This window comes from Acinetobacter sp. IK40, assembly GCF_035615075.1.
Classification (GTDB): Bacteria; Pseudomonadota; Gammaproteobacteria; order Pseudomonadales; family Moraxellaceae; genus Acinetobacter; species Acinetobacter courvalinii.
In genome coordinates this window covers 1-53,747 of the sequence record NZ_JANBOE010000014.1, presented here as the reverse complement: position 1 = coordinate 53,747, position 53,747 = coordinate 1, and the positions used below count along the sequence as shown (strand labels likewise).

At 42.8% G+C, this 53,747-nt stretch carries 49 protein-coding genes; 24 read left to right on the top strand and 25 right to left on the bottom strand.

Annotation, left to right across the window (positions count from 1 at the left end; all coding sequences use genetic code 11):
* Positions 1-274 precede the first annotated feature (274 nt).
* Positions 275-1,507, bottom strand: a complete 1,233-nt coding sequence (gene tyrS, locus MSG93_RS18595) for a tyrosine--tRNA ligase (protein ID WP_009506246.1) — start codon at positions 1,505-1,507, stop codon at positions 275-277.
* 61 nt (positions 1,508-1,568) lie between these two features.
* On the opposite strand from tyrS, the gene MSG93_RS18590 reads away from it, so the two are divergent.
* Positions 1,569-2,702 carry an anhydro-N-acetylmuramic acid kinase gene (locus MSG93_RS18590; RefSeq protein ID WP_324622894.1) on the top strand — a complete coding sequence of 378 codons (1,134 nt, stop codon included), beginning with the start codon at positions 1,569-1,571 and terminating at the stop codon, positions 2,700-2,702.
* 54 nt (positions 2,703-2,756) lie between these two features.
* Here MSG93_RS18590 and erpA read toward each other — a convergent pair whose 3' ends face one another.
* The 5 genes from erpA to MSG93_RS18565 form a co-directional block, all read right to left on the bottom strand.
* Positions 2,757-3,092: an iron-sulfur cluster insertion protein ErpA gene (erpA, locus tag MSG93_RS18585; RefSeq protein ID WP_005281616.1), complete on the bottom strand. Its 336-nt coding sequence runs from the start codon at positions 3,090-3,092 to the stop codon at positions 2,757-2,759.
* A gap of 123 nt (positions 3,093-3,215) precedes the next feature.
* Complete coding sequence (locus tag MSG93_RS18580) at positions 3,216-4,220, bottom strand: putative solute-binding protein (RefSeq protein WP_005281613.1); 1,005 nt, start codon at positions 4,218-4,220, stop codon at positions 3,216-3,218.
* 282 nt (positions 4,221-4,502) lie between these two features.
* Positions 4,503-5,510, bottom strand: a complete 1,008-nt coding sequence (locus MSG93_RS18575) for a putative solute-binding protein (protein ID WP_005281610.1) — start codon at positions 5,508-5,510, stop codon at positions 4,503-4,505.
* A 216-nt stretch (positions 5,511-5,726) separates the two neighbouring features.
* Positions 5,727-6,728: a putative solute-binding protein gene (locus tag MSG93_RS18570; protein WP_005228154.1), complete on the bottom strand. Its 1,002-nt coding sequence runs from the start codon at positions 6,726-6,728 to the stop codon at positions 5,727-5,729.
* A gap of 213 nt (positions 6,729-6,941) precedes the next feature.
* The gene (locus MSG93_RS18565) at positions 6,942-7,949 is read right to left on the bottom strand and encodes a putative solute-binding protein (RefSeq protein ID WP_324622893.1); all 1,008 of its coding nucleotides are present in this window, start codon (positions 7,947-7,949) and stop codon (positions 6,942-6,944) included.
* Positions 7,950-8,160: 211 nt separating this feature from the next.
* Here MSG93_RS18565 and MSG93_RS18560 point away from each other — a divergent pair, with 211 nt between their 5' ends.
* The 4 genes from MSG93_RS18560 to MSG93_RS18545 all read left to right on the top strand — a co-directional run bounded on the left by MSG93_RS18560 (position 8,161) and on the right by MSG93_RS18545 (position 12,512).
* Positions 8,161-10,089, top strand: a complete 1,929-nt coding sequence (locus MSG93_RS18560; RefSeq protein WP_324622892.1) for an ATP-binding cassette domain-containing protein — start codon at positions 8,161-8,163, stop codon at positions 10,087-10,089.
* A gap of 336 nt (positions 10,090-10,425) precedes the next feature.
* Positions 10,426-10,983: a VTT domain-containing protein gene (locus MSG93_RS18555; protein WP_324622891.1), complete on the top strand. Its 558-nt coding sequence runs from the start codon at positions 10,426-10,428 to the stop codon at positions 10,981-10,983.
* Positions 10,984-11,194: 211 nt separating this feature from the next.
* Complete coding sequence (locus tag MSG93_RS18550) at positions 11,195-12,352, top strand: PepSY-associated TM helix domain-containing protein (RefSeq protein WP_324622890.1); 1,158 nt, start codon at positions 11,195-11,197, stop codon at positions 12,350-12,352.
* Positions 12,336-12,512: a hypothetical protein gene (locus MSG93_RS18545; protein WP_005281590.1), complete on the top strand. Its 177-nt coding sequence runs from the start codon at positions 12,336-12,338 to the stop codon at positions 12,510-12,512. The genes MSG93_RS18550 and MSG93_RS18545 overlap by 17 nt, the downstream gene beginning before the upstream one ends.
* 33 nt (positions 12,513-12,545) lie before the next feature.
* Here the strand turns inward: MSG93_RS18545 and gyrB are convergent, their stop codons facing one another.
* From gyrB to dnaA, 4 genes are all read right to left on the bottom strand, one after another.
* Entirely contained in the window at positions 12,546-15,014 is a 2,469-nt protein-coding gene (gene gyrB / locus MSG93_RS18540; RefSeq protein ID WP_324622889.1) for a DNA topoisomerase (ATP-hydrolyzing) subunit B, read from the bottom strand.
* Positions 15,015-15,063: 49 nt separating this feature from the next.
* A complete protein-coding gene (recF, locus tag MSG93_RS18535; RefSeq protein WP_324622888.1) occupies positions 15,064-16,146 on the bottom strand; it encodes a DNA replication/repair protein RecF in 1,083 nt (360 codons plus the stop codon).
* 28 nt (positions 16,147-16,174) lie between these two features.
* On the bottom strand, positions 16,175-17,323 hold the full coding sequence (gene dnaN, locus MSG93_RS18530; protein ID WP_005228168.1) for a DNA polymerase III subunit beta: 1,149 nt from the start codon (positions 17,321-17,323) through the stop codon (positions 16,175-16,177).
* A gap of 112 nt (positions 17,324-17,435) precedes the next feature.
* Complete coding sequence (gene dnaA, locus MSG93_RS18525) at positions 17,436-18,839, bottom strand: chromosomal replication initiator protein DnaA (protein WP_032876611.1); 1,404 nt, start codon at positions 18,837-18,839, stop codon at positions 17,436-17,438.
* 668 nt (positions 18,840-19,507) lie between these two features.
* Between dnaA and rpmH the strand changes: the two genes are divergently transcribed.
* The 5 genes from rpmH (at position 19,508) to mnmE (ending at position 23,628) form a co-directional block, all read left to right on the top strand.
* Complete coding sequence (rpmH, locus tag MSG93_RS18520) at positions 19,508-19,642, top strand: 50S ribosomal protein L34 (protein WP_000831329.1); 135 nt, start codon at positions 19,508-19,510, stop codon at positions 19,640-19,642.
* A gap of 27 nt (positions 19,643-19,669) precedes the next feature.
* A complete protein-coding gene (rnpA, locus tag MSG93_RS18515) occupies positions 19,670-20,065 on the top strand; it encodes a ribonuclease P protein component (RefSeq protein WP_005228170.1) in 396 nt (131 codons plus the stop codon).
* A gap of 9 nt (positions 20,066-20,074) precedes the next feature.
* Complete coding sequence (gene yidD / locus MSG93_RS18510; RefSeq protein ID WP_005228171.1) at positions 20,075-20,395, top strand: membrane protein insertion efficiency factor YidD; 321 nt, start codon at positions 20,075-20,077, stop codon at positions 20,393-20,395.
* 5 nt (positions 20,396-20,400) lie between these two features.
* Positions 20,401-22,158 (top strand): membrane protein insertase YidC, encoded by a 1,758-nt coding sequence (gene yidC, locus MSG93_RS18505; protein ID WP_005228173.1) that lies wholly within the window; start codon positions 20,401-20,403, stop codon positions 22,156-22,158.
* A 114-nt stretch (positions 22,159-22,272) separates the two neighbouring features.
* The gene (gene mnmE / locus MSG93_RS18500) at positions 22,273-23,628 is read left to right on the top strand and encodes a tRNA uridine-5-carboxymethylaminomethyl(34) synthesis GTPase MnmE (protein WP_005281576.1); all 1,356 of its coding nucleotides are present in this window, start codon (positions 22,273-22,275) and stop codon (positions 23,626-23,628) included.
* A gap of 53 nt (positions 23,629-23,681) precedes the next feature.
* Here mnmE and MSG93_RS18495 read toward each other — a convergent pair whose 3' ends face one another.
* The gene (locus tag MSG93_RS18495; RefSeq protein WP_324622876.1) at positions 23,682-24,872 is read right to left on the bottom strand and encodes a PilT/PilU family type 4a pilus ATPase; all 1,191 of its coding nucleotides are present in this window, start codon (positions 24,870-24,872) and stop codon (positions 23,682-23,684) included.
* 427 nt (positions 24,873-25,299) lie between these two features.
* Between MSG93_RS18495 and MSG93_RS18490 the strand changes: the two genes are divergently transcribed.
* Positions 25,300-25,998: a DsbC family protein gene (locus MSG93_RS18490; protein ID WP_324622875.1), complete on the top strand. Its 699-nt coding sequence runs from the start codon at positions 25,300-25,302 to the stop codon at positions 25,996-25,998.
* A gap of 55 nt (positions 25,999-26,053) precedes the next feature.
* On the opposite strand, the gene MSG93_RS18485 is transcribed toward MSG93_RS18490, so the two are convergent.
* The 3 genes from MSG93_RS18485 to guaD form a co-directional block, all read right to left on the bottom strand.
* Positions 26,054-26,305 (bottom strand): GlsB/YeaQ/YmgE family stress response membrane protein, encoded by a 252-nt coding sequence (locus MSG93_RS18485; RefSeq protein WP_004660536.1) that lies wholly within the window; start codon positions 26,303-26,305, stop codon positions 26,054-26,056.
* Positions 26,306-26,537: 232 nt separating this feature from the next.
* Complete coding sequence (gene hpt / locus MSG93_RS18480) at positions 26,538-27,065, bottom strand: hypoxanthine phosphoribosyltransferase (RefSeq protein WP_004776485.1); 528 nt, start codon at positions 27,063-27,065, stop codon at positions 26,538-26,540.
* A 224-nt stretch (positions 27,066-27,289) separates the two neighbouring features.
* Positions 27,290-28,606, bottom strand: a complete 1,317-nt coding sequence (gene guaD / locus MSG93_RS18475; protein WP_005228177.1) for a guanine deaminase — start codon at positions 28,604-28,606, stop codon at positions 27,290-27,292.
* Between the two features lie 316 nt (positions 28,607-28,922).
* Here guaD and MSG93_RS18470 point away from each other — a divergent pair, with 316 nt between their 5' ends.
* Positions 28,923-29,294 carry a hypothetical protein gene (locus MSG93_RS18470; RefSeq protein WP_324622874.1) on the top strand — a complete coding sequence of 124 codons (372 nt, stop codon included), beginning with the start codon at positions 28,923-28,925 and terminating at the stop codon, positions 29,292-29,294.
* Between the two features lie 57 nt (positions 29,295-29,351).
* Here MSG93_RS18470 and MSG93_RS18465 read toward each other — a convergent pair whose 3' ends face one another.
* Entirely contained in the window at positions 29,352-30,308 is a 957-nt protein-coding gene (locus MSG93_RS18465; protein WP_005228180.1) for a TerC family protein, read from the bottom strand.
* 297 nt (positions 30,309-30,605) lie between these two features.
* Positions 30,606-31,520 carry a LysR family transcriptional regulator gene (locus tag MSG93_RS18460; RefSeq protein ID WP_262767147.1) on the bottom strand — a complete coding sequence of 305 codons (915 nt, stop codon included), beginning with the start codon at positions 31,518-31,520 and terminating at the stop codon, positions 30,606-30,608.
* A gap of 105 nt (positions 31,521-31,625) precedes the next feature.
* Here MSG93_RS18460 and MSG93_RS18455 point away from each other — a divergent pair, with 105 nt between their 5' ends.
* Genes MSG93_RS18455 through MSG93_RS18440 form a run of 4 tightly spaced genes read left to right on the top strand, consistent with a single transcriptional unit; the run spans position 31,626 to position 35,450 of the window.
* On the top strand, positions 31,626-32,858 hold the full coding sequence (locus MSG93_RS18455) for an acyl-CoA dehydrogenase family protein (RefSeq protein ID WP_324622873.1): 1,233 nt from the start codon (positions 31,626-31,628) through the stop codon (positions 32,856-32,858).
* 12 nt (positions 32,859-32,870) lie between these two features.
* Positions 32,871-33,992, top strand: coding sequence for a phosphotransferase family protein (locus tag MSG93_RS18450; RefSeq protein WP_324622872.1), 1,122 nt, complete (start codon positions 32,871-32,873; stop codon positions 33,990-33,992).
* Complete coding sequence (locus MSG93_RS18445; RefSeq protein ID WP_324622871.1) at positions 33,989-34,687, top strand: histidine phosphatase family protein; 699 nt, start codon at positions 33,989-33,991, stop codon at positions 34,685-34,687. Before MSG93_RS18450 ends, MSG93_RS18445 begins: the two co-directional genes overlap by 4 nt.
* Before the next feature lie 19 nt (positions 34,688-34,706).
* Positions 34,707-35,450 (top strand): SDR family oxidoreductase, encoded by a 744-nt coding sequence (locus MSG93_RS18440; RefSeq protein WP_324622870.1) that lies wholly within the window; start codon positions 34,707-34,709, stop codon positions 35,448-35,450.
* Positions 35,451-35,698: 248 nt separating this feature from the next.
* On the opposite strand, the gene mpl is transcribed toward MSG93_RS18440, so the two are convergent.
* Positions 35,699-37,060 carry a UDP-N-acetylmuramate:L-alanyl-gamma-D-glutamyl-meso-diaminopimelate ligase gene (gene mpl / locus MSG93_RS18435; RefSeq protein WP_324622869.1) on the bottom strand — a complete coding sequence of 454 codons (1,362 nt, stop codon included), beginning with the start codon at positions 37,058-37,060 and terminating at the stop codon, positions 35,699-35,701.
* Between the two features lie 222 nt (positions 37,061-37,282).
* On the opposite strand from mpl, the gene MSG93_RS18430 reads away from it, so the two are divergent.
* From MSG93_RS18430 to MSG93_RS18415, 4 genes are all read left to right on the top strand, one after another.
* Positions 37,283-37,636: a DMT family protein gene (locus tag MSG93_RS18430; protein WP_009506249.1), complete on the top strand. Its 354-nt coding sequence runs from the start codon at positions 37,283-37,285 to the stop codon at positions 37,634-37,636.
* 134 nt (positions 37,637-37,770) lie between these two features.
* The gene (purE, locus tag MSG93_RS18425) at positions 37,771-38,283 is read left to right on the top strand and encodes a 5-(carboxyamino)imidazole ribonucleotide mutase (RefSeq protein ID WP_262755819.1); all 513 of its coding nucleotides are present in this window, start codon (positions 37,771-37,773) and stop codon (positions 38,281-38,283) included.
* Positions 38,284-38,294: 11 nt separating this feature from the next.
* Positions 38,295-39,416, top strand: a complete 1,122-nt coding sequence (locus tag MSG93_RS18420; protein WP_324622868.1) for a 5-(carboxyamino)imidazole ribonucleotide synthase — start codon at positions 38,295-38,297, stop codon at positions 39,414-39,416.
* Positions 39,417-40,016: 600 nt separating this feature from the next.
* Positions 40,017-41,312 (top strand): lytic murein transglycosylase, encoded by a 1,296-nt coding sequence (locus MSG93_RS18415; protein WP_324622867.1) that lies wholly within the window; start codon positions 40,017-40,019, stop codon positions 41,310-41,312.
* A gap of 45 nt (positions 41,313-41,357) precedes the next feature.
* On the opposite strand, the gene MSG93_RS18410 is transcribed toward MSG93_RS18415, so the two are convergent.
* From MSG93_RS18410 to MSG93_RS18375, 8 genes are all read right to left on the bottom strand, one after another.
* Positions 41,358-41,741, bottom strand: coding sequence for a hypothetical protein (locus tag MSG93_RS18410; protein ID WP_165569325.1), 384 nt, complete (start codon positions 41,739-41,741; stop codon positions 41,358-41,360).
* 111 nt (positions 41,742-41,852) lie between these two features.
* Positions 41,853-42,764 carry a matrixin family metalloprotease gene (locus MSG93_RS18405; protein WP_324622866.1) on the bottom strand — a complete coding sequence of 304 codons (912 nt, stop codon included), beginning with the start codon at positions 42,762-42,764 and terminating at the stop codon, positions 41,853-41,855.
* A 382-nt stretch (positions 42,765-43,146) separates the two neighbouring features.
* A complete protein-coding gene (locus MSG93_RS18400; protein ID WP_324622865.1) occupies positions 43,147-44,058 on the bottom strand; it encodes a matrixin family metalloprotease in 912 nt (303 codons plus the stop codon).
* Positions 44,059-44,448: 390 nt separating this feature from the next.
* Complete coding sequence (locus tag MSG93_RS18395; RefSeq protein WP_324622864.1) at positions 44,449-45,357, bottom strand: matrixin family metalloprotease; 909 nt, start codon at positions 45,355-45,357, stop codon at positions 44,449-44,451.
* Entirely contained in the window at positions 45,354-45,770 is a 417-nt protein-coding gene (locus MSG93_RS18390; protein WP_324622863.1) for a hypothetical protein, read from the bottom strand. Before MSG93_RS18390 ends, MSG93_RS18395 begins: the two co-directional genes overlap by 4 nt.
* A 193-nt stretch (positions 45,771-45,963) precedes the next feature.
* Complete coding sequence (dnaK, locus tag MSG93_RS18385) at positions 45,964-47,910, bottom strand: molecular chaperone DnaK (protein ID WP_005281520.1); 1,947 nt, start codon at positions 47,908-47,910, stop codon at positions 45,964-45,966.
* A gap of 152 nt (positions 47,911-48,062) precedes the next feature.
* A complete protein-coding gene (gene grpE / locus MSG93_RS18380) occupies positions 48,063-48,608 on the bottom strand; it encodes a nucleotide exchange factor GrpE (RefSeq protein WP_005228204.1) in 546 nt (181 codons plus the stop codon).
* A gap of 159 nt (positions 48,609-48,767) precedes the next feature.
* Entirely contained in the window at positions 48,768-49,661 is an 894-nt protein-coding gene (locus MSG93_RS18375) for a LysR family transcriptional regulator (RefSeq protein ID WP_005281517.1), read from the bottom strand.
* Between the two features lie 107 nt (positions 49,662-49,768).
* On the opposite strand from MSG93_RS18375, the gene MSG93_RS18370 reads away from it, so the two are divergent.
* From MSG93_RS18370 to MSG93_RS18355, 4 genes are all read left to right on the top strand, one after another.
* Positions 49,769-50,623, top strand: a complete 855-nt coding sequence (locus MSG93_RS18370) for an MBL fold metallo-hydrolase (RefSeq protein WP_324622862.1) — start codon at positions 49,769-49,771, stop codon at positions 50,621-50,623.
* Positions 50,624-51,010: 387 nt separating this feature from the next.
* Positions 51,011-51,247 carry a hypothetical protein gene (locus MSG93_RS18365; protein WP_005281513.1) on the top strand — a complete coding sequence of 79 codons (237 nt, stop codon included), beginning with the start codon at positions 51,011-51,013 and terminating at the stop codon, positions 51,245-51,247.
* 358 nt (positions 51,248-51,605) lie between these two features.
* Positions 51,606-52,676, top strand: coding sequence for an alpha/beta hydrolase (locus MSG93_RS18360; RefSeq protein WP_005281510.1), 1,071 nt, complete (start codon positions 51,606-51,608; stop codon positions 52,674-52,676).
* A 130-nt stretch (positions 52,677-52,806) separates the two neighbouring features.
* Complete coding sequence (locus MSG93_RS18355) at positions 52,807-53,364, top strand: peptidylprolyl isomerase (RefSeq protein WP_004776438.1); 558 nt, start codon at positions 52,807-52,809, stop codon at positions 53,362-53,364.
* Positions 53,365-53,747: the final 383 nt, after the last annotated feature.

The window sequence follows — 53,747 nt, the reverse complement described above, 5'->3', positions numbered from 1 at the left end:
AGTCAACAGGTAATTTAGATATTTAGCAAACTTATCAACCAACCCAAGAATCTAACCATTTTAGCCAAATCCTTGTTTCTCAACAAGTTTTTATCTGCATCACCGCCGATGGATGTGCATTCTACAGTATTTCAGACCGGATGCAACCCTGTTTTTTATTATTTTCTTTTGCATGTTTCTTTTTTCAACAAAACTGATATTTTCGTTGTTTTTATCATCTATTTACGTATAAAAAGCAGGCTCTGGGCCTGCTTTTTATGATTTTTATTTCGATCTAGTCGGTGAAAGTCACACGTGCAATCGCTTTTTTACCTGACTGAATGATTAAAGTGACGTTTTCTTTGACAGAGTAGCTCATATCTACCACATTCCAGTCGACTTTAACCGCACCGCGACCCACAGCATCTTTTGCAGCAGCTGCATTCGGGTTTAAACCTGCAACGCGCAGAATAGTTGCAATAAACAACTCGCCACCAAACTCGCCACGAGAAATTGTTACTTCAGGGGTATCTTCCGGCACTTCACCTTCAGTTACGCGGTTCCCTGCACTTTTATGTGCATTTTCTGCCGCTTCTGCGTCATGGAAACGCTCCACCAGCTCAAGCGCCAAAATACGTTTGATCTCTTGTGGATTGCGACCCGCAGCCATCTCATCAAGTAATACCTTGATTTCATCCAGTGATTTAAAGCTGAGTAAATCAAAGTAGCGTTCAATTAGACTATCTGGCATCGACAGGATTTTTTGGTACATCGCGCCTGGTGTATCAAATACGCCAATATAGTTGCCTAAAGATTTAGACATCTTATTAACGCCATCTAAACCTTCAAGAATTGGCACAGTGATACACACTTGTGATTCCTGACCATAACGACCTTGTAAGGTACGACCCATCAATAAGTTAAACGTCTGGTCTGTTCCGCCTAATTCGACGTCTGCTTCAAGCGCAATCGAGTCATAGCCTTGTACCAATGGGTAGAGGAACTCATGAATCGCAATCGGCTGATGGTTGTTATAACGCTTGGTGAAATCATCACGTTCTAACATACGCGATACTGTTTGCTGGCTTGCCAACTGGATTAAATCAGCAGCGGTTTTTTGACTAAACCATTCTGAGTTAAAACGGACTTTGGTTTTATTTGGATCTAGGATTTTAAAAACTTGTTCTTGGTAGGTTTTTGCATTGGCAATGACCTGCTCTTGTGACAACGGCGGACGCGTTGCGCTCTTACCCGTTGGGTCACCGATCATGGCCGTATAGTCACCAATCAGGAAAGTAACTTCATGACCTAAATCCTGAAAGGTTTTTAATTTATTGATCAGAACAGTATGTCCCAAGTGTAAATCAGGAGCCGTAGGGTCAAAGCCTGCTTTTACACGGAGAGGACGATTCTCTTTCAGTTTTTTCAGTAAATCTTCTTCAGAGATAATCTCGTGCGTGCCTCGTTGAATGAGAGCAAGCTGTTCTTCGGCTGGCAAGAAATTTGACATCACAAAACCTAAACACATCAGTTATTCAATTTGTGCGATATACTAACATTTTTTCAGCATCTTGCAGGATAAGTTGTATATGAGCGCGATCTATATTGGTGTAATGACAGGCACGAGCATGGATGGTGTTGATATTGTTGCAACTTCATTCGATCCTTTAACGCTGCATGCCACACTCACCGTGCCTTTTGAGCCAGAATTGCGTGATGAATTGATGGCATTAACGCTGCCTGATGACAATGAAATTGACCGTATGGGTAAAGCTGATGTCGCTTTGGCACAAATGATCGGACACGGCATCAATCAACTGATTGAGAAAAATAATTTAGACCGCACACAAATTAAAGCCATCGGCTCACATGGGCAAACTATTCGTCATCGTCCTGAGCATGGCTTTACCTTGCAAATTGGTGATCCCAATATCATCACTGAAATCACGCAACTGCCTGTGGTTTCGGATTTCCGCCGACGCGATATGGCTGCTGGCGGGCAAGGTGCGCCCTTAGTCCCGGCGTTCCATCAGGCGTTGTTTCAGCATGACAGTATTCATCGTGTAATTCTAAACTTAGGCGGGATTGCCAATATCAGTATGTTGCCAGCCAACAATGCAGACGGCGTTTATGGCTTTGATACAGGCCCGGCCAATATCTTGATGGATGGCTGGTGCCATCGCCATACCGGTCATCCTTATGATGAAAATGGCGACTGGGCGGCCTATGGTAATCCGATTCGCTCGCTATTAGATCGTTTGCAAAGCCATGAGTTTTTTGCCAAAGAACCACCTAAAAGTACGGGTCGTGAAGACTTTAATCTGGAATGGCTAGACGAACAGCTCAGTGACTGGCGCAATGACCTGGGCTATGACGAACTGGAAGACACGCCAGAAAATGTTCAGGCTACCTTGATGAAACTGACCACACGTGCCATTAAGAAAGCCATTTATCGCAGTAAAGAGGCGATGCCGACAGGCGAAATCTACGTGTGTGGTGGTGGGGCGTATAACTCGCATTTACTTGAACAGTTGCGCTGGCGCTTGCGTAAACATAACTGGTCGGTACAAACCACAGATGCGCTGGGTCTAGCGCCAACATGGGTAGAAGCAACAGCGTTTGCATGGCTCGCGATGCGATTCGTAGAACAGTTGAGTGGCAACCTGCCCGCAGTGACTGGTGCATCAGGTGATCGTATTTTAGGGACTATTACCGCGGTATAAGAATAAAAAAGCTTCTCAACTGGAGAAGCTTTTTTTTATGACAACAAGAATCTATTAAATCGAGAAAGATGAACCACAGCCACAGGTCGTGGTCGCATTCGGGTTTTGCACCACAAAACGAGAACCTTCCAGTCCTTCCAGATAATCAACCACTGAACCGACCAGATATTGATAGCTGAGTGAATCGACCAGCATTTTCACATCGCCATTCACAAATTCAGCATCATCTTCATTGACACTTTCAGCAAAGTTAAAGCCGTAAGAGAAACCTGAACATCCGCCACCCGTTACATACACGCGTAACATAAGGTCGTTATTCCCTTCACTTTCGCGTAGTTGGCGAACTTTGTTGGCAGCATTATCTGACAATTCTAGAGCTTGGGCGTTCATGATGGATATTCCTCAGACTTCAATACGTCTTTCATAAATAAAAGACCCGATATGTAGTATAGCATACTCAATATTGGGTCTGTATTTGAAGTTTTAAAGTGCGCTTAATGACTTTTTACAAGTTTACTTGTAGTTTTCGTCTTGTAAGCCACATTCAAAATTCTTGGCATCTTCACGGCAACGGAATTGCCATAATAATTTCATCATCCGCTTGTCATAAATCCCTTTAGCGGTCAGGTTGATACGCGCTTCACGCATCAGTTTTTGATAGCCTGGCTTGTCTGCGGCAGGTACTTCCATCCAGTATTTTTGAGGAATATCTGCTTTCATTTTGCCCAGAATACCAAACGCGCGTGGTAATTGCGCTTTCACCCACTCACGAGATTTTTGGCCAAAGCCTGTTGGAAATTTATCAGGATGAATAATCAGGTTGCCCGTCACCTGCAAGATTGGATAATTCACAATCGCACCTTTGCTGCCTAAACCCTTATAGAGTTCCAACGGTTTAAATGCAGCGGCTGGTGCACCAATGATATCGACCTGTCCGTTATTAAATTTGGCACCAAAATTGGTAATATCTGAGCTCACTGCTTGTGCACCGACCTGTGAAGCCATGATTTTTTGTGCTTCATCATAGTCCAGTACGGCGATTTTCTTGCCCGCAGCTTTAGCAACGGTATTGATATTACGGTCATTTACCAATAAGTAGGCATCGCCGACAGGAATCACCCCCACCACTTCATATTTGCCATTGACCATGGCTTTGGCAAAGGTTGGACTCGCAAGGCCCTGCATGACTTTCACGGCGAGTTTAAGATCAGTAATCGCTCCAATCGCATCCAGTGAACCTGTAAACGGGTTAAACTGACGACCACGCATCCCTGTGATACTGACCCCATCACATTTACCTGCTTTGAAATCTTCAGCAATGACAGCCTCATTGGTGCCCACTTTAAGCTCAATATCTGCGCCCCAGTTTTTTGCAGCCAGTTGATAATCTTTCATCAAGGCATACACATCACCGCTTTTGCCGACGATATCGAATACACAAATTGTTTGTTTGGCCTGAGCACCCGCAGATGCCGCCGCGATCCCTGTTGCAAGTAATAAGGTTTTAAACCATTGCATTTTATTGTTCCTTTGCATCTATGCTAATTGTTGTTGCACCACACCCAAATTTAAAATCCTGGTCCATCCTGTTCAGATTTCAAATAAATCTATGTTGTTATGCAGTCATGTTTCATCGTCCAGACCAAACCTGCTTTCGATCTTTCAAGATTCCATCTGGTTTTTATATATTTCTATCATTACGATCTTTCAATCTAAACACAATGACTCAAATGACAGTGGTAAAAAAACAAAAAGCCTAGATGAATCTAGGCTTTAAGTACACTTTATGGCAATTAGGGATTATTCACCCGGTAATGCACATTCAAAGTTTGCTTTGTCTACCGAACAACGTGCTTTCTTCAATACAGACATCATACCAGCATCGTAAATACCGCGTTTAGTAAGATCCATACGACCGTCACGTAACAGTTTTTGGTATTTCAGATTGTCTTCAGCACTTAAGTTCATTTTGTATTTTGCTGGGATTTCAGACTCATAACGCTTGATCATGGCAAAAGCTTTTGGCAATTGTTTCACGAAGTAGTCACGAGATTTTTGACCAAAACCAGCAGGGAATTTTTCTGGACGAATCACAAGATCCGCAGTCACTTGTAATACTGGGAAGTTAAACATTGCACCATTCGCGCCCAAACCTTTGCTTAACTCTAATGGTTTGTAAGCATAAGCAGGCGCACCAACCATATCGACCTGACCATTGTTGAATTTCGCAGCAAAGTTAGAAATATCAGAAAGGACCGCCTGCGCGCCTACGCGTTGTACCATGATTTTTTGCGCATCGTCATAACCCAATACCGCGAATTTTTTACCCGCTGCTTTTTCAATGGAGTTAATGCTCTTGTCACGTACGAAAATGTAAGCAGCACCTAGTGGAGAGATACCCGCAACTTCGTATTTGTTACCACCTAAATTGGTGGTCATTTTTGCAGCATTACGCGCATCAAGAACATAAGTAATTGCACGTTGTGCTACCGCATTACTTGGCGCACCACCAAGCGAGTCAACAGAACCCGCAAATTTGTTATATGGACGAGCACGCATTGCTGTCATTGCTACAGCAGCACATTTACCCGCTTTAAAGTTATTGTCCGCAACCTGTTCATCCGTGATTGCAAGCAGGTTGACATCAGCGCCCCAGCCTTTCGCTGCGAGTGCCCAGTCCTGCATCATTTTGTATGATTCACCTGACTTTCCTAATAAGTCGAATACACACACGTCAATTGCTGCTTGAGTAGAAGCAGATACACCAAAGATCGAAGTTGCTGCAAGAGCAAGTGCCATTTTTTTCATATTTTTCATCCTTTCACAAACTTTATGTTTGTCTCCTTGTTCGAAGCAAATATTAATCATGTTTTTTAAAAAAAAATAGAGCTTCTACTCTATTTTTATGACTGGATTGTTTATTTTTCACCCTCTTTTATCTCTTTCTATTATTTTAATAGGCATTTTTGTTATATATGCCTAAGTTTGTGTATCAATTTATCTATTGCTTGTTGTTCTCCTGTTTTATTCGCCACTCAGGGTACACTCAAAATTGGTCCGTTCTACCGTACAACGGGCGCGTTTAAGTACATTCATCATACTCGCATCATACACGCCTTGCTTGGTTAAATTCATGCGTCCATCACGCAACATTTTTTGATAACGGGTTTTATCTTCATTGGTCAAGGTAATCTTTTTGGCATTCATGCCTGCCTCTAAACGTTGCACCATGGCAAAGTTACTCGGCAATTTATTGACAAACCATTTACGTGATTGCGGACCAAAACCAGCAGGAAATTTTTCCGGACGAATAATCAGATCACCGGTAATATTGACCACAGGGAAATTAAACAGCGCACCATTGGCCAGTCCCTTACTGATTTCCAGAGGTTTATAGGCATAGGCAGGTGCAGCAATCACATCGACCTGCCCACTATTGAATTTTTTTACAAAATCAGAGATATCCGATGGCACTGCCACCAGATCAATACTTTCAACAATCGCTTTTTGTGCCTGATCATAATGTAAATACGCAAATTTCTTGCCTTTGGCCTTTTCTATGGTGTCGATCTTTTTATCACGAACAAAAATGTAGGCCAGCCCGACCTGAATAATGCCGGCAACTTCGAATTTTTCGCCGTTCATTGTCGCAGTTAAACGATGCTGATTGCGTTTATCCAGCACATAGCTAATCGCCTTTTGTGCAATGGCATTACTGGTGACTGCCCCGACAGCATCGACAGAACCTGCAAATTTATTATATTTACGCGCCCGCATCGAGGTCATATACACCCCATCGCACTTGCCGGCATCAAAATCTTTTTCTGCCTTTTCCTCATCCTGATAAGGAATTAATTCAACGTCCCCTTGCCAGGTCTTGGCAGCAAGCTTCCATTCTTCGACCAGCTTATAAGACTCCCCAGCCTTACCCAATAAATCAAATACGCAAATGTCCTGTTTGGCCTGTGCAGGAGTCGCTGTGACCAAGAGCGCCGTAGCACTCAATGCCCAAAGTCCTTTTTTCATCTTGTTTTCCCTTCTTACCCTATATTGCACAATTTTCCATCAGTGCCAGATCAATATAGTCAGCTTTTGTTTAAAAGCATAGTGCTTTTATATACATACGTCGGGTTTTCCTGACTTTTAACACTATTGATCACAGTTTGACAATTTAAGCCAACTCTTTATTGAAAAGGGCTGTTTGCCCCCGATTACTCATCACTAGAGGGTGGACTCTATTTATTCTCCACCTAAGGTACATTCAAAATTAGTCCGGTCAACGGTACAACGTGCCCGTTTGAGTACGTTCATCATGGTGGCATCGTAAATTCCACGTTTGGTCAGATCAATCCGTGCTTCACGCAAGATACGCTGATAACGGGTTTTGTCTTCCTGATCCAGACTGATTTTATATTTGGCGGGTAATTCCGCTTCGATTCGCTGGATTAAAGCAAAATTGCGATTAAGCCGACTGAGAAACCACTGTCGTGAGTTTTGCCCAAAGTTGGTCGTGAATTTTTCAGGTCGAATAATCAGATCCATGGTCATGTTGACCGCAGGAAAAGTAATGATGGCACCGTCATTGCCCAAACCTTTATAAATTTCCAAGGGTTTATAGGCATAGGCTGGCGCTGCCATAATATCGGCCTGCCCTTGATTAAATTTCTTGGCAATATCCGAGATATCCGAAAGTACAGCTTGCCCACCAAGACTCCTGACCACAATTTTTTGCGCTTCGTCATAGCCCAGGACTGCAAACTTCTTGCCCCTAATTTGTTCAATGCTGTTCATTCTTTTGTCTTTGACAAAGATATAGGCCAGACCAATTTGCGAGATCCCTGCCACTTCATAGCTCTGATTCGCGACCTGACTGATTAAACGGCGCTGGTTACGCTTGTCCAAAGCAAAACTAATCGCTTTCTGTGCAATGGCATAGCTGGGTACCGCGCCAATCGCATCGACAGAGCCTGCAAACTTGTTATAGGCACGTGCACGCATGGAAGTCATATACACACCCTCGCAGCGACCTTGTTCAAAATCATGTTCAGCCATCGCCTCATTCTGATAGCTGACCAGATTGATTTCACCCTGCCATGCGCTTGCGGCTAAGGCCCACTCTTGCATGGCCTTGTAGGCTTCGCCGGATTTCCCCATAAGATCAAATACACAAATTTTAGTTGCAGCACTGGCCTGTGTATTTACAGTCAGCATCAGCATGGCTCCCAATGTCAGAATTCCCTTCTTCATTACCCCGTCCTAGTAGACTATTTTTGATGTGATGTGTTGTTTTTCCTAGATTTTAAATCATAATCTGATTTTCATCACAAAAATAGAGCATTTACTCTATTTTATGATAAGCGGGTGAAATGATGATGTCTGCCTTAATCTGCAATATAAAATTTGCATTCATGGGTGATCACCTTAAAATGCAGCTATCTATTCGCTATTTTGCATGCTCATGATCCAATTTGACCAAGTTTCATTACGCCGTGGTGGGCGCGTCCTGTTCCAAAAAGCCTCAATGCAGCTTCATCCTGGCTGGAAAATTGGTCTGACTGGTGTCAATGGCGCAGGTAAATCAACTTTATTTGCAGCATTTTTAGGTGAATTGGGCGCAGATGAAGGTAATTTAAGCCGTCCTGCAGTGTGGACCGTGGCGCACATGGCGCAAGAAATTAAAGCGCTGGAAATGCCTGCAATTGATTTTGTCCTTTCCGGCGATGAGGAATATTGGAAGATTCAAGAAAAATTAGCCCATCCTGATCAGCTCAGTAATGATGAGCTTGCCCGTCTGCATGGCCGTTTTGATGAAATCCACGGCTATGCCGCCCCCGCCAAAGCAGCACAATTGATGGCTGGCTTAGGCTTTCTGGATCATCAAATCCGTTTAAATGTCGCCAGTTTCTCTGGGGGGTGGCGCATGCGTTTAAATCTGGCCCGCACCCTGATGAGTCGTTCAGACCTGTTATTACTGGACGAACCGACCAACCACTTGGATTTAGATGCAATCCTGTGGTTAGAAGACTGGCTAAAAGCCTATGAAGGAACACTGGTTCTGATTTCGCATGACCGTGACTTCCTTGATGCGATTACCGATCATATTCTGCATATCGAAAATCAGGAACTGACGCTGTATACCGGCAATTACTCAACCTTTGAAACCACCCGCAGCGAACGTTTGGCACAACAACAACAAGCCTTTGAGAAGCAGCAAGAAACCCGTGCCCACTTACAAAAGTTTATTGATCGCTTTAAGGCCAAAGCCACCAAAGCCCGTCAGGCACAAAGCCGCATTAAACAGCTAGAGCGCATGCAACAGCTCGCCCCTGCGCATGTCGATACACCATTTACCTTTAGTTTCCGTGAACCCACCAAAATGAGTTCACCATTGCTCAGTTTAGATGCAGCAAGCATTGGTTACGGCGATAAAATGATTGCCGAAAAGATTCGCCTGCAAATCACCCCAAGCTCACGGATCGGTTTACTGGGGATGAACGGCGCGGGGAAATCAACACTGATCAAAACTTTGGTCGGGGATTTACCGTTACTTGCAGGTGAACGTAAAGCTTCTGAATTATTAAATATCGGATATTTTGCCCAGCACCAGATGGATGCTTTGGATGCCAATGCCAGCCCAATGCTGCAACTGGCCCGTATTGCGGACAAAAAAATCAGTGAAGCTGCGTTACGCGCCTTTCTGGGTGGATTTGGCTTTAGCGGTGAACGTATGGACACCCCGTGTGAAAGCTTCTCTGGTGGCGAACGCGCACGTCTGGCCCTGGCATTAATCGTATGGCAGCGTCCGAACGTACTGATTCTGGATGAACCGACTAACCATTTAGATCTGGATATGCGTCATGCCTTGACTATGGCGCTGCAGGATTTTGAAGGGGCTGTGGTGCTGGTCTCGCATGAACGTCAGTTGATCGCCAGTGTCTGTGACGATCTACTGCTGGTACACGCAGGCAAATGCACCGAGTTTGAAGGTGATTTGCAAGATTACGCCAAATGGTTACGTGAAGCACGCCAACAACAGATCAATGCACAAAGTACCGGGCAACCACAAAGCGTGGCCACTCAAGCTCCAGCCGTGAAGATCGATAAGGAAGCGCAACGTAAAGAAGCGGCACGCCGCCGTGAAATGACGCGCCCTATTCGTAAAAACATTGAAAAAGTCGAAGCTCAAATCGAAAAGGTACAGCCCCGTCTGGCAGATATCGAACAGGCACTGGCAGACAGTGCTTTATACGAAGCAAGTCGCAAAGAAGACTTGATGAAACTCATGAATGAACAAAATGAGCTAAAAGCCAAACTGGAGCAATTTGAGGAACAGCTTTTAGAATTGATGATGGAGCTAGAAGAACTGGAAAGCTCATTTGCTGAATAACATGAGTGATCCATATCTGTAACTGAAACAGGTATGGATCTCATCTTTTCAGACCTCGACGCTGAATAAAAATGATTTTGATAAAACCTAACCATAGTGAGCAGATACTTAAAAACACTATGAATATCATCAAAAATGTCATGATTCTGTCGATAATTTAAGATAAGGTAAAACTGGAATTTTCGTAGAAAATTGAGCTTTGGGTTCAGGCTCGATATACTCAGTTCCCATTGTTGTAATGTTATAACTGACGAATGAATCCTGAGGGTTAAATTCATTTCACATTTTTTTGTACTTTAATTTGGTGAGTACTCTATTTTGGATCATACAAACTGAATGAATTCTTTAGATTTTATTTTTAATTTTGAGCATATTCTGCCCGTTTTGGTGCAAGAATATGGTTTATGGATCTATTTTATCCTCTTCTTAATTATTTTTTCAGAAACAGCCTTTGTTTTCATGTTCTTCTTACCTGGTGATAGTTTATTGCTGACGGTCGGTGCATTGTGTTCAGTGGTTGAAATAATGCATTTGGGTTATATGATCAGCCTGCTGTTCTTTGCCGCAGCATTGGGTTATATGGTGAATTATCATATCGGACGTCATTTTGGTGACCGTATTTTCAATATGAAATCACGCTTTATCAAGCAGGAATATCTACAAAAAACCAATGTGTTTTTCCTGAAACATGGCGGAAAAACTATTCTATTGGCGCGTTTTATTCCTTTTGCACGTTCTTTCGCACCTTTGGCAGCAGGTTCGAGCAATATGAATTATACCTATTTTGTGATGTATAACATTCTGGGGGCTTTTCTCTGGATCAGCGTACTGGTGACAGCAGGTTACCTGTTTGGTCATGCCTTAATCCAAGTCAGTGATTTTGTAGAAAGTTAATCCCCTTTTAATACCGTATTGTATGATTTAGCAGGAAAGTTCGTCTTTCCTGCTTTTTTTTAATCCATTTATTCTATGTCAGGTTTCACGTGGAACGTAAAAAACAATAGTAAATAATAATGAAAATAATTATCAATAAAAATAAAATCAGCTTTTAAAAATATAAATTATTTGGGAAAGCCATGATCCATTCAGCATGGAATAATCAGTTATGAGCCAAGCAAGCACTTCAGCAAAGAAAACCAATTCACGCTGGTTCCGCATCAACTTATGGATTCATCGCTGGATCAGCTTAGTGATTGTGCTCCCCTTTACGATTTTATCAATCACGGGAATCATTCTGATCTTTCATGAAGAAATCGATCATGCACTGGGTGTAGAACCGATGGCACTTCATTCCTCTTTACAACAACAGCGCCCACTGGCAGATTCATTAGCCACCGCACAAAATACCTATCCTCATGAGCACATTATCAGTACAGGCTATGATCCTGAGCATCATCCGGGTGTACTGCTGATCGGAATGGCAAAACCGGAACAGCGTTTTGAGCAAGCGCGTTGGTTATTTGCAGATATTGGTTCTGCTACGCTGATTCAGCAACCCAGTGAACGGGATACTTTAACCGGTTTGTTACTGGAACTGCATGCCAACTGGTTTTTAGGTTTTATTGGACAATTGATCGGTGCCTTGATTGCCTTTCTAGTGTTCTTATCACTGATTTCAGGGCTGGTGGTATACGCCCCTTATGTGAAAAAATTCTTTTTGGGGATTATTCGAACAGGCAAAGGTCAGCGTTTATTACAACTCGATTTACATAACTTAATCGGTTCAGCGGTACTCGGCTGGGCATTGGTTGTGACCTTGACTGGCTTTTTACTCGGTTTTGGTACGGTTGCCATTGGTCTCTGGCAAATGACTGAACTAAAAGCTCTGCAAGAAAAATATCATCATGTCAGCCCAATTAATCCGACATTGAGTATTGATAATGTCTATACTGTTGCACAGAAAGGCGAAATCGGCTGGCACCCTACCACTGTGTTCTATCCTAAAACCGAATATTCGACCCAAGGGCATTACATGGTATTACTGCAAGGCAATGAGGGTTTAAACCAAAAAATGCTGAAGGTTGCCTTGGTCAATGCAGCCACAGGACAAGTCGATACTGTTGAAGAACTCCCGACCTATCTGAAAGCCATCTTGCTCTCTCAGCCTCTACATTTCGGTAATTACGGCGGTATGCCACTCAAGATTTTATGGAGCTTATGTACGCTTTTAAGTTTGTTTATCACCCTGAATGGCGCTTGGCTATGGTGGGCAAAACGTCGGCAAAAAAGCCTAAAAGGAGTCAGTAATGCAACTGTGGAATAAATCAGGCTTGTTATGGCTAATGGCTGTATGCAGTATTTTAGGAATAATCGGCATGCTGCTGATGGACGGTATTGCAGATATTATTTTTCTCATCATCACCCTGCTTCCAGTTTTAATTGCAGGATGGAGAGCTTATCTTTTACAGCAACGCAAAAGATAAGCGCTTTTTACATATTATTGATGCCTAAACTCATTAAGCATCAATATCTGCATTTAATGCATTTTCTTCAATGAAGGCACGACGTGGTTCTACATCATCGCCCATTAAGCATGAGAACATACGATCTGCTTCGATCGCATCATCAATGGTCACCTGTAACATATTACGGTTTTCAGGGTCCATGGTCGTTTCCCAAAGCTGCTCAGCGTTCATCTCACCCAAGCCTTTATAGCGCTGGATCATCATGCCGCGGCGCGAGTCTTGTAAAATGTGCTGCCACACCTGGTGGAAATTGCTGACCTGAATACGACGCTCACCTTTTTGTAGATAAGCCCCCTCTTCAAGCAATTTAAACCAGCTCTTCGAGTTCTTCAGCAAACGTGCATACTCGGCAGAATTGAGCAAACCGGCATCAAGTAAATAAGAATGCGGTAAGTTATGCACATAAACCGTCACACGTGGCCAATAATGCGCTGATTTCTCACCTTGTGCATTTTCACGTTCAAATGCTTCCAAGCTAATTTCAGGACGCAGGCTTGGTTGCAACTTTTCAATCGCTACACGTAATTGCTCAGCCCATGCTTCAACATAGTCACGTTCATGATTATGATCGCCTTTGAAAGCATCCAGCTCCAGTAAGCCATCCAGTAAACTTGCCGGATAACGTTGCGTTAAGCGCTGTAAGCTCTTTTGTGATACCTGATAATCGGCAATCACGCTGGCCAACGCAGCACCATTAATCGCAGGTGCATCCGCGCTCACATGCAAGGACAGCTCATCAATCGCATTGGAGATCAGGAAGGTTTCTAATGCATCATTGTCTTTTAGATATTGCTCGTGCTTGCCTTTCTTCAATTTGTACAATGGCGGCTGTGCAATATAGATATAGCCACGCTCAACCAGTTCCGGCATTTGACGGAAGAAGAAGGTCAATAACAAGGTACGAATATGTGAACCATCCACGTCCGCATCGGTCATGATAATGATTTTGTGATAACGTAATTTGTCCGGATTGTATTCTTCACGTCCGATACCACAGCCCAAAGCGGTAATTAAAGTTCCCACTTCCTGACTGGAAATCATCTTGTCAAAACGCGCACGTTCAACGTTCAGGATCTTACCTTTCAACGGTAAAATCGCCTGCATCTTACGGTTACGACCTTGTTTGGCACTACCGCCCGCAGAGTCACCCTCGACCAGATACAGTTCCGACAATGCTGGATCTTTTTCCTGACAGTCTGCCAGTTTACCCGGCAAACCAGCGATGTCTAACGCGCTCTTACGGCGTGTCATTTCACGCGCTTTACGAGCGGCATCACGCGCACGAGCGGCATCAATAATCTTGCCAGCAATCGATTTCGCCGCTTGCGGGTTTTCCAGCAGATAAGCCGAGAACTCTTTGTTCATGGCCTGCTCGACCGCAGGTTTGACTTCACTCGACACCAGTTTTTCTTTGGTTTGTGAAGAGAATTTTGGATCAGGCACTTTCACTGAAATGATAGCAGTTAAGCCTTCACGTGCATCGTCACCAGTCACGGCAACTTTTTCTTTTTTCAGTAAGCTTTCATTTTCCATGTAGCTGTTTAAGCCACGGGTCAATGCTGCACGGAAACCTGCAAGGTGAGTACCGCCATCTTTTTGCGGAATATTGTTAGTAAAGCAACGAACATTCTCTTGATAGCTATCATTCCACTGCAATGCCACTTCAACGCCAATGCCGTTGTCTGCATCTGTGGTGAAGTGGAAGATATCGTTAAGATGGGTTTTACCTTCGTTAATATATTTAACGAACTCGGATAAACCACCTTCATAATCGTAAACGTGCTCAAGATTAACGCGCTCATCACGCAATACGATACGTACACCCGCATTCAGGAATGAAAGTTCTCTTAAACGGCGTGCCAAGATATCCACACTGAAAATGGTTTGGCTAAAGGTCAATTCACTTGGCCAGAAACGCACGGTGGTACCGGATTGGTCAGTTTCACCGACAACTTTCAACGGATATTGCGGATCACCATGTGCATATTCCTGCTCATGGATTTTACCTGCGCGTTGAATGGTCAAATGCAATTTCTTAGAGAGCGCATTTACTACCGAAACACCAACGCCGTGTAAACCGCCCGACACTTTATAGCTGTTGTCATCGAACTTACCGCCCGCATGCAGAATGGTCAGAATAACTTCTGCGGCAGACACCCCTTCTTCAGGGTGAATATCGGTTGGAATACCACGACCATTATCCGAGACACTGACCGATTCATCTTCATGAATGGTCACTAGGATTTCGTCACAATGACCTGCCAAAGCTTCATCGATGGCATTATCCACCACCTCAAACACCATATGGTGCAAACCGGTACCGTCATCGGTGTCACCGATATACATGCCCGGACGTTTACGAACCGCGTCTAATCCACGTAATACTTTAATACTAGAGGAATCATAAGCCTTTTCATTTGTTTGTTCTGTTTGAGAGACTGATTGAGACTCTGAACTCATGGTTACTCCCTAGTAAATATCTAATCTATCCAAAGATGAGGAAATAAAATTATGGCGCAGCAAGACTGACTTGGCCTTGGACAACGTGAAACAATTGAAAGGAAATCGACAAATCATGTAAGTGTTTTAATACCGACGTATGGTCTAAGGTCGTCATAAAAACCTGACTTCCTAACTGACTCAATCGCTCAATTAAACGTTGTTGTGCAGCTAAATCTAACTCTGCTGTCAGATCATCTAATAATACCACAGTTTCCTTGTTACTCGCATGCAGCATTGCAATTTGTGACAGTTTTAATGCCATGATTAACAACTTTTTTTGCCCACGTGATAACACGTCATCGGCATTGCCATACGGGGTTTTCAGGCGCAAATCTGCACGATGAGGACCATACTCGGTATAACGCCGTTCCTGGTCCCTTTGGTGCTGCTGAATCAGGTCCTGCAACAACCCCTGTTCGGTATGAAAACCGGCATGATATTCCAGCTCAATTTCAAGATTTGGCAATAGTTGCTGCAAATCTTCCTGAAAGAACCGGTTCCATTGCTCTACGATACCGACCCGTTGCGAGTGCAAAATTTCGCCATAATCACTCAGCATTTTGTTCCACGGCTCTAAATCGACCAAGCTCAGGTTACGCCTTGTCTTTAATAAGCTATTACGCTGTTTTAAGGCACGAGAATAGTACTGCCAGGCAAAATAGAACTCAGGTTCCACGTGGAACATCAACCAGTCCAGCAATTGCCGTCTGGGTTTGGCGCCATGATCAATAATATCGGTACTTTGCGGATCAATATGTTGTAAGGGCAAAAGTTTTGCCAGTTGCCCTTGAGTGGCAATGGTATCGCCATTGACCTTGATCAGTTGCTCACCCGAAGCCAGTTTTTGCATGCCAATCCGTTCACTGGCCGACTGTGCGAAGACAATCGCATCATCAGCCTCGTACTGGATGTAGTGCTTGGGAATATGGGTGCGAAATGAGCGACCTGTGGCCAATAAATGGATAGATTCCAGAATTGAGGTCTTTCCAGAACCATTCGACCCGTAAAAAATATTAAACGGTTGCAACTCATTGAGTGCAACCGCCTTTAAATTACGTACACGTTCGATATTTAAACGCGTGATTTGCATGCTTAAAAACTCAAATCATCAATGCCAATTACACACGCATCGGCATAACAACATAAGTCTGGTCTGGATGCGCTGGATCTTGAACAAGTACCGATTGATTTGCTTCAGTCATGCTCATTCTCACATCATCGCCATCCAGCACACTCAATACATCCAGGATATATTGCGCATTAAATGACATTTCCAGTGGTGCATCCTGATATTGAATTGCAATATCTTCAACCGCTTCATCTTGCTCCGGGTTATTGGCACGGAGTTGCAACGAATCCTGATTAAAATTCAGGAACACGCCACGTAATTTTTCATTACTTAAAATCGCGACCCGTTGTAAAGACTGTTTAAATACATCATGCGCAATAAACACATGCTTATCACCACCTTTCGGAATAACACGGCGATAATCAGGGAATTTACCATCAATCAATTTGGTGGTGAAACGAACGGTAATATCACCCTGCTCTTTATCACGGCTTGGGGTATTAATCGTAACATTCAACAATTCACGACCAATGAGCAAGGTAAGTTGCTCATCTTCAATACTCAACAAACGCTGTAATTCACCCACCGCCTTACGCGGTACAATGGCCTGAATCGGTGCAGCAGCAGTTGAGGATGCCAATACTTCACACAATGCCAAACGGTGACCGTCTGTGGTTACGGTACGTAATTGATTTTGATCAATTTCCAGCAAAGTACCAGTCAGATAGAAACGTACATCCTGTACCGCCATTGCAAAGGCAGTTTTTTCAAATAAACGTTTTAATTCACGCTGAGTCACCTGAACTTGTGTGCCCTGGCTATTTTCAGTGGTGAGTAAAGGATAATCATCCGCTGGAAGCGTACCCAACACAAAGCGGCTGTTACCTGATTTTAAAATACAACGCTGATCTTCTGTAATTTGTAAGTCAATCAAGGCTGCTGTCGGAAGAGATTTACAAATTTCGACCAGTTTACGTGCAGGAACGGTGGTCTCCCCTGCTTCCAGACAAGCACCTTCAGCTAACGTTGTGCTTGCCACCAGTTCAACTTCTAAATCAGAACCGGTAATGGTTAAGGCCTGTTGCGTGGTTTGAATTTTGACATTTGAAAGAATATTCAAGGTATGACGACGCTCTACAGCCCCGACCACATGGGATAACACATTGAGTAAACTTTCTTTAGCGATTTTCAAACGCACGATTTTATTCCTCTTACAACAGAAGCCGATATGAATGTTAGCAGTGTACTATGCTGCACTTAAAAGCAGTTTGCAACCATGAAAATTGAGTCAGCCGAGATTATGCTCAGGCCTAACTTTGTAATAAACGAAGTAAGTTTTTATAATCTTCATTAAAAATTGGATCTTCTTCACGCAAGCTGACCACTTTTTCGCAGGCGTGCATCACGGTACTGTGATCTCGTCCACCAAAGGCCATACCGATTTCCGGAAAACTGTCTCCGGTTAATTCACGCGCCAATCCCATCGCCAATTGACGAGGTCGGGCATAAATACGGGTACGTTTTGGCCCAATCAGTTCTTTTAGCGGAATGCGGAAGTATTCACTGACCACACGCTGGATGTTTTCGACACTAATGGTCCGGGCACGGATTGCCAGCACATCTTTTAAGGATTCTCTCACCACATCCAGATCGATGGCGGTCCCTTTAAATCGTGAAATTGCCACAACTTTGTTCAATGCACCTTCAAGCTCACGCACGTTTGCGACCACTTGTTGCGCAATAAACAAAGCACAGTTGCGCGGTAAATCGACGCCACTATTTTCAGCTTTTTTCAGCAAGATTTCGATACGGGTTTCAATATCCGGTGGTTCTACCCCCACCGACAGTCCCCAAGAGAATCGCGATACCAGACGTGGATCTAGTTCGGTGAGTTCTTTTGGATAACGGTCTGAAGTGAGAATAATTTGCTTGGATTCGTCCAGTAAGGCATTGAAAGTATAAAAGAATTCAACAAGGCTGGCTTCTTTACCGGCAAGCAAATGAATATCATCAACCAAGAGTAAATCTAAAGAACGACAATTTTTCTTAAATTCTTCAACCTTGCCTTTCTGTAATGAACTGACAAAGTCTTGTACAAAACTTTCTGAAGTCATGTACATCACCCGTGCATTGGGTTTGGCTTGTAACAGCGCATTACCGACCGCTTGCATCAAGTGGGTTTTACCCAAACCAGTTGGGCCATACAAAAATAAAGGATTGTGCTGAGATGCACCTAATTGGGTTAATACCTTACGGCAAGTCTCAGCAGCCATCTGGTTAGAACGGCCTTCAACAAACAAAGAGAATGTAAATAACGGATTGAGTTGTCTTTTCTTCGGTATTTTCGTGACATTTTGGCCGGGTTGGACCAGATCAGATTCTTTCTTGGCTTTAACAGGCACGGCGGTGGCGGTTGGCGCACTACTTAAAGCTGCAGTGGTCGTGGCTGGTTGTTCATTCGAAGACAAAATTGTCCCTGGGCGAGAGTCGACCAAAATCTCAACCTGACGCACGCGACCTTCAGACAATTGTTCAGCAAGAATTGAAATCAATTCTAAATGGTTATCTTGAATATAACGGGTCCAATAAGGGTTCGGTGCGTATAAACGCATCACACCATCAACCTCTTCGGCAACTAAAGGACGAATCCACATCGCAAAGACGTTATCAGAGAGCTCTTGTCGCAAGCGAGTTAAGCAGTCTGTCCAGAGCATGTGCATCCCCTATATATCCATTTTTAAATTCAAAAAATAAAAATCACCAACCCCATCTTTCGAAGGGGTCGCCATTCTAACCAAGTTATCCACATCTGTCAGGCCAATTTATGGGACTTTTGCTGAAAAAGAAAGCAGTCGTTTATAAATTTAAATTCAAAACCACTTGTGTATAACTTTTTGCACAAGCTGTGGATAATTTTAACCCTCAAGTTATCCACAATCTATAAAATTGATAAAAACATGGTTATCCACAAAGTAACTATTTGTTTATTTATATAAAAACGTCACTTTCCACAGAAAAAATCCACCCTAATAAGAATAAATTTAAATTTTAAAATTTGAATTTACTTATAGGGGTTTAACGGAATTGTGGATAACCGAGCATATCGAAATTTAAATTCAAAATCCAAGAATTAAATTTAAATCAGAAATTGAATTGTTGATAACTGTGCTATTAAGCTGTGAATATAGCTGAATGTTGATATAATATAAAGAGATAGCTTGTGTATATTTTTTGTTTTCAATAAAAGCACTTCTTTACGCGTAGCGCTATTGCTTCAAAACAGAACAAAGAAAATGTAAAGTTTTTGATTTTTCATTGACAGCGTAAACATTGCACAATAAAATCGCGGACCTTTATAGAAAGATCATTTTGGAGTTTCGAAATGAAACGTACTTTCCAACCATCTGAATTAAAGCGTAAACGCGTTCATGGTTTCCGCGCTCGTATGGCTACTAAAGCAGGTCGTCAAGTGTTAGCTCGTCGTCGTGCAAAAGGTCGTCATAGCTTAACTGTTTAATACTGTTAAGCTGACCAGACTTGGGTGATGACACTTTACAGTTTCAGTACTGAATCTCGTATTCGTTGTGCTGCTGATTATAAAAGTGTATTTGATGGTGCGCTTTTTAAAGTGCATCAGCCCCATTTCCTTTTTTTAGCAAAATTAACCGAACAGCCTAACAGCCGTTTGGGTATTGTCGTTGCTAAAAAAAAGGTACGTCGTGCTCATGAACGAAATCGAATAAAACGTCTTGCTCGGGAGAGCTTTCGTATCCATCAAGCACAATTTAATGCTGATATCGATATTGTGGTGATGCCTAAAGTAGGTATAGAAGCAATTTCAAATGAAGAATTACATCAACAATTAGATTTTGCTTGGCAAAAATTACAACGCTTAGCAAAGAAGCATTCCAAAGTCGTTGTGACATCCCTCCAGAATTAGAGATCTCCAATGGTACGTTTACTTCATTGGTTGATAAGATGTTACCAGATTGCAATTAGCCCATTATTGGGTCCTCGTTGTCGCTATATTCCCACGTGCTCGCAATATGCAATTGAAGCTTTACAAACGCATGGTGCGCTCAAAGGTGTATGGCTTTCGACTCAGCGAATTTGCCGTTGTCATCCTTGGGGTGGTTCAGGCTATGATCCGGTACCCCGCAAAGCACTTCGTTTTATTTCGTTTCATCAAATAGATTCTCAAATGCATCACGTTGCTGTACCCTTTCGTGATCGTTTATTCAAGCAAAATCTCTCTAATCATTTGGGATAATAGATATGCAACAATGGGCCAGATTTGCAATTCTTGGAGCCATGTTTGTTACCGCATATTTGCTTATTTTGGCTTGGCAAAAAGACTATGGTCATGCTGCACCAGCACCGCAACAACAAGCGGCGGCTGTCACTGCACATGATGTATCTGCAGATTTGCCAAATGCTCAAAATGCAACAGCGGCTTCAGACTTGCCACAAGCAAATGTGACTGCATCACAAACCACAGAAACACCATCTGTGAGTCAGCAACTGATTTCAGTACAAACGGATCTGTATCATCTTTGGATCAATCCTAAAGGTGGTGATATCGTTCGTATTGAATTGTTAAGCCATGATGAAAGCAAAGACAGCGATAAACCGTTTGTCATGCTGGAAAGTGATGCGAAACGTACTTACGTCGCTCAATCTGGTTTGATCGGTTTGAATGGACCAGATAGCAGCCGTGGCGGACGTCCAATGTATGATGTTGAAAAAACAGCATATACCTTGGCGGATGCGAAGAGCGTTGCCTCAAAAGATGGTAAGACACATCAAGTGTTGACTGTGCCATTGGTATTTAAAACACCTGAAGGTGTGGAAGTGATCAAGTCGTTCACCTTCACCCAAGGTGATTATCCAATTACAGTGAAACATCAGGTTGTTAACCGTAGTCAGCAAAACTGGCAAGGCCAGATGTTTGGTCAGCTAAAGCGTGACAATTCTGATGATCCAGGTAAATCTTCTCAAGGTATCTTTACCCTTGGAACTTATCTGGGTGGCGCATGGGGTACACCAGACGCGCATTATAACAAGTTGAAATTCAGCAATTTTAATGATGAAAAATTGAGTGTTGAAGCCAAGGGCGGCTGGGTTGCCATGGTTCAGCATTATTTCGTCAGTGCCTGGATTCCGGGTAATCTGAAACTGACCCAAGCGGATGGCCAGCCTTATGTGGCTAAACTTGAATCGCGCCAGTCTGCTGATCACATGAATATCATGGGCTTCACTTCTCCAGTGATCAATGTACCGGCCGGTACCTCAATGGAAGTGGATGCACAACTTTATTCTGGTCCAAAAATTCAGTCTGAACTCAAAGATTTAGCTGCGGGCTTAAACCAGACTGTAGATTACGGCTGGTTATGGCCGATTGCCAAACTCTTGTTCCTGGGCTTACAGTTCTTCCATAACATCATTGGTAACTGGGGTTGGTCAATTATCTTATTGACGATCTTGGTGAAATTGATTTTATGGCCACTTTCTTCAAAAAGTTATCGCTCAATGGCGAAAATGCGTGTGATTGCACCAGAAATGCAACGCATGAAAGAAGAATTTGGTGAAGACCGTATGCGTTTCTCTCAAGAAATGATGGCGTTATACAAGCGTGAACAAGTCAATCCATTGTCTGGTTGCCTGCCATTATTGTTACAAATGCCGATTTTCTTGGCCTTGTACTGGGTATTGATGGAATCGGTTGAACTGCGTCATGCGCCATGGTTAGGCTGGATTCAAGATTTATCAGCAATGGATCCATGGTTTATCTTGCCGTTGATCATGGGTGTGACCATGTTCGTACAGCAAATGTTGAATCCACAACCGACTGATCCTATGCAGGCAAAAGTGTTCCGTATCATGCCAATCATGTTTACGGTATTCATGTTGTTCTTCCCTGCCGGTTTAGTGCTTTACTGGATCGTCAACAACAGTATTACCATTTTGCAACAATGGTTTATTAACAAAGGTGTCGAAAAAGACCGTCTCAACAAGGTTGAATCGAGTTCTTAAGTTCGAACTTTTACTGAATAAATCCGCTTAAGATGGTAATCTTAAGCGGATTTTTCTTTGTCTGTATTTAGGGTTCCTGTTTCATAACCCTCGTGTTTTTTAGGTGAATTTAACATGCAACATCAAACCACAATTGCTGCGATTGCTACCCCATTAGGTCGTGGTGGTGTGGGCGTGATTCGACTTTCCGGCCCTAAAGCTTATGCCATTGCTGAACAGTTGACCCAGAAAACTCTTCCTGCTGCCCGCATGGCTGGCTTCCGTCAGTTCTGTGATGCGGATGGTTCAGTGATGGATGAAGGCATTGTGCTGTGTTTTCCAAACCCGCATTCATTTACCGGTGAGGATGTGGTGGAATTACAGGGGCATGGTGGTCCAGTTATTCAGAATGCGTTATTAGCGCGTTTACTGGATTTGGGTGCAACGGCTGCCAAGGCGGGTGAGTTTTCCATGCGTGCCTTTGAAAATGGCAAGATGGATCTGGTGCAAGCCGAAGCGATCGCCGATTTGATTGATGCCACCTCACAGGCCGCCGCACGTTCAGCGGTTCGTTCCCTACAGGGCGCCTTTTCGACCAAAATTAATACCGTTTTAGAAAAGCTGATTCACTTGCGTTTGCATGTGGAAGCGGCCATTGATTTTCCAGAAGAGGAAATCGACTTCCTTGCCGATGGCAAGATTTTAGCTTTGCTGGATGATGTACAGGATTCGGTCAAGGCCGTACAGCAATCTGCACGCCAAGGACAGTTATTACGTGAAGGTTTGCAGGTGGTGATCGCCGGTAAGCCGAATGCGGGCAAATCCAGCCTGTTAAACGCGCTGGCGGGTCACGAACGGGCTATTGTGACCGATATTGCCGGAACGACTCGCGATGTATTGCATGAAAAGATCAGTTTGAACGGTTTGCCAATCACTTTAACCGATACTGCCGGTTTACGTGAAACAGGTGATATCGTCGAGCAGGAAGGGATTCGTCGTGCGATTAAAGAAATTGAACAGGCCGATTTATTATTGCTGGTCTACGATTTAAACCAGGGCGATGAACCGTTACAGCTGGCGCGCGAATATTTTGCCGATCATCTTGAGCCGAAACGTTTACTGTTGATCGGTAATAAATGCGATTTAACCGGTCAGGAGGCGACGTTAAGTGATTATCAGGGCTTCCGACATATCAGCGTGTCTGCCAAACAGGATATGGGTGTTCAGGCGCTCATAGAAGCGATTACAGCGCATGCAGGCTTCCAGCCTGAGGAAGACACCTTTATTGCCAGAACACGTCATTTAGACGCAATGAAGCGCACTCAGCGCTATCTTGCCGAGGCACGTGAGCAACTTGTTGTGTTTAATGCAGGTGAACTGGTGGCTGAATCATTGCGTCTGGCACAAAATGCATTGGGTGAAATCACCGGTGATTTTAGTGCTGACGATCTTCTAGGGAAGATTTTTGGTTCGTTTTGTATTGGTAAATAATCAATTAAATCAAAAACTCATGGCTTGAATTGTGTTGTAATCCAAGCCATTTTTTATTCCTTCTCTTCAGCGGTCTGTTCTTGCTCTGCTTTTTGTTCTGGTACCACATTTAATGCCGTCATCATGGCAACCGGTGCGCCGTCCTGACGTGTGGCTTTGAGCTTGATCTGCAAACGCAATTCATTGACTGAATCGGCATTACGCAAGGCCTCATCATAGCTAATCGCGCCTTCGTTATACAGATCGAATAAAGCCTGATCGAAGGTTTGCATGCCCAGCTCACGTGATTTGCTCATAATCTCTTTCAGTGCGTGGAACTGGCCTTTTAAAATATTATCTGAAATCAAGGGCGTATTCAGCAGAATTTCAATTGCTGCGCGACGCCCTTTGCCATCCTGGGTGCGTACCAGACGTTGAGAAATAATGCCTTTCATATTGGATGAAAGATCCATCAGTAACTGGTTACGACGTTCTTCCGGGAAGAAGTTAATAATCCGGTCTAGTGCCTGATTGGCATTGTTGGCGTGTAAAGTCCCTAGGCAAAGATGTCCTGTTTCGGCAAAGGCAATCGCATGCTCCATGGTTTCCGTATCACGGATTTCTCCAATCAGGATCACATCGGGTGCCTGACGTAAGGTGTTTTTCAGAGCATGCTGCCATGAATGACAATCAACACCGACTTCACGATGGGTAATCATGGATTTTTTGTGTTTATGTACGTACTCAACCGGATCTTCAACGGTAATGATATGTCCCGCTGAGTTTTCATTGCGGTGATCAATCATGGCGGCCAAAGAGGTTGATTTACCTGAGCCGGTACCGCCTACCACCAAGACCAGACCACGTTTTTCCATGATCACCTGTTTAAGCGATTCAGGCAGCTTCAGCTTCTGAAAGGTTGGAATTTCCGAGGTAATGGTTCGAATTACCATGCCGATCTGTAGCTGCTGTTTAAACACATTGACACGAAAACGTGAAACATGGGGAACATTGATGGCAAAATTACATTCCCATTCTTTTTCAAACTCTTGACGTTGCTTTTCATTCATTAAGCTATAGGCAAACAGTTTGGTTTTATCGGCCGTCAGTTCCTGTTGCCCGAGTGGACGCATCAGTCCCTGTAATTTAATGCTGGGCGGAAAATCTGCAGTGATAAATAAATCTGAACCACCATATTCCACTACTTTGGTCAGCATATGAAACATAAATGTTTTGGCTTCTTCGAGTAATTCTGCGCTATACATCAATCTACCTGGATCTGAATAATAAGATGGTTTGTTGCCATTCGATTTAAAAATAGCAATGAAAAGAATGATCTATATGGTTTTTAAATATGAGTTAAAACTATCCAGCCTCAAAAATACCCCAAATATTTGCTGAATCATTTCCACAGCTCATCGTTTCCTGAGGAATTATTTCAAACATGGCCCGATTGATCTAGTGATTTTCAATTTAACGTGGATATTTCAATGTGATGTGAAAATAATTGTCATTTTCTAACTAAAAATAGCTCATGAAAAGCAATCTAAAACCAGGCTTGGATTGAAGCGGATGTTCCACGTGAAACATCACAGTCGTCGGTTGAATTTTGGTTGTTACTGCGTAAGCTGAGCTGTTTGGCCGTCCGATAATCATTACAATAGCGGCTGATTTTTGTATAGAGTGTCACTCATGTTAAAAAAAATTGGGATTTTCTCATTATTAAGTTGTGTTTCTGCACTGGGCTTTGCCAATGTCGAGACCTTAAAAAGTAATTTGAGTAAACAGTATCCCAATATTCAGGTGACCAACATTCAACCGACTGCAATGAACGGTTTATACAGCGCCAGTCTGGATAATCAGATCATCTATCTGGATGAAAGTGCCCAACATATGTTTATCGGGTCAATGGTGCGTTTGAAAGACCAGAAAAATTTGACCAAGGATCTCGTGATCCAGCAAAACACAGTGGACTGGAAACAGCTGCCGTTCAAAGATGCGATTAAAACTGTCAAAGGCAATGGTAAGCGTGAGTTAGCGGTTTTTTCCGATCCGAACTGTCCATATTGCAAGAAACTGGAAGCCGAGCTGGACAAGCTGAATGATGTGACCATCTATACCTTTATCTATCCCTTAAAAGCACAATCGGTTGCTGTGTCTCAATCAGTCTGGTGTGATGCTAACCCTGCCTATACATGGAAAAACCTGCTGCAGAAGAATGTACAGCCGCAACAAAAAACCTGTGCGAATCCGTTAGAGCGTAATTTGCAGCTCGGTCGAAAGTTAGCCGTAGATGGCACCCCGACCCTGATTTTTAGCAATGGATTTAAAATGGTCGGTGCACGAAGTGCTGCAGACATTCAGACGATCTGGAAAGAACTCGGCCTATAAATAAAAACGCCCAATCCATTACATGAATGAATTGGGCGTATTAATCTAGACCGTTCTAGCTTTTTTTGGTGACCAGATTGTAGATAAACAAAATAATGATCGCACCAATCACAGAGGCAATGAAACCAGCTGCCGAATTTTCACCATATAGACCGAGCAAGCGACCACCGTAGGTTGCCAAGAGTGAACCTGCGATACCCAGTAAGGTGGTTACAATAAAGCCTGCTTTATCTTCACCCGGATGTAAAGCACGTGCAATTAAACCAGCAAAAAAACCAACGACGATTGCCACAATTAGAGACCACATTGTCTTTCTCCTTGTTTTAACAGTGATATTTATTACTATCCTGCTTTATACCGACAAACTTTGTCTGTAGTGGATTACTGAGTTATGTCGTATTTTTGTGCTGGATTTAGCGGGTTTTGATTAAAGCACGGCTGAAAAAGCAGCTTTAGATGCATTACTCAGACCAAAGCATTCGACAGTTGATCTGAGCACAAGACAAGGTAGGAACGAGACCGTTAACCGCAGGATTGGATTAAATCCCGATTTCACCAATAAATGGCAAGTGACGATATTTTTGATCAAAGTCGAGGCCATAGCCGACAATAAAGCGGTCTTCGACTTCAAAGCCCAGGAATTTCACGTCCAAAGGAATTTCACGGCGTGACGGCTTGCTGACTAAAGTACATAACTCAATTGAGTTTGGATTACGGGTTTTCAGCATTTCAACTACTTTGCTGAGGGTATTACCTGAGTCGATAATATCTTCGACCACAAGTACATCTTTACCGTGAATTTCGCCATCAAGATCTTTTAAAATTTTGACATCACGAGAGGAAACGGTTCCACCACCATAACTAGACACGGTCATAAAATCGAGTTCATGTGGTTTGTCGATGGCACGGCATAAATCTGCCATAAAAATGACTGAACCACGTAATAAGCCGATCAGTACCAGTTCTTTATCACTTTGAGCATAGTGTGCATTGATCTTGTCGCCCAGTTCTTTCACTTTGGCTTGAATCTCTTCACTTGAAATCATAATGCGCATTGCAATGGTCATCGGTAGATTCCTAAAACTTAAAAACGGGAAAATAAAAAAGGTGTTGACCTGCAACACCTCGAAATCTTGAGCTAATCTGGCAATTTTAAAACAAAATCACTTTTCATGCACCTTTTGATGACGAAGAATGTGTTTCATTTTGAGCAGACGAGCTGTCCCGTTTCAGCAGAACTGCACATCCAATCGCAATACAGAGTAAGCCAAGTCTCTGTTTATTTAAAAATTTAGTTTTGGCTATAGGCTTTTTGTCCATAGATATAGGTTGCCTCAATATTTCGGTCATCGCCCATGGTGAATAAAGCAAACAGGCTATCTTCAACCGATTTTGAACGTGACTGACGCAGTTGTTGTAACGCGGTTGGCTGGGTATTCAAGACCACGAAATCAGCTTCTTTACCGATATTAAAGTTACCGAGTTTCTCATCCAGATCCAGCGCTTTCGCCCCACCGAGTGTGGCGTGATACAGCGATTCAAAAGCAGAGAGTTTATCGCCTTGTAACTGTTGAACTTTGTACGCTTCATTCACGGTCTGCAACAGACTAAATGAGGTCCCAGCCCCAACATCCGTGCCTAAACCGACTTTTACTTGCTGTTCCCAGGTCTTTTGTAACGGGAACAAACCACTGCCCAAGAACAGGTTTGAAGTTGGACAGAAGGCAATCGCAGAGTCGGTTTCATGCATACATTTCCATTCTGCATCTTCCAGATGGACGCAATGCGCAAATACAGAACGTTGACCGGTTAAGCCATAATGATGATACACATCCAGATAGCCGTCCTGCTCAGGGAACAGCTCTTTTACCCATGCGATTTCATCTTTGTTTTCACTTAAATGGGTATGTACATAAACATCCGGATATTGTGCTTTGAGCTGGCCTGCTTGTTCCAGTTGTTCGGGAGTAGACGTTGGCGCAAAACGTGGTGTAATCGCGTATAAAGCACGGCCCTGTCCATGCCACTTCTCAATCAGCGCCTTAGAATCATCATAGGCACTCTGTGCGGTATCACACAATGCTTCTGGTGCATGACGATCCATCATCACCTTCCCGGCAATTAAACGCATCTGGTGCTGTGCTGCGGCTTCAAATAAAGCATCCACAGATTCAGGATGTACCGTACAGAACACCAACGCGGTAGTGGTCCCGTTTTTAAGCAATTCATTGACAAAAAACTGGGCTATCTCTTGGGCATAAGCTTTGTCTTTAAACTGAATTTCAGTCGGGAAGGTATAGGTGTTGAGCCAGCTTAATAATTGTTCGCCGTAAGCACCGACCATTTCCGTTTGTGGGAAATGGATATGCGTGTCGATCATGCCCGGGATGATCAATTGTTCTGGATAATGCTGGATTTCAACGTTTGCAGGAAGATGGGCTTGAGCGTCGTTCCACGTGCCAAACCAGCGAATTTTACCTTGTTCAGTGATCATTACGCCGTCTTCAATATAACGGACTTGATCGGCAATTTCAGTGGCTTGAGAAACGGTCTTTTGAATATCTAAGAAGCGACCACGAATTACCGTGGTTGGAGTAGCCAAAGTCATAACAACCTACAATTTTACTTTTTTCGGTTGATTGTACCTGATTTTGCCAAATTTACTGGATTATTCGGCTAATTAATGCGCTTAAAAGGTATATAAATGTGAGCAGTAGTTTGAGTCATTTGATTGTGTCTTCAGCGACGCTGTATCTATATTTTCAATAAAAAGAAGTGTGTTTGAGAACAGTAGATGAATATTTGAAGAGCTGGATGTGTTCTGAATCATATTATTTCATTCGTCTGGCAGTGCTTATGAAAGCTATAATCAAGTGCACATTCACTTTGTTGTCATTTAGAGTTTAAAAATCAAGAGAAAATTTATGAAAAAAACAGGGTTATTTATTTTATTGGCATGCACAATTTCGGCATGCAGTTCTCACAACGAAACCTATCAAAGCACGTTTAAGCATAGTTCTGAATGCCAAGCTCAGTTAATAGATATTAGCAAAGGCAATTTTAAGCTGGATGATATTGCAAAAGAGCGTTTGAGCTTTGATTTTCAAGCGACAGATAACAGTGAAGAAATTATCCAAATTAACATCGCTGAAAAACAGCCAGATGCTACCCGATCAGCTGGACGGATTAAGGTGAATAAAGCTCGAAATGAAATTTTCAACTCAACCTTTGATGATATGAATATGATTCCTATCAAGCTGGGTTCACATCCCTCTTTTATTAAAGACTGCTTTTAAAAATTAGGTCATGATAAAAAAGGACCTGCAATGCAGACCCTTTCTATATCCAACGAGTTATTGCGCTTGTCGCTTATTGTGTCGTAACGACAGATAAGCGGTGATACCTAATACCAAGACGATAAAGCCTAACGAAATCCAGATTGGCATGTGGAATACGTCGAGCAATAACATTTTTGCACCAATGAACAGTAATATGATGCCCAAACCATACGGCAAGTAATGCATTTTCGACGCCGCACCTGCCAATAAGAAGAACATCGCACGTAAACCCAAAATCGCCATTAAGTTTGCGGTTAAAACAATGAACGGATCACTGGTCACGGCGAAAATTGCAGGAATGGAATCCACCGCAAAGATCACGTCAGAGGCTTCAACCAAAATCAAAACTAAAAATAAGGGGGTTGCCCATAACACACCATTCTGGCGAACGAAGAAATTGTTGCCTTCAAGCTGTGGTGTGATACGCATGTGTTTGCGTAACCATTTCAGTAACTTGATATCTTCAATATTGGTGTCTTCTTCATCCTGACCTTTCAGGAATTTAAAGCCGGTGTAGACCAGGAAGGCACCGAAGATATATAACACCCAAGAGAATTCTTGCACAAACCACGCACCAATAAAGATAAAAATGGTTCGCAGAATAATTGCACCGAGTACGCCGTAAAGCAGGATTTTACGTTGATATGCAGGCGGGATCGCAAAGGCTGCGAAAATCATTAACCAGACAAAGACGTTATCAATTGCCAGCGATTTTTCCAGTAGATAACCTGCGAAGTATTCCATGGTTTTCTGGTTGGCAATGGTCGCACCTACGGTTTGCTGTAGATAAAACCATAATCCGCCACCAAAAATCACTGCAACACTGACCCAGGCAATACTCCAGTAGGCGGCCTGTCTGATCGGCACGTCCTGGTTTTGTTTTTGCTTAAAGCCTAAAAAGTCGACCAGTAGCATCACGGTAACGAGACCGAAGAATGCGACATAGAGCCATAAATTACCGATAGTTTCCATCACAACTCCCTATCTGGCAAATGGACATAAAAAAACCTCGACCAGTTGCCAGATGAATTAATACATCTGTTTCAACATGATCAAGGTCTTGCCTACACCACGATGGATTGTGATGCTCAGAGTCCGACTTTTTGCAAAGTGTAATGACGAAGCTCTGACACCTAAGGCATTCAGCGCTTAGGTCTGGAGGAGGCTACTCCCCTTGTCAACTTATTCTGTATGGATATTCATATCCAAATATGAGTATAGAATTACATATTTTTAGACAATGTGCAAATATTCATCAGCAATGAAGGTCTAAAAAATTTTCAGGATTTCCGTGCGTAAAAATTGATGGCGTGGATGATGTTTCACGTTTTCATGCCAATACATACCCATATTGATTTGAGGTAGCTCGATTGGCAAAGGATGGATATGTAAGGCTTGGGAATAATGCAAATGCTTGAGGATGCTTTGCGGAATGGTCAGAATGGCATCGGGATAATGATTCAATATCTGTAATGCCGTTGCATAGTGCTGACAACGCAGGAAAATCTGGCGGGATAATTGCTGCCGATTGAGATAGATATCCTCGAGTAGAATCCCGGTACGCCGTGAAGACACACCAATATGCGGTGAAGACAAATACAGCGATAAATCCATATTGGCCTGCTGGGTACACACCACAAAATGGTCTTCAATCAGATTTTCAAACTGTAAACTGGCTTGATATGGTTGCACCAGATCAATGACAAAATCAATCTGTTGGGCAGAAAGATCCGCCAGCATGTTTTTACGATCCAGTTTGGAGCTCAGGAACTGGATGTCCAGATTCAGTTGCGCAAAATGATGTACCAGCTGCGGAAAAATAATCGGCTCAATTTCGTCATGAATGGCGATTTTTAAGCTGTGCAACATATCAGGCACAAAGTCCTGTTGCGGTACGGCAATACTCTGGATCGTCAATAACGCGGTTTGAATGGGCTGGTAAATTTGCTCGGCATACGGAGTAGGCAGCATTTTTTGACCGCTGCGCACGAATAACTCATCGCCAAGCTGGCTACGCAAGCGTTGCAAGGCATGACTCACCGCAGACTGGCTGATACACAGCAATTGTGCCGCTTTAGAAATGCTCTTCTGTTCAAAAATCGCAATAAAAAGCGGATATAAATTAATATCGATACGATGAAAGTGCCCGACTTCCAGTAGATTGCCATTATGAATCTGATTCATAGTTTTGAATAAAATAAAATCATTTCATTCATAATAAATTTTCGCTTATGGTGATGTAAAGCAGCGAATCAGCTTTCGCCAAATTTTAGATTGAGGGAGAACAGGATGTTTGCATTATCAGCGCGTGCACAGGATTTTATTGCACGTACGCAAGCGTTTATCCAACAAGAAATTGAACCCGTTGAAAAAGCATTCTGGGATGAGGTACATCGCCTTAATGTCGATGGTGACTGGACCCAATGGCAATGGCCTGAACAATTACAACAATTGAAAGACAAAGCCAAAGCAGCAGGCTTATGGAACATGTTTTTACCTGATGCCGAGCTTGGTGCAGGCTTATCAGTTCAGGAATATGCACATATTGCCGAACTGACGGGACGTAGCCTGCTTGCGCCGACGGTATTTAACTGTAATGCACCCGATAGCGGCAATATGGAAGTATTGTGGCGCTATGGTAGCGATGCGCAAAAACAGCAATGGCTACAACCGCTACTCAAGGGTGAAATTCGTTCCGTGTTCTGTATGACCGAGCCTGCGGTGGCATCCAGTGATGCGACCAATATGCAGGCCACTGCGGTGGTAGAGGGTGATGAAATCGTCTTGAATGGACGCAAATGGTGGTCATCCGGTTTAGGTGATCCCAATGCCAAAATCATTATTTTTATGGCCTATACGCCGGACCCAAGCAAAGACCGTCATCACCAGCATTCTATGGTACTGGTACCGGTGAATACCGCAGGTGTGACCATTGAACGTATGTTGCCTGTGTTTGGCGATTACGATGCACCGCATGGGCATGGACAGGTCAGCTTCGACAATGTGCGTGTGCCAGTCAGCAACTTCATTGGTGGTGCAGGACAAGGCTTTGAAATTGCGCAAGGCCGTTTAGGGCCTGGGCGTATTCATCATTGTATGCGCTGTGTTGGCGCGGCAGAGAAAGCGCTTGAACTGATGATCGACCGTGGCATGTCGCGCAAGGCATTTGGCAAAGAACTGCTCAAGCTGGGTGGCAATCTGGAACGCGTTGCAGATGCGCGTGTGCAGATCGATCAGGCGCGTTTATTGACCTTATACGCTGCCTATAAGATGGATACGCAAGGCAATATGGCGGCATTAACTGAAATTTCGGCCATTAAAGTGGTCGCGCCAACAGTCTTGCAAAATGTGGTGGATATGGCGATTCAGATCCACGGTGGCGAAGGTGTTTCCCGTGATACACCGTTAACGGCTTTCTTTACTCAGGCGCGAAGTTTACGTTTGGCCGATGGACCTGACGAAGTCCATAAAGGCATGATTGCCAAATTAGAACTCAAAAAACGTGGCTATGGTCGTGGATAAGGATAAAAGCAAATGACAGTAATTGATATGGGCGGTCAGGTTCGTCATGGTGAGGAACTGGATATTGCAGCAGTTGAAACATGGTTAAAAAATCAGGGTGTGAATGTGCAAGGACAGGCAAAAGTCACCCAATATTCAGGTGGCGCATCTAACTGGACTTACCGTTTAGAGTATGACAATGCTGATCTGATCCTACGCCGTCCACCGAAAGGCACCAAGGCCAAATCAGCGCATGATATGGCACGTGAATACAATGTGCAGAAGTATCTGGCACCCTTCTATCCTGTGCTGCCTGAAATGATCGCGCTGTGTCAGGATGAGAGCGTGATCGGTTGTGATTTCTATGTGATGAAGCGGATTGGAGGCATTATTCCACGTGCCAATTTACCCAAAGAATTACAGCTGGATGAACCGCAAGTCCAGCAACTGTGCCTGAATGTGCTGGATAAGTTGATTGAACTGCATCAAGTGCCTTATCAAGGTACAACGCTGGAAAAATTGGGTAAAGGCGAAGGCTATTGCCGCCGTCAGGTCGAAGGTTGGGATGCACGTTATAGCAAGGCTTTGACACCGAATGTACCTGATTTCGCGTTTGTGCGGGAATGGTTGCAACAACATATTCCGGCCGATTCTAAAACCTGTGTAATTCATAATGACTGGCGTTTTGATAATGTCATTTTAGATCCACAGCAACCGACTCAGGTGATTGGGGTACTGGACTGGGAAATGGCGACCTTGGGTGATCCGTTAATGGATTTGGGCAGTGCCCTCGCTTACTGGATTCAGGACGATGACGATGCCTTGATGAAATCCAGTCGCCGTCAGCCGACCAATCTGAAAGGCATGCTGACGCGTCAGCAAGTGGTGGATTACTATCTGGAAAAAACAGGGTTGAAGCCTGATAACTGGGCATTTTATGAAGTGTTTGGTCTGTTCCGCCTAGCCGTGATCGCGCAGCAGATCTATTACCGTTATTACCATCAGCAAACCGATAATCCAGCCTTTAAAGACTTCTGGATTCTGATTCATGCCCTGCATATTCGTGCCCTAAAATTGATTGCACAGGACAATACACAAGCCCAGCAATTAATTCCTGAATATGGCGCAAAACTGAAGGAAATTTTAACAGCATGAGCACCATATATCTGGTACGACATGGGCAGGCCTCCTTTGGGGCGGCCAGTTATGACCTGCTCTCTGCCAAAGGTGAACAACAGGCACAGGCAGCGGGTGATTTTCTCAGCAAGACTTTAAAATCCTCTCCTTTGGTGGTGGCCGGTTCAATGCAGCGCCATCAACAAACCGCGCAACTCGCTTTAGCGCAAGGTTTTGCAGAGGTACCGATTCACACTGAATCCTGCTGGAATGAGTTTGATCATCAGCATGTATTTGCTCAATACGAACCCCGCTTTAATCAGCCTGAATTACTCAAACAGGATGTCGCACAGGTTGCGAACCCACGTGCCTATCTGGCGAAAATCTTTGATGGGGCGATTGAACGCTGGATTGGAGAGCAATATGACCATGAATATCATGAGACCTGGTTAGGTTTCCAAAGCCGTGTAGAAAGTGCATTGCATGGCCTGTGTCAGCAGCTTGATGCCACACAGCAGCGTCAGGCGGTGGTATTCAGCTCAGGTGGTGTCATTTCAGTGGCGGTCGGCAAGGTGTTGGACTTGGATGCGAAACAGATCTTTGCGCTGAACTGGTCAATTGCCAATGCTAGTATTACGACGCTGCGCTGGGTGGATGGTCGCTTGCAATTACTGAGTTTTAATGAACATCATTATTTAAAAACACATGATGCAGAACTTCTTACATGGATTTAAACAAGAATAGGTGACGGAAATGGCAAAGACAATTTTAATTACAGGTGCAAGTTCGGGTTTAGGCGCAGGTATGGCGCGTGAATTTGCTGCCAAAGGCTACAATCTGGCGCTTTGCGCACGACGTTTAGAGCGTCTGGAAGCCCTACAACAGGAGTTGCAAAGCCAGTTTTCCGTTCAGGTCAAGATCAAGACCCTGGATGTGACCCATTACGATAATGTGTTTACCGTATTTAAAGCCTTTCAGCAAGAATTCGGCAGTATTGACCGCATTATTGTCAATGCAGGTGTCGGTGATGGTCGCCGTATTGGGAAAGGACATTTTGAAGTGAATCGTGCTACGGCGGAGACCAATTTTATTTCTGCCTTAGCACAATGCGAAGCGGCAGTTGAGATTTTTCGAGCACAAAACCAAGGTCATTTGGTAGTGATTTCCTCGATGAGTGCCATGCGTGGTTTACCGAAGCATTTATCGACCTATGCGGCCAGTAAAGCAGCGGTGGCGCATTTGGCTGAGGGTATCCGTGCGGAATTGCTGGGTACACCTATTAAAGTGTCGACGATTTTCCCGGGTTATATTCGTACTGAATTGAATGAAGGCGCCAAGAAACTGCCGTTTGAAGTGGATGAGAAGACAGGAAGCAAGGCTTTGGTGAAAGCCATTGAAAAAGAGCCTGTAAAGGCGTATGTGCCACAATGGCCATGGTTGCCAATGGGCATAGCAATGAAGATTTTGCCATTAAAACTGGTGAATAAACTGAGTTGATGGCAATTTAAAATGCATGGACACAGATGTTTATTCAGCAATATTTTCACAGCCTCATATAGGCTGAATAGTCGAGTTGTTTGGGGATAGGCGTTTCCTTACTTTTCAGGGATGAAAAGTAACAAAAATCCTTTGTTGAGCAGAGGGTACATCCATGTTACCCCTGCTCAACTAGCGGCATCCATGCCGCCTGTCACGATAGTGAATACTGTGACAAGATTAGATGATGAAGTAGGCTATGAGCTAGATTAAGACAAAGCCGTAATTAACTTTTGGTGTAAACCACCAAAACCGCCATTGGACATGATCACCACAGCATCCCCCTCACCTGCTTCATTCACCACACGGGCAATGATCTCATCCAATGAACGGCTGACTTCTGCTTTGTTTGCTGATGCTGCAATCACCGGTTGCAAATCCCAATCCAGACCTTCAGGTTGATACCAGATCACTTCATCCGCTAAACGCGCTGAATGTGCCAGACCATCTTTATGGCTGCCCATACGCATGGTATTTGAACGTGGTTCAATGATCGCCCAAAGTTTACGTTCACCTAAGCGTTTACGTGCGCCGTCCAGTGTGGTTTCAATGGCAGTTGGGTGATGGGCAAAGTCATCATAGACTTCGATGCCACGCACTGTCCCTAACAGCTCCATACGGCGTTTTACCCCACCGAAGTTGGATAAGGCTTCACAGGCCTGTTCAAGGCGAACACCTACGTGTTGTGCAGCAGCAATGGTCGCTAAGGCATTGGCAACGCTATGTTGTCCGGTCATGTTCCATTTCACCTCACCCACGACCTTGCCCTGTTCAAGCACTTTAAAGTGGCTACCATCCGCACTGATCAACTCAGCAGATAACGCGGCTTGTGCATTTGGCTCTAGACTGGTACGAATCACTGGTGTCCAGCAGCCCTGCTCTAAGACTTCATCAATATTGGTTTCAGTAATGGGCGCAATAATACGACCTTCACTTGGAATGGTACGGACTAAATGATGGAACTGTTTTTGAATCGCAGCAAGATCATCGAAAATGTCGGCGTGATCAAATTCAAGGTTGTTTAAAATCGCGGTTTTAGGATGATAGTGAACGAACTTAGAACGCTTGTCGAAGAATGCAGAATCATATTCATCCGCTTCAACACAGAAATATTGACCACCACCTAAACGTGCACTTTCACTAAAACCAAGCGGTACGCCGCCGATCAAGAAACCTGGATTTAAACCCGCCTGATCCAGTACCCAGGCCAGCATAGTCGTGGTAGTGGTTTTACCATGTGTACCTGCGACACCGAGTACATGTTTGCCTTGTAGCACATGATCTGCCAGAAATTGTGGGCCAGAAATATAAGGCAGACCTTCATTCAGCATATATTCAATCGCATCAATGCCGCGTTTCATGGCATTACCGACAATCACCAGATCAGGATGCGGCTGTAAATGGCTACGGTCATAGCCCTGCATCAGTTCAATACCCGCATTTTCGAGTTGAGTTGACATAGGTGGATAAACATTGGCATCTGAACCTGTGACTTTATGTCCTAAATCTCGTGCGAGTAGAGCCAAAGACCCCATAAATGTGCCACAAATACCCAAAATATGCAGATGCATAACGCGCCTTCTCCACTGCTCTTCATACAGCACTGATATCGTATGTATGATTGTCGTTATCAATAAAAATCAAACGCAACGATAGCAAGGCTTGCATGGAAAAGATAGTCAAAATTCGTTGTTGTTGTTTAGTTCTAATTCTGCAGATGAATGCTAAAATTTCAGGGTTTTTACAAGCATATCTTTTCTGCGATTCACCCTTGATCTGGATACCAGCACATTATGTTGAGCCCTACTCTTTTAGCGTTATGTTTGTTGATTATTTCCAACTGTTTTATGACCTTGGCATGGTATGGACATCTGAAAATCCTGCATGATGCGCCGCTCTGGCAAGCGATCCTGTTTAGCTGGTGTATTGCCCTGCTGGAATACAGTTTTATGATTCCTGCCACCAAGTTGCTCAACCAGCATGGCTGGAGTCTGGGGGAAATGAAGATTACCCAGGAAGTGGTGACATTAATGGTGTTTGTGCCCTTTATGATTTTTGTCTTTAAACAGCCGTTTAAGCTGGACTATATCTGGGCAATGCTGTGTTTAATGGGTTGTGTCTATTTTGTATTTCGTAACCAGAGCTAATTTTCGTGAAGCAGTTCACGCGTTCTTTTGTTGGGGATGCTTGAAAAAACCGCTATAATATTTGCCAATTTATTCCTTCGTGCTTGGCGTAAGTCGAGATACTTCTCTATTTTTATCATGTTTTGGAAAAGCCAATGAATGCGGTCGCAACAGATAGCCAACCTTTAGTCGGAATTATCATGGGTTCTCAATCAGATTGGGCAACCCTTGAACATACCGCTAACATGCTCAAACAGTTGGGTGTTCCTTTTGAAGCTGAAGTGGTTTCTGCGCACCGTACCCCGGATCGTTTGTTTGAATATGCTGAAACAGCTCGTGATCGTGGTATTCAGGTGATTATTGCAGGCGCTGGTGGTGCGGCACACTTACCGGGGATGTGTGCGGCTAAAACTGATTTACCTGTACTGGGCGTACCGGTTAAATCATCGATTTTAAATGGTGTCGATTCATTGCTTTCAATCGTGCAAATGCCAGCAGGTATTGCGGTAGGTACTTTGGCGATTGGTCAGGCTGGTGCGACTAATGCAGCGATTATGGCAGCGCAGATTTTAGGCTTAACTCGTCCAGACATCGCTCAAAATGTAGCGGATTTCCGTACTGCACAAACAGAAAAAGTATCGAGCAATAACATTCCTGGTCAAGTATAACGGAGCTGGTCATGCATAAAACCATCGGTATTTTTGGTGGCGGACAGCTTGGACGTATGATGGCGCAAGCGGCATTGCCACTGAATATTCAATGCACCTTCTTTGAGGCAGAAATGGATTGCCCTGCTGCAATTTTAGGTCCGGTATTTTCTAGCCAAAATCCGCAAGGCTTGCAAGATTTCATTGCCAGTGCGGATGTATTTAGTCTTGAATTTGAAAATACGCCTGTTGCTGATGTAGATGTTTTAACTCAAAGCAAAACCCTACACCCACCTCGCCTTGCGTTAGCGACTGCACAAAATCGTTTGGCTGAGAAAAGTTTATTTGATGAGTTAAACATTCCTGTTGCGCCGTATCGTGCTGTGGATAGCTTAGAGAGCTTAAAACAGGCGGTTGCTGATCTTGGCTTACCGATAGTCTTAAAAACCGTAACAGGTGGCTATGATGGTAAAGGTCAGTTCGTATTACGTACTGAAGATCAGATCGACACGGCTTGGGCTGAACTTGGTCCTGCAAAAAGCCTGATCGCTGAAAGCTTTGTTAAATTCAGTCGTGAAGTCTCAATTATTGCGGTGCGTGGACAAAACGGCGATGTGAAAACCTGGGCGCTGGCAGAAAACCATCATCATAATGGCATCTTGTCCCATTCGATTGTACCAGCGCCAAATAGCGTCGATTTACAGCCCGTGGCACAAGATTATATTACCCGTTTGTTAAAGCACTTGAATTATGTCGGCGTGCTTACACTTGAATTGTTTGTAACCGAGCAAGGTCTTTATGCCAATGAAATGGCATGTCGTGTACATAATTCAGGTCACTGGTCGATTGAAGGTGCGATTTGCTCGCAATTTGAGAACCATATTCGTGCGGTTGCCGGTTTACCTTTAGGTTCAACGGAAGTGATTCGTCCAACGGTGATGATCAATATTATTGGCCAGCATCCAAAATCTGAAGATGTTTTGGCCCTGAACGGTGCACATTTACATCTCTATAATAAGTCTGAGCGTACAGGTCGTAAGCTGGGACATATTACCTTGATGCCGAATCATTCAGATGATTTAACCGCTTTATGCCGTCAATTGGCGCAAATTTTACCTGTACCATTGGCATTAACCGCAGATATGACCCTCTAAACTTATCCACAATAGCTCAAAAAAAGCGATCTTCGGATCGCTTTTTTCATTCTGCGCTGTTTTTAAATTTAAAATAATAAAGTTGAGCTGTTGTGGATAACTTGTTTTCGGTATTTTGAATTTAAAATTATGGGGGTAATTTGAATTTAAATATGCGGTGGATAAGTTGTTCTGTATTTTAAATTCAAAAAAGAGCGCCTGTTTTAAATTTAAAAGTTAAGGTCAGAGTGGGTTTTTAAATTTAAATCAAGGGCTGTGGATATCTATTTTACCTGGAATAACAAGCTGAAAAATATAAGCTTAGCGTCTTCTGGGTGTTTTGTTCGCATCATGTACTGTTTAAATCGAAGAAATGAATTTAAAAGTGGATAAGTTTTTTAAATTTAAATGCTCAAGTTATCCATTATGGTATTTTTGAATTTAAATTAGACTTGTTGATAACTTTTAAATTTAAAATAAAGCCTGAATTATGAATTTAAAAGCAGGGTTTTAAATTTAAAAACCGAGAAATGAATTCAAAGTTACGTTTCCAAACTATACATCTTCATAGAGCGTGTTAAGGTGGAGAGGAAATTTAAATTCAAAAGTTTTGGTTCAGTCATGAAACGTCATTTTTCTTTTTTTCTAGGCACTGCCTTATTTACTTTTTTCAATCAGGCGCATGCCGAGCTGGTGATTAATGGTGCAGCCGTTTCTACACCAGCTACGACCGCAGCTGTCACCAGCAATTATACGCCCAATTCTAATTTTCAGGGCTGTATTGCCAATTTGCGTTCGCAGGCCATCGCATCCGGTGTTTCTGGCGCGACTTATGATCGCTATACCCAAAATTTAACCCCGGATTATTCCGTGATTGATAAATTAAATTATCAGCCTGAATTTTCGACACCGATCTGGGATTATTTGTCTGGCCTTGTGGATAACGAGCGCGTTCAGGCAGGGCAGCAAAAATTAAATCAGCACCGTGCAGTATTGAACCGTGTCGAACAGGCCTATGGTGTTCCTGCGGAAACGGTTGTGGCCGTGTGGGGAGTGGAAAGTAATTATGGTGATATTTCCGGTAAATATCCTTTATTACAGGCTTTAGGAACATTAAGTTGTGAAGGTCGCCGTCAAAGTTATTTCCGTGGCGAGTTTTTTGCCACCATGCGTATTTTACAGCGCGGTGATTTAACTCAGGATCAGCTGTACGGTTCATGGGCTGGGGCTTTTGGTCATACCCAGTTTATGCCATCGACTTATGAACGTTTAGCGGTTGATTTTGATGGTGATGGCCGTCGTGATCTGGTTTCTAGTACCACGGATGCTCTGGCTTCAACAGCAAACTTCTTAAAACGGGCAGGGTGGCAAACCGGTATGCCATGGGGCTTTGAAGTCAAAATCCCGCAAGGCATGTCGATTTCAGGTGAAAGTCGCCGTAATAAAAAGCCATTAAATAGCTGGATTGCCCAAGGTGTGACCCGGGCCGACGGTACCGCATTGATTCAAGGTAATTTATCCGGCAGTACCCCGGCAGGACTGATTTCTCCAGCGGGTGCCAATGGTCCCGTGTTCCTGGTATTTAAGAACTTTGACGCGATTTACAGCTATAACGCGGCTGAAAGCTATGGTTTAGCCATTGCCCATTTATCGGATCGTTTACGTGGTGGTACACCATTCTTAACTTCATGGCCAACCGATGATCCAGGTACTTCACGTGCGGAACGTCGTGAAATTCAACAGTTTTTAGTACAACGCGGTTATGATATTGGGACTGTGGATGGATTGATTGGTGATAAAAGCCGTCAGGCTATTCGCCAGGAGCAAACCCGTTTAGGCTTAAATCCAACCGGACGTGCAGGGCAGCAGATTTTACGCGCTTTCCGTCAGGAACAAGCCAAACAAATGATGCAATAATTGATGCATTAAAAAAAGGTCTGCTATATGCAGACCTTTTTTATATTAAGGGGCAGGATCGAGTTTAACGGCTTCTAAAATATCAAAAATCACTGCAGTTACATCCTGACTTAAATCACGGTCATTAAAAATTTCATAAGCAGTAATGGTCACATCTGTATCGCTCGGGAGTTGCTTTTGTTCTTCTTCAACCAGATGTTCGATGGGTAATAAGGTCTGTTTGACTTCCAGATGTAAAATCTCGTCATAGGCGACATTTTCATCTTCCAGCTCAACTTCTTGCTCGTTAAAATAGGGAATCAAAATGGAATGGAGAAAGGGGCTAATATCTTCAATATTTAAGAATTCGATATCACGAGTCTGCTCAATCGTACTGATGTGGTCGTTCACTTCAATTAAGATATGATAATAACTCATGCCGATCTCCATTAAGATAAATATGATGTTTTCATCCACAATAACATGAATAAATCCAAAGAATCGACCCATTCTTGTTATTAAGCAAGCGATAATGGATAAAACACCTATATTTTATAGGGATTAAGGTGCTCGAGAAAAACCCAATAATTCCAGATCGGTATCCGTCAGCTGAAAATCTTTTGCATTCTGCTCTTTGATGCGTGGATACATTAAGGATTTCGGATCTTGAGTATGTTTTAGGCCTAAAGCATGCCCAAATTCATGCGCGAGTGTTAGGCGTAAGTCGTCCATGGATGAAAATTCATAAATAAAAATCTGTTGACCATGAAACTGACCTTTATGCAGGAGCTGAGGTTTAAAGGTCTGGTTAAATGCTGCTACGGATTCAGTCAATTGTTGGTAGAGCTGTTTCGATTGCTCTGTTTGCGCATTGAATTGTTGGACCAGCTGATTATGCTCAGCAATTTTGGTCTGTAAATCACTCGCTTGCTGTTGCAGGGTGTGTTGTTGTTGCTGCAGTCGCGCAACTTGCTTTGGGTTTTGAGCAGAGGCTTTCAGATTTTGCAGGGCCTGCTGATACTTTTGCTGATTATTTTGATATTCAATCTTTTGTAATTCGAGTCGAGTCCTGGAGTCAGCGACGCTTTGTTTTAGACGCTGTAATTGCTGATTTTGCGCTAACCAATGCTGTTGTTCCTGCTCAAGCTGGTTCAGATTTTCCGAGCGTTTCATGCTGCGTACTTGACGCTGATCAAATACCAAATGAATGACAAACTCGGCTTCTGGATCATAGACAAAATACTGTTGTCCGGTATCTTTTGCCCAGATGGCAGCCGCCTGTTGGCTTAACTCAATCATTTGTGGTTGCGTGATATTGAGACGTGGATCCAGATCGGCAATCCGGTAGTGTAGAGGATGCTCGCTGCTATAACGGACTTGTGTTTGAGGGGCATTTGACGAAATTTGGGCAAAAGCTGGCGCTGAGACCAGCATGAACACACATGTAGCCAATAAATGAGAAAAACAACGCATAAAGGGAGATAAAGCTTGAAAAAGGTCGCATTTTAATCAGTTTAAACAGGGAGTCAAATGGATCAATTGAGTGAAGGGTGAGAATTTGGGAAGATATTTCTAGAAAATGAATAAAAATACAGATGTAGAAAAAAGTAAGTAAAATATAGCGGAATAGAGCAAGTTTGCAGCTAAAGTGAATAAAAAATAAAATCAGAACAGGTGTTTAATTTTTATCCTTTTCTCATGTGTACTCATCTAAAGAGCGTTTCTAAACTAGGCAAAGCATAAAATAAAGGATATAAAATTATTTTATTTTTCACATAAAAGCCAAAATTTAACTGATTGAAAAATAGACAATGAGTCTAGTGGTGCCTCAATCGTTACCAAATTGGGGGAATAATTAATACATGGCTTTCACCAGGTCTTTATCAGAATCGGTTAATGCGAACTTTTGCAGGTTCTGTTGTTGAATAATCGGGTACATCAAAGAGCTTGGATCATCGGTATGCGCAAAACCTAAGGTATGCCCAAACTCATGCGCCAGCGTTAAGCGTAGGTCATGTGTGGATGAAAATTCATAAATCATGATGTGTTTGCCATCAAAATGGCCTTTGTGGAACAGACGGGGTTGAAAGATCTGATTAAACTGATTGGCAGAAGCCACCAGTTGCTGATTACCTTGATTTAAAGCCTGAATGTCCTGATTAAGTTCTCGGCTACGTTGATTATGTCGCTGAATATCCTGTTGCAAAGCTAAAGCTTGCTGCTGTAAGGCAGTTTGTCGTTGTGCCAGTTGATCCGCCAGAACTTTTGAAGAAGAGCGCTGCTGGTTAAAGCGCTGCACATCCTGATTATATTGCTGAAATTGTGCGTTAAGTTGTGCCTGTTTATCGGCAATCAAGGCCGAATTTTGCTGAATATCCGCCTTGACCTGCTGTAATTGTTGATTCTGTTTATGCCATTGTTGCTGGTCTTGCTGCAGTTGTTGCAGGCTCTGCACGCGATCTGTACTGCGTTGTTGACGTTCATCAAAAACCAGATTGATACTAAATTCCGCCTCTGGATCATAGATAAAATTTTGCTGGCCTGTTTCATGTTCCCAGATTTTGGCTGCTTGCTGCGTCAGTTCAAGCACCTGTTGCTGACTTAAATGAAAGCGTGGATCAATATCCGCAATACGATAATGCAGTGTTTTTTTGATGGTTTGATGCTGATGCGGATTAACCGGATTGATATTGGTCTGGGCATAGCTAAGGTGAGGGGAGAGCGTACAGAAATATACTGCAAGCATCACCATATTCATAATACGCATAAGCCAAACTCCCCTAAATAAGGCTTATTTTTGAGCAGTATTTGATTCAGGTCAAAACGCTATCTATTTAATAAATAAAACTAAAAAGTGTGATTTTTTTCTAATAAATAAAAAAATAAATCGAATAATTTACACAATCGTAAAATCAGCAGCTTGTCTGTTTTTTGTTCATAATACCAAGAGAATCAAAAGATTAAATTTATTAAGCACGGAACAGCTGTATAAATAGCGATAAAAGCCTTGATTGTTAACTTTTGTAAAATATTGATAAATTGGCAATTTTTTCTAATTTTTGATAAAAAATTGCTGCTTTGTGACATTTAATGTCGAGGCGTATTTTGAGCAAAATGTGAATGATTGCTCATTCTGGAAGGGTTTTATTTTCTCTACTTATCTGGCCTTTAACAGACTTAAATCTGCTTCAGTAAGGCGAAAATGCGCCCTATCCTGATCTTTCATAATCGGATGCATCAATGCATGTGGATCATCAGTATGTTGTAGGCCTAAGGCATGCCCGAATTCATGCGCTAGCGTTAAACGTAGATCATCCTCAGATTCAAATTCATAAATCAGAATCTGTTTGCCATTAAATAAGCCTTTATGGAATAAATGTGGCTTAAAACGTTGTTTATATTGGTCAACGGATGCATTCAATTGCTGGTCCAGTGAATTAAGCTCATCTATTTGCTGATTGAGCTGCTGAATCTTCTGATTGTACTGGTCTATTTCCTGTTTAAGCGACTGTACATTTTGCTGCAACGCCTGTTGTCGCTGTTGAAGATCAGCTGGATTGGCGAATACCGCCGGATTCTGCCGAGCCTGTTGCTGTGCTTGCTGATAGGCCTGAATTTGCTGATTTAATTGTTGCTGTTTTAAGCCTAAAAATTGCCGGCTTTGAAGAATTTCCTGTTCAACCTGATCTAAGGATTTCTTTTTCTCTCGCCAGCGTTGCTGATTGGATTCAAGCTGACTTAAATGTTCCCGACGTTGTTCACTCTCGATTTGACGTTCATCATAAATGAGATGTATTGCCAGCTGGGCCTTTGGATCATAAACCAGATAATCCTGTCCTGTACCGTCTTTCCAGATCTGTGCGGCTTGCTCACTGATCGCCTGCACTTGCTCAAGGCTAAGCTTAAAACGTGGATCCACCTCAGCAATACGATAGCGGAGCCGTGTATCAAAGGGTTTGCTGATACGATCGGTCAGTGAATTAAATTTAAGCTGCGGGTGTTGGTAGGTTTGATAACCCGACCAGAACAGAAACATTGCCATTGTAACAACGAGGAGATACTTCATTGTTCAGGTGTGCAGAATAAAGACTGATACAGGCTCGGGAGCAGGAGAATTCCCCAGATCAGTGTCGCAAAAATATTGCCCATTTCATAAAAAATAGCACCCAGACCAGATATGAATGTCCAGGAAAAACCGGGCAATAGATAAAGCAGTAAAAAGGGGAAATAGCTATACAGATATAAGGTTCTTGCCCATGCCTTAAAGAAAAATAAACCCGCTAACATGATCAAGGCAATAATAGCGGCTAGGCCTGAAAGCAGAATTTCCCAGTTTTGGGGTTCGGTTGCCAGCAATTCCGCTACGGCAATAGAGCGTTGATCATAGGCATCCAGGATTGTGCTTAAACCAATACAAAGCAGTGAAGCACTTAATAACAGTCTAAATTTGGATTTGCTAAGGATAGGATCATTTTTCATTTTTAGCGCTGAAGGATTTTTTAATTGCCTGAATTATACATAAAAAGAATTCAGTTCCTTCAATTGTTGCAAGCGTTTGCGGAAGGGGGGAAATAAGCGGTTGATAGCACGTGCATGCCTATGATTTGGCTCAATCAGCAAATATTTAAAATAAAAAAACCGCGCTTACGCGCGGTTTTTTTAAAGAGACAAATTATTTTTTGTCATCTTTTACTTCTGTGAACTCAGCATCTACAACGCCATCGTCCGCTTTTTGTTGTTGACCCGCATCGCCACCTTGGAATGCATTTGGATCAAAACCTTCTGCGCCGCCAGCTGCACCTTGTGCTTGTTCATAAGCACGTTGTGTAATTGGCATCAAGATGTTTTGTAAAGCTTCAGTTTTCGCTTTGATGTCTTCAACATCATTTTCTTTAGTTGCTGCTTCAAGTTCAGAAACGGCAGTGCTTACAGCTGTTTTTTCATCTTCAGTGACTTTATCACCAAGATCTTTCACAGCTTTGGTCGAGCTTGAAATTAATGCATCAGCTTCGTTACGTGCTTTTGCAAGTTCTTCAAACTTACGGTCTTCTTCTGCATTCGCTTCAGCATCTTTGATCATTGCTTCGATTTCAGCATCAGACAAACCTGAGTTTGCTTTAATCTGGATCGATTGCTCTTTACCTGTGCTCTTATCTTTCGCTGATACTTTCAAGATACCGTCAGCGTTGATGTCGAACGATACTTCAATTTGCGGTACGCCACGTGGAGCAGGTGGGATATCGCCTAACTGGAAGTTACCCAACAATTTGTTTTGTTGAGCCATTTTACGTTCACCCTGGTAAACCGAAATGTCTACTGCAGGCTGGTTATCAGCAGCGGTAGAGAACACTTGTGATTTCTTCGCAGGAATCGTGGTGTTTTTCTCAATGATCGGAGTCAATACGCCGCCCATTGTTTCGATACCTAAAGTTAACGGTGTTACGTCTAATAAAAGCACGTCAGTTTTGTCACCAGACAATACTGCACCTTGAATCGCTGCACCAATCGCAACTGCTTCGTCAGGGTTCACGTCTTTACGTGGCTCTTTACCGAAGAATTCTTGTACTTTTTGTTGTACAAGTGGCATACGAGACTGACCACCAACCAAGATTACGTCAGAGATGTCAGAAGTCGAAAGACCTGCATCTTTAAGTGCAATACGGCAAGGCTCAATTGTACGAGCAACTAAGTCAGCAACCAAACCTTCAAGTTTCGCACGTGTTACGTTGATCACTAAGTGTTTAGGACCAGTCGCATCAGCGGTGATGTATGGAAGGTTAATTTCAGTTGCATTTGATGAAGAAAGCTCGATTTTTGCTTTTTCAGCAGCTTCTTTCAAACGTTGTAACGCAAGTGGATCATTTTTCAAGTTCACACTTTGTTCTTTTTTGAATTCTTCAACTAGGAATTCAATTAATGCGTTATCAAAGTCTTCACCACCAAGGAAAGTATCACCGTTTGTTGATAACACTTCGATTTGTTGGTCGCCATCAAGGTCTGCGATTTCAATGATTGATACGTCAAAAGTACCACCACCTAAGTCGTAAACTGCAACTTTACGGTCGCCTTCTTTTTTGTCCATACCGAACGCAAGTGCAGCAGCAGTTGGTTCGTTAATGATACGTTTAACGTCTAAGCCAGCGATTTTACCCGCATCTTTAGTTGCTTGACGTTGCGCATCGTTAAAGTAAGCAGGAACAGTAATCACTGCTTCTGTAACTGTTTCACCTAAATAGTCTTCTGCAGTTTTTTTCATCTTTTTCAAGATTTCAGCAGAGATCTGTTGAGGTGCTAATTTTTTGTCATTTACTTCAACCCAAGCATCACCATTGTCAGCTTTGATGATTTTGTAAGGTACAAGACCGATATCTTTTTGTACCGCTTGGTCTTCATAACGACGACCAATTAAACGCTTGATCGCGAATAATGTATTTTTCGGGTTGGTTACCGCTTGGCGTTTAGCACTTTGACCTACTAAGATCTCGCCATCTTTATAAGCGATGATCGATGGAGTTGTACGTGCGCCTTCAGCGTTTTCGATTACTTTTACTTTATCGCCTTCAAGTACAGCAACACATGAGTTGGTAGTACCTAAGTCAATACCAATAATTTTTGCCATTGATTGTGTTCCTCTAAAATTTTGTTGCAATGTTTTTGCTTGTTATTCGATATGAGAGTCAATCGGTTTTTTTCAAGCATTTTTATGAAAAAAAATCAAAAAACTCTCAAATTTCTGCATTTTTGAGCAAATAAATGCTCTGCCCATGGGGATTATTGGCCCACCATCACCATGGCTGGGCGGAGTAGGCGACCATTTAAGGTATAACCTTTCTGTAAAACAGTGCCGATTTGGTTGGCTTGGGCATTTGGATCAATCCCTACCGCCTGGTGTAAATCTGCATTGAAACCATTTTGGGTATCTGCTTCGACTACGCCAAACTTCTCAAGCGTGGTCAATAATGATTTCAAAGTCAGCTTAACGCCTTCAAGTACCGGTGTTTCTTCTTCGCCAGCTGCCTGAATTGCACGCTCGAGGTTATCGACAGAATCGAGCAATTCTTTTGCGAACTTCTCAAGCACGGTATCTTTATGCTTTTCAGATTCACGTTGAATACGCTCTACACTTTTCTGCGCTTCATAAACCGCATTGGCAGTACGTGCTTTTTCTAATTTCAGGCTTTCTTCAAGTTTGGTGATTTGCGCTTGTAAATCTTCAACGCTAAGCTCGTTTGCCTGCTCTACACCTTCAGCTTGAGTTTGTTCAGTCTGTTGCTCATTTTGAATGTCTTGAGCTTGCTCATTGTGCTCATTAGCCATTGATGATCTCCGTTGAAAAAAGTTCTTAAACATGTACAGTCCTTTTGGCGTGAATGCTCTTAGGGTTAAACCCGAACTGCCACATCTTGGTCATTCATTGATAGGGATGAAGTATGGGCAAGCCGACAAAATTCAAGCGTTCAGGTCAATTTAAATCTTTTAATTTTGCTGATTTAAGTAAAAATTCAGGTTTTCAATCACAAAAGCAATAAATTCTTGGGTGATTTTGGGTAAATGTTGCCTTGACGCATAGACCAGCGACAAGGTCAGGTCAGGTGCAGAAAAATCGGTAAAGACCTGTTGCAAACGCTGCTGCGCAATGTCCTTACGTACCAGTAAGCTCGGTAGCATGGCAATACCTTCAGCTTTAAGACACATCTGATAAAGCGCAATCACATCATTGCTTTTAAACGTAACATTTAATGGATAGTTCTGGGGTTGCTGATCTGTATCAAACAAGGTCCAGTACTGGTTATGGGTATGATGCGCAATACAATCATGCTGAATCAGCTGACTGGGATGCGACAGGGGCGTGTGGTCTTGTAAATAATGAGGATGTGCGCAAAAGGTCGATTCAATCTGGCAGACAGGCCGTGCAATCAATCCATCCGCAACTTTCTGGGTAATGCGTAATGCAAGATCAACCTGAGCATCGATCAGATCTACGGTATTTTCAGTTAAATACACATCAAAATGAATCTGTGGGTAGCGTTTTTTAAATTGCTTAATACATTCATTCACGCCTAGCTGAAATAAAAACAGACCACAGGTAAAACGAATGGTTCCGTTATGTTGTTCGGGCGCAGCCAAACCTTCCAGTAACTGTTGCTGCTGTAAAATATTCTCACAATACACCAACGCTTTTTCACCAGCGGGGGTAAGCGACACCTTACGGGTATTACGTTGAAATAACCGGGTTGAAAACGTCTGCTCAAGATGTTCCAGATAACGGGACACCATGGCTTTGGAATAATCCAGATGTTCTGCGGCTTTGCTCAGATTGCCTTGATGGGCAATACAGACAAAGACTTGAATGGCTTTTAAGGTATCCATGTTTATTATCATTGTTGCAAGATATGCAACATTTTATCTTAGTTTAGTGTGTTTCTTCAGCAATAATTGCAATTTAAAGTGTTCCTTATCAGATTGGAGACGATAAGATGAATACCAAACCTTACATCCTTGCTTTATCTGCCTTCGCAGCAACATCTGCTACATTTGCACAAGATTTAAAAATCCAGAATTTTCTGGCTCAACCTGAGCATTTTGGCGTAACTTCAACCCTAATTGAAGGGGATAAAGAAGTTTTACTGGTCAATGCGCAATTTTCTAAATCAGAGGCGTTGCGCATCGCTGCCGACATCTTGGATAGCGGTAAGACCCTAAAAACTATTTTTGTCAGTTATGGTGATCCAGATTTCTATTTTGGCTTAGACGTATTTAAACAATACTTTCCGAATGTACAAATCATTGCGACTCCTGAAACAGTGAAACATATTCAGGATACACAAGCGTTGAAAGTTGCCTATTGGGGTCCAAAAATGGGTGCGAATGCACCAAGTAAAATTTTTGTGCCACAAGCGTATAGCGCGAAGACTTTAAAACTCGAAAATCAGGATATCGAGATTAAAGGCAAAAAAGAACTGACTTATTTATGGATTCCGAGTGCAAAAGCTGTCGTTGGTGGTATTCCGGTATCTTCGGGTATTCATTTATGGACAGCCGATACCCCGACACTCAAAGATCGTGCTGAAGTGGTTCAGGCTTTAGAAAGTATTAAGGCCCTTAACCCGAAAGTAGTGGTACCTGCGCATATGAAAGCAGGAGCGGCAGAAGGTCTAGAGGCGGTGAATTTCTCGATTGATTATTTGAAGCAATATGAGAAAGCTGTGAAAAGCACAAAGAACTCGGCTGAGCTGGTGAAAAAGATGCAAACGCAGTATCCAGCGTTGGGTGAGTCGAGTAGTCTGGAACTTGGCGCCAAAGTCGTGAAAGGCGAGATGAAATGGCCTTAATTATGGGCTAATCAATGAAAACCGTGATGAAAATGCACGGTTTTTTTATATCTGCTACATTTATTTTTAATCATAATTACTTAATTGTAATCTTTTAGGACGGTTGTGCTGTGTTTCTATGAATTATAAAAAAATAAGATAATGGCTTTTTTCATTTTCTATGACAGTAAAAATCCCTGAAAGTGCTGTATTGATAAATGCTTAGCGTTTGCCGAAGGTTGAGAGAATACGTGAATTAAGCAATGAGTTGCTTTAAGAAAAATTGCAAAACAATGCGGCTTACATAACAAACTGCAACTAATCCTCATCACGTCCGTGAAAAAAATTGTGAATGATAGGCATCGCAAAGACAACTTTGCTTTTTGTCATAATGAAAGGAAATACGAAATGAAAAAGTTAGCATTGATTTCTGCAGTTGTAGCTGGTGTTGCATTAACAGCTGTAGGTTGCTCGTCTCAAGCTGGTTTGGATGCTTCTGGTTCAGCTCAAACAAGTGCAAGCCCAGCAGGCGTTCAAGGTGGCGTTGGTGTAGAAGCGGGTTCATCAGTCGATGTTCAACCAGGTGGTGCTTCTGCTGACGTTTCAGGCTCTGTATCAGGTTCAGCAGGTGCTGGCGCGCAATAATTTTTTATTGTTAAGTTCGCTTCGCATAAGATTGAACAACAGATGCCGCATTTAATCTTATTCATGTACTGCTATACATAACGCGAAGCTAACTTACTCATAAAAATGACACTTTTAAAGTGATATAAAACTAGAGCTAACCGGTTAGCTCTAGTTTTATAGTTTGACAATAAAAGCTTAAAACAGCATTGAATTGACATAAAAAGTAGCTGTGAATAAGCACTCTGGTTAATGACTTTTTAGCAATAGCCCTTTAGCGTACGACTTATTTCAAATCTTGAACTTGATCTAAGACTTTATAAAAGCATATAGTCGAAGACAACAACAATGATGGACAGAGCGAGAAAAGGGGACAGAAGTGACAGCATTACCTCCAAAAATACAAACACTGTTAGATAAAGGACAAGGCCCTGCTGCACGAGCGCTCGATAAGCTGCCCAAAATTGTACAAGAATCTCTGGCCAAGCTTTTAGGCTATCCTCATCAATATCCAGATTTAGATGCATTTACCAAGTGTCTGATGGCTGTTCAGATCAAGCAAGGCCGTATCGGTTTTATCGGTGACGATCCGATTGACTCCCGTCGTCAGTTTGATGCGCAAATGTTGGCGATTTTGAATAAACCTACTTCGATTGAATCGGTTGAAGATATTCGTTTACCGCTCCAAAGCGGCACGGTCTTCGCCCGCCATTATCATCCGGCACCCAATAAAAAATTGCCTATGCTGGTGTTTTACCACGGTGGTGGCTTTGTGGTGGGTGGTTTAGATACGCATGATGAAGCATGTCGACTAATTGCCAAGCATGCCAAAGTACAGGTTTTAAGTATTGACTATCCACTGGCACCGGAAGCTTCACCTCAGTTACTGATTAAGTCGTGTGAAGATGCATTGGCATGGGTTTATCAAAACCGCCGTCAATTGAAAATCTATAAAAACCGTATTGCGGTTGGTGGAGACAGTGCGGGTGGAAATATCAGTACGGTAGTCGCGCAACATGCTGTTGGGAAATCTTATGCACCACAAGCACAGTTACTGATATATCCTGTGGTCGACTTTAAAAGCAGACATCCATCATTCTATGCCTATGGCGAGGGGCTGGTGTTAACCAGTAAAGATGTGGACTATGTGACAGATTATTATGCGACCCAGCAAAATGTGGCTTTAGACGACCCATTAATTTCGCCGACCTATGGCAGCCTTAAAAAGTTAGCCCCTGCATATGTGATTACGGCTGGTCATGATCTACTTCATGATGAAGGTGCGATCTATAGTCATAAACTCAGACAAAATGGCGTCAAAGTGCAATACGTCGATTATCCAGACCAAACGCATGGTTTTATCAATATAACGCCCGTCTCAAGCAAAGCAAAACGCAATACCATTGAAGTAGCGAAGAACTTCAGAAAGTTCTGGGATAAACATAGTTAATGATAAAGAACCGATGTTTCACGTGAAACATCGGTTCTTTGTTTCAGGTAACAAATAGAAATAGCAAAAACAGATTTGCAAAAATAAGATGAAGATCCACAACACGTCTATTTCCAAGCTGAGAAAAGCAATGATGAAAAAGTTGTTCATTACAACAAGTTTAATTTTGGCAAGCGGTCATTTATTTGCAAATACGATGGTTGATATGAAAACCAGTATGGGGAATATTGAAATTGAGCTGTTTGATGATAAAGCACCAGTTTCAGCAAAGAACTTTGAAAGCTACGTAAAAAGTAACTTCTATACAGGTACGATCTTTCATCGCGTGATCCCTGGTTTCATGGTGCAAGGTGGCGGCCTAGAAGCAAACATGATTGAGAAAAGCACGAAAGCGCCGATTGTGAATGAAGCAAGTAATGGTTTAAAGAATACCCGTGGTACTTTGGCAATGGCACGTACCAGTGATCCAAACTCTGCAAGCAGTCAATTCTTTATTAATGTGGCGGATAATAACTTTTTAAACAAATCACCGATGGATGCGGGCTACGCCGTCTTTGGTAAGGTCACAAAGGGCATGGATATCGTTGACAAGATTGTGAGTGTTCCTACAGGGAACTATGGAATGCATCAAAATGTCCCTAAACAGCCAGTTAAAATTCTTAGTGTTCAGATAAAGAACAAGAAGTAAAAAGCAAAGCAGAAATATGAATAAAATATTTCTGCTTTAAATTTATATGGTTACAGCGAATTTGTTTGAATAGTACACATATTTATGTGTAAAAAAAGAACACTCAATAAAACAAGGGCTTAAAAAAGCTTGCACACTAAAAAAAATCTCCTATAATGCACACATCCCGACGCAATGAAGCAAAAATAACTTAGCTTTAACGGTTAAGTTGTTAAATATTTGTTGCGTTTTATTTATCGCTGACGAGGCGATAAAGAGATCATTAAGAGAATAGAAGAACAACTTGTGTGGATTTTTACTGGTTGATCGATCGAAAATATTTCATTGATTAATTGGTTTAAATTTCTCGAAGTTTATTTGAGCAAATATTAAGTCAGTAATTG

Excerpts from the sequence above, each read along its gene's own strand:
- MSG93_RS18470 (WP_324622874.1), top strand. The coding sequence starts at position 28,923 with ATGAAAAAAACAGGGTTATTTATTTTATTGGCATGCACAATTTCGGCA.
- hpt (WP_004776485.1), bottom strand. The coding sequence starts at position 27,065 with ATGACCATTGCAATGCGCATTATGATTTCAAGTGAAGAGATTCAAGCC.
- grpE (WP_005228204.1), bottom strand. The coding sequence starts at position 48,608 with ATGGCTAATGAGCACAATGAGCAAGCTCAAGACATTCAAAATGAGCAA.
- MSG93_RS18565 (WP_324622893.1), bottom strand. The coding sequence starts at position 7,949 with ATGAAGAAGGGAATTCTGACATTGGGAGCCATGCTGATGCTGACTGTA.
- MSG93_RS18485 (WP_004660536.1), bottom strand. The coding sequence starts at position 26,305 with ATGTGGTCTCTAATTGTGGCAATCGTCGTTGGTTTTTTTGCTGGTTTA.
- MSG93_RS18555 (WP_324622891.1), top strand. The coding sequence starts at position 10,426 with ATGAATTCTTTAGATTTTATTTTTAATTTTGAGCATATTCTGCCCGTT.
- MSG93_RS18445 (WP_324622871.1), top strand. The coding sequence starts at position 33,989 with ATGAGCACCATATATCTGGTACGACATGGGCAGGCCTCCTTTGGGGCG.
- MSG93_RS18495 (WP_324622876.1), bottom strand. The coding sequence starts at position 24,872 with ATGTATAGCGCAGAATTACTCGAAGAAGCCAAAACATTTATGTTTCAT.
- MSG93_RS18355 (WP_004776438.1), top strand. The coding sequence starts at position 52,807 with ATGATGAAAAAGTTGTTCATTACAACAAGTTTAATTTTGGCAAGCGGT.
- MSG93_RS18440 (WP_324622870.1), top strand. The coding sequence starts at position 34,707 with ATGGCAAAGACAATTTTAATTACAGGTGCAAGTTCGGGTTTAGGCGCA.
- mnmE (WP_005281576.1), top strand. The coding sequence starts at position 22,273 with ATGCAACATCAAACCACAATTGCTGCGATTGCTACCCCATTAGGTCGT.
- erpA (WP_005281616.1), bottom strand. The coding sequence starts at position 3,092 with ATGAACGCCCAAGCTCTAGAATTGTCAGATAATGCTGCCAACAAAGTT.
- MSG93_RS18545 (WP_005281590.1), top strand. The coding sequence starts at position 12,336 with ATGCAACTGTGGAATAAATCAGGCTTGTTATGGCTAATGGCTGTATGC.
- MSG93_RS18455 (WP_324622873.1), top strand. The coding sequence starts at position 31,626 with ATGTTTGCATTATCAGCGCGTGCACAGGATTTTATTGCACGTACGCAA.
- MSG93_RS18430 (WP_009506249.1), top strand. The coding sequence starts at position 37,283 with ATGTTGAGCCCTACTCTTTTAGCGTTATGTTTGTTGATTATTTCCAAC.
- MSG93_RS18465 (WP_005228180.1), bottom strand. The coding sequence starts at position 30,308 with ATGGAAACTATCGGTAATTTATGGCTCTATGTCGCATTCTTCGGTCTC.
- MSG93_RS18570 (WP_005228154.1), bottom strand. The coding sequence starts at position 6,728 with ATGAAAAAAGGACTTTGGGCATTGAGTGCTACGGCGCTCTTGGTCACA.
- gyrB (WP_324622889.1), bottom strand. The coding sequence starts at position 15,014 with ATGAGTTCAGAGTCTCAATCAGTCTCTCAAACAGAACAAACAAATGAA.
- MSG93_RS18560 (WP_324622892.1), top strand. The coding sequence starts at position 8,161 with ATGATCCAATTTGACCAAGTTTCATTACGCCGTGGTGGGCGCGTCCTG.
- MSG93_RS18580 (WP_005281613.1), bottom strand. The coding sequence starts at position 4,220 with ATGCAATGGTTTAAAACCTTATTACTTGCAACAGGGATCGCGGCGGCA.
- MSG93_RS18405 (WP_324622866.1), bottom strand. The coding sequence starts at position 42,764 with ATGCGTTGTTTTTCTCATTTATTGGCTACATGTGTGTTCATGCTGGTC.
- MSG93_RS18575 (WP_005281610.1), bottom strand. The coding sequence starts at position 5,510 with ATGAAAAAAATGGCACTTGCTCTTGCAGCAACTTCGATCTTTGGTGTA.
- purE (WP_262755819.1), top strand. The coding sequence starts at position 37,771 with ATGAATGCGGTCGCAACAGATAGCCAACCTTTAGTCGGAATTATCATG.
- rpmH (WP_000831329.1), top strand. The coding sequence starts at position 19,508 with ATGAAACGTACTTTCCAACCATCTGAATTAAAGCGTAAACGCGTTCAT.
- guaD (WP_005228177.1), bottom strand. The coding sequence starts at position 28,606 with ATGACTTTGGCTACTCCAACCACGGTAATTCGTGGTCGCTTCTTAGAT.
- dnaA (WP_032876611.1), bottom strand. The coding sequence starts at position 18,839 with ATGCTCTGGACAGACTGCTTAACTCGCTTGCGACAAGAGCTCTCTGAT.
- MSG93_RS18400 (WP_324622865.1), bottom strand. The coding sequence starts at position 44,058 with ATGCGTATTATGAATATGGTGATGCTTGCAGTATATTTCTGTACGCTC.
- mpl (WP_324622869.1), bottom strand. The coding sequence starts at position 37,060 with ATGCATCTGCATATTTTGGGTATTTGTGGCACATTTATGGGGTCTTTG.
- tyrS (WP_009506246.1), bottom strand. The coding sequence starts at position 1,507 with ATGTGTTTAGGTTTTGTGATGTCAAATTTCTTGCCAGCCGAAGAACAG.
- MSG93_RS18415 (WP_324622867.1), top strand. The coding sequence starts at position 40,017 with ATGAAACGTCATTTTTCTTTTTTTCTAGGCACTGCCTTATTTACTTTT.
- yidD (WP_005228171.1), top strand. The coding sequence starts at position 20,075 with ATGGTACGTTTACTTCATTGGTTGATAAGATGTTACCAGATTGCAATT.
- rnpA (WP_005228170.1), top strand. The coding sequence starts at position 19,670 with ATGACACTTTACAGTTTCAGTACTGAATCTCGTATTCGTTGTGCTGCT.
- MSG93_RS18550 (WP_324622890.1), top strand. The coding sequence starts at position 11,195 with ATGAGCCAAGCAAGCACTTCAGCAAAGAAAACCAATTCACGCTGGTTC.
- MSG93_RS18450 (WP_324622872.1), top strand. The coding sequence starts at position 32,871 with ATGACAGTAATTGATATGGGCGGTCAGGTTCGTCATGGTGAGGAACTG.
- yidC (WP_005228173.1), top strand. The coding sequence starts at position 20,401 with ATGCAACAATGGGCCAGATTTGCAATTCTTGGAGCCATGTTTGTTACC.
- MSG93_RS18390 (WP_324622863.1), bottom strand. The coding sequence starts at position 45,770 with ATGAAAAATGATCCTATCCTTAGCAAATCCAAATTTAGACTGTTATTA.
- dnaK (WP_005281520.1), bottom strand. The coding sequence starts at position 47,910 with ATGGCAAAAATTATTGGTATTGACTTAGGTACTACCAACTCATGTGTT.
- MSG93_RS18460 (WP_262767147.1), bottom strand. The coding sequence starts at position 31,520 with ATGAATCAGATTCATAATGGCAATCTACTGGAAGTCGGGCACTTTCAT.
- MSG93_RS18410 (WP_165569325.1), bottom strand. The coding sequence starts at position 41,741 with ATGGAGATCGGCATGAGTTATTATCATATCTTAATTGAAGTGAACGAC.
- MSG93_RS18365 (WP_005281513.1), top strand. The coding sequence starts at position 51,011 with ATGAAAAAGTTAGCATTGATTTCTGCAGTTGTAGCTGGTGTTGCATTA.
- MSG93_RS18490 (WP_324622875.1), top strand. The coding sequence starts at position 25,300 with ATGTTAAAAAAAATTGGGATTTTCTCATTATTAAGTTGTGTTTCTGCA.
- recF (WP_324622888.1), bottom strand. The coding sequence starts at position 16,146 with ATGCAAATCACGCGTTTAAATATCGAACGTGTACGTAATTTAAAGGCG.
- MSG93_RS18590 (WP_324622894.1), top strand. The coding sequence starts at position 1,569 with ATGAGCGCGATCTATATTGGTGTAATGACAGGCACGAGCATGGATGGT.
- MSG93_RS18370 (WP_324622862.1), top strand. The coding sequence starts at position 49,769 with ATGAATACCAAACCTTACATCCTTGCTTTATCTGCCTTCGCAGCAACA.
- MSG93_RS18395 (WP_324622864.1), bottom strand. The coding sequence starts at position 45,357 with ATGAAGTATCTCCTCGTTGTTACAATGGCAATGTTTCTGTTCTGGTCG.
- MSG93_RS18420 (WP_324622868.1), top strand. The coding sequence starts at position 38,295 with ATGCATAAAACCATCGGTATTTTTGGTGGCGGACAGCTTGGACGTATG.
- MSG93_RS18375 (WP_005281517.1), bottom strand. The coding sequence starts at position 49,661 with ATGGATACCTTAAAAGCCATTCAAGTCTTTGTCTGTATTGCCCATCAA.